Consider the following 57671-nt stretch of genomic DNA (forward strand, 5'->3'; position numbering starts at 1 on the left):
AGCAGGGTGGAGGTGACGGTGCTCGACCCGACGGCTTGGACGCCGCGCAACGTCATGCACGAGTGCTCCGCTTCGATCACCACGCCGACGCCACGGGGTTCGAGCTGCTCCTGGAGCCAGTCGGCGACCTGCTTCGTCAGCCGCTCCTGAACCTGCGGACGGCAGGCGAAGTGCTCGACGATCCTCGCCAGCTTGGACAGGCCGAGGATCCGCTCGCCGGGCAGGTAACCCACGTGCGCGACGCCGACGAACGGCAGCAGGTGGTGCTCGCAGACGGATCGGACCGGAATCCCCCTGGCGAGGACGAGTTCGTCGTAGCCCTCGTCGTTGGGGAAGGTCGTGAGGTCGAACGGCCTGGGGGTGAACAGCTCGGCGTACGCGCGCGCCATCCGGCCCGGTGTGCCGCGGAGACTCTCGGAGTCCAGTGAGATGCCCAGCGCGGTGAGGAGATCGGCGGCCGCGGCCTCGGCGGCCGCCAGATCCGGTCCCGGCCCGGTTTCGTGCACGACGCGCAAGGCGGGAGTGGACATTGGGCCTCCTAGGCTGGACGCGATCCCCAGTGGTTATTTAACCAAGACTTTTGGGTGTTTTTCCACCCGCGGGCTCATCGTACATGGTAGATCTGTGATCCAGGGTGTTCCGCCGGTTGAGATAGGCGATATCGTGGTGTACGTGACAGTGCCCGACCCGGACGGCCTCGACGCCCCCTCCATCGCCGCGGTGGCGGCGCTCGATGACGACCTCCGTCGCGGCATGTACGCCTACGCCCGCCGCGCGCGGCGCCCCGTCACCCGGGACGAGGCGGCGGCCGCGGTCGGGATCTCCCGCAAGCTCGCCGCCTTCCATCTCGACAAGCTCGTGGCGGCCGGGCTGCTCAGATTCGGTTTCGCGGCGGGCCCGGTGGTGAAGGTGGGGCGCAGGCCGAAGGTCTACGAACCCGTCGACCAGTCCATCCAGGTACAGCTTCCCGTCCGGCGTCACGAGGTCCTGGCCGGCATCCTCACCGAGGCCGTGCTCGCCGAAGGGTCCGGTGAGACGGCACGGGAAGCCGTGCGCCGGGTCGCGGGGGAGCGTGGCTTCGCGGCGGGCGAGGAAGAACGTGCGCGGACGCGGCCCGGCAGGCTCGGCGCGGAACGCGCGCTCACCGTGGCCGAGGGGATGCTTCGCCGCTACGGCTTCGAACCGAGCCGGGACAGCAGGACCTGCGTCCGGCTGCGGAACTGCCCGTTCCACCCGCTGGCCGCGCAGGCCCCGGAGCTGGTCTGCGGGATCAACCAGGCTTTCTTGGCCGGTTTCCTGAACGGCGTACGCGCCGGGAACGTGGAAGCGGCCCTCGTTCCCGGCGCGGCCGAGTGCTGTGTGGAGCTGCGGCAGGCCGAATAGGCCGATCAGGCGGCGCCGGCGATCTGCCGCGTGGCGACGTTGAGCCGGTTCCAGGTGTTGATGGCGGCGATGGAGAGGACCAGGCTCGACAGCTGCTTTTCGTCGTAGTGACGAGCGGCCTCGTTCCAGACCGCGTCGTCGACCGGGTCGGCCCGGTCCGCTATCCGGGTGATGGCCTCGGCCAGCGCGAGCGCCGCGCGTTCCGCGTCGGTGTAGTAGGCCGTGTCACGCCACGCCGCCACGGTGAAGATCCGCTCGTCGGATTCGCCGGCCTTGCGCATTTCCTTGGTGTGCATCTCAAGGCAGCCGCCGCATCCGTTGATCTGGCTCGCGCGGACGTGCATGAGGTAGTGGGTGGTCTTCGGGACACCGGTGTCGCCGGTCGATTCCGCCAACGCGATCAGGGCCTTCAGCGTGGCGGGGTTCGACAGGGCGGGGTTCGGGATTCGGGTTTCCATACCGTGCTGACGGATCCCGGAGCGGAGATGTGACCTACCAGGGCACGGTTTCGCCATACCGCCTGCTCAAGGCTTAGGCGGGCACCGACGCCCGATCGCGGAGCGAGACCTCCAGCTTGAAGCCCTCCGGCTTGAGCGTCAGCAGCTCCTGCACCTTCAGCCGATAGGACGGGTCGCTCCGCAGGTCGTACCGGCTCAGCAGCATGCCGAGCACCAGCGTCGCCTCGTGCAGGGCGAACTGCCGTCCGATGCAGGCACGCTCGCCGGTGCCGAAGGGCTTGTAGACATGCGCCGGCCGGGCGCGATTGCGTTCCGGGGAGAAGCGGTCCGGGTCGAACGACTCGGGATCGTCTCCCCAGACGGGGTCGCGGTGCAGCGCCGGGATGAGGACCAGCGCCCACTGTCCCTTCCGCATCGGGTACTCACCGCCGACGACGGTGTCCACCTGTGCTTGACGTGCGAACGCGGGCGCCGTCGGCCAGAGCCTGAGTGCTTCGTCGAGCACACGCCGGACGTAGCGGAGCTTGGCGACCTCCTCGTAGGACGGATCCGGGTTCTCGCCCCAGACCTTGTCCACTTCGGACTGTGCGCGGGCCAGGACGTCCGGGTGGCGGGCGAGGTAGTACAGGGCGAACGACAGCGCGCCCGACGTGGTTTCGTGGCCGGCCACGAGGAAGGTGATGATCTGGTGCCGGATGTTGTCCTCGTCCAGCGCGGCGCCCGTGCTCGGCTGCGTGGTGTTCAACATGAGCCCGAGCAGGTCTTCGGTGCTCGGATCGTTCCGGCGCGCCTCGATGACGTCGGCGACGACGGAGTGGAGGAACGCGAGGTCGGCTTCGTCGCGCTGGTTGGCTTTGCGGCTGAGGAGCGGGCCGATGACCGGCGGCTGGATCGCCTTCCGCTGCGCGTGCCGCAGCGTGCGGACCATCGCGGCGACGAACGGATGCGGTTCGGCACGTTCGAACGACGAGAAGCTGTAGCCGAAGCCCGTCCGGCCGATGGTCTCCAGCGTCAGCTTGGTCATGTCGTCCGCGACGTCGACCTCGCCGCCGCTGTCCCATGTGTTCAGCAGTTCGCGGGTGATCGCCAGCATCGTGGGGTGGTAGCGCTGCATGGCGTTGCGGCTGAACGCGGGCGCGAGGATCTCGTGCGCGCGCCGCCAGTTCGGCTCTTCGTTGTGCGCGGTGAACAGCCCGTCACCGCCGAGCGGGCGGAGGTTCGAGATCGCGGGGGTGACGTGCTTCGCGAACCGTTTCTCGTCGGAGAGATCGGCGACCATCCCGGCGCCGTGGACGAACACGATGCTCCGGCCGAACACCTTGCGCTCGAAGACGGGACCCAGCTCGGCCGCGTGCCGCATCGAGTCCTGGACCGGCGTCTTCGGCGAAACGCCGAGCACGTCGCCGATCAGGGGGATCCGTCGCGGGGGATGGGGGAGAGCGGTGGACATCGAGCCCCTCCAGGGTGAGCGCTGTTGAACCGGCATCCAATAGCGAGCGTGGCCTGCTACTGAACTCGTGTCAAGTAAGTACGATGCCCAGATGGCGTCGAGTACTTCCGGGAAGTCCCGCAGCAGGCTGACCACCGCCGAGCGGCGGGAACAGCTGCTGCGGATCGGCGCCCGCCTGTTCGCGGAACGGCCGTACGACGACGTGTGGATCGAGCAGGTCGCGGACATCGCCGAGGTGTCCCGGGGGCTGCTCTACCACTACTTCCCGACGAAACGGGACTTCGTCACCGAAGTCATCAGGGCACAGGGCGAACGCCTGCTCGAGATGACCAAATCCGATCCCACGCTGCCGGTCGAGGAGCAGCTGACGGCCGGCCTCGACGCGTATCTCCGCTATGTCGAAGCCAACGAGGACGGGTACCGGGCACTGCATTCGGGCACGTCCATCGCCGTCGACGGCGTCCGTGAGGTCCTGGACAACAACTTCGCCGAACAGGGGCGTCGCATCCTTGAGGTGCTGTGCCCGGACGGCGAGCCGCCGGAGGCCCTGCGGGTGCTCGTCCGCGGTTGGCTGGCGTTCGTCGTGGCGGTCTGCCTCGACTGGCTCAAGTACCGGAGGCTGACCCGGGACGAGATCCGGGATCTGTGCGCGAAGGCGTTGCTCGACCTCGTCGACCTGCCAGCATGACCTCGGCGCGTTCCTCGATCAGCCGCATCCGCGCGAGCCGCTCGCCGTCGTCGTTGTGCGCCGCGGATCTGGTGACCTGGCCGGACCACTTCCGGTAGAACATGCCGCACGTGGCGATGAAGTAGCCGTCCGAGCAGGCGTTGGCGGCGAGGATGAGCCCGGTGTCCTCCGACGCGGGCAGCGCCATCCAACCGCCCAGGTCCAGCAGGAGGTCGCGGCGGATGCACAAGGTCCCGGCCACCACCGACGACACGTAGTCGTTGCGCTGCCAGTACCGCAGGATCGCGCCGCGCTCGATCCGTCCCTCCGCGGGATCGCTGTCGACGCCGGCCGTGGTCCCGTCCGGGAGGAGGTCGAGAACGCGGCAAGTGGTCCAGCCGATCACAGGATCCCCGAGCGCGGCGATGTCCCGAGAGAGCGCGCCGGGCGCCAGGAGGTCGTCCGCGTCGAGGGCTTTGATCAGCTCCCCGGAGGCGCGGGACAGGGCCATCATCCGCGCGACCCCGGGACCGCCCCGGCGGCCCGAGCCTCGCCGCACTCGTTCGTCCGCGGGGAGGACTCCGTCGAGCAGGCCGGTCTCGCCGTCCTCTTGCACCAGCCATTCCCAGGTCCAGTCCGGAGGGAGTTCCTGCGCGGCGAGGGATTCGTACGCCTCGGTCAGGTACGGCAGGCTCGGCGGGTGGACCGGGGTGATCACGCTGACGGTCGGCATGGATCAGGCCGGGCGTCGAGCGGTGATCAGGAGGTGTTCCTCCGGCGGGGTCCCCGGTTCGTCCGCGGTGAAGATCTCCGAGTGGGTGCCGGTGACCTCCAGCCCGGCCGCCTCGACCCGCCGGACGAGGTCGTCCGGCGCGAAACTGGTCTCCAGAAAGGTGCGGCCGAAGAACTCCGCCGGCACGTCCTCGGCGTCCCGCGGAACGGTGACCAGCGCGAAAAGACCACCCGGGACCAGCCAGCGCGCGATGTCGGCGAGCACGGCTTCGGTGTCCTTGCGCGGCATCTGGAGGAACGGGAAGAAGGCGCAGACGGCTTCCCAGCTCTCGGGCGGCGAGGCCCATCCGCGCACGTCGGCGTGGACGAAGGTGGCGGCCGGAACCTGCTCGCGGGCGATGTCGATCATCACCGTCGACACGTCGAGCCCGGTCACCCGATGGCCTGCGGCGGACAGATCCTCGGCGACCGGCTTGCCGGTACCGCTGCCGATGTCGAGCACCCTCGACGACGGCGGCAGGGTGCCCAGCAGGTGCCGCACCGCCTTGTCGACCGCCGGAGCCCGCCCGAAGACGTCTTCGTAGTCGGAACCGATGGCGTCGAACAACTCCGCCGCGGTGACGGGTCGGTCCATTTCGCAGCTCCCCGGATCGAGTGGATCTCCCTCGGGCGAATCTACCGGTCCCTCGGATCGGCGTCCCGCGTCCTCAAAGGATGTGGCCGTTTAGACTGGGGCGGACGGAGTTCCTGGGGTTTGGGGTACGGATGAGCGTGTCGAGTGACGAGTTCCACCGGATGCTGAAGACGCTCGCCGACGTCGAGCGCTCCGACGCGAAGGAGTGGGAGTCGTTCAGCGTGCGCGGGAAGCGGTTCGGCTACTACTGGCCGCGGACCCAGACCGTCGGACTGAAGCAGACCCTCTCGGAGCAGGAAGCCCTCGTGGCCGAACGGCCCGACGTCTTCGAGGTGCAGTTCACGGCCGGGGGATTCGGCTGGGTGGTGGTCTACCTCGACGGCATCGAATCCGACGAGCTCACCGAATTGGTCTACGAGGCGTGGCGGCTTTCCGCTCCCGAGGAACTCGTCGCTCAGGTTCCGCCGCCCTGCTGAGCGTTACCGCATTCGTGTGTTGACGCGCGTCACTCTTTTCGTGGGGAACGTTTTCCGGGTCGTGGCGTTGTAGAAGGTGTCGGTACGGATGGTGCCCCCGGGCCTCACCCTTCGCCTTCACGGAATACCGGTTCGGCCGGAGCCATGTCGTGCCTTTCGCCGAGAGGCGGCCCACCGTATCGGCCTTTGCTCCCGCTTCCGCTCGCAGGTAACCCCCAGGCCTTCGCTGAGCGGGAGCGGGTCTTTTTCGGATTGTGTGTAGACGCGGGTCACATCGATTCGGGCCCGTCGCCGGGGAACATTTCGACCGGTGGTGCGTTGTAGAGAGTGTCGGTACGGATGGTGCCCCCGGGCCTCACCCTTCGCCTTCACGGAATACCGGTTCGGCCGGAGCCGTGTCGAGCCACTCGCCGAGAGGCGGCCCCCGTACCGGCCACAAACTCCCGCTTCCTGCTCGCAGGAACCCCCAGCCTTCGCTGAGCGGAAGCGGGACCATTTCTTCGGCGGGCCGTGTGGACTTCCCTGTCGGTCGGTGGACTGTGTGGATTTTGGGACGTCAGATGTCCCAAAATCCACACGGTCCACCGCCGGGCATAACGAGGAGCCCGTCGCCGACGGGCTCCTCGATGTTCAGACGTGATGCAGGGTGTTACGCCGGGGTTGTCGGAGCGGGTCCCGGTATTGGGGCGGGATGAACTCCGGTAACCCATCGGCCGCCATCCGTACTTTCCAATCACCGTGGTGAATCAGCCGGTGATGGAAGCTACAGAGCAGGACCAGGTTCCGGAGATCCGTCGGACCCCCGTCCGCCCAATGCTCAATATGATGGGCGTGGCAATTCTTGGGTTTCCGATGGCAGCCGGGAAACGCGCAACCCCCGTCGCGAATGTTCAACGCCCGGCGCTGGCCTGGCGTGACAAACCGTCTCAGCCGCCCCAAATCCAACGGTTCACCCGCAGCGCTCATCACGACCGGCAACATCAAACAGTCACAGGCCGCCAGTCGGGCTTCCCGGGCGGTCATCGTCCCCACAAAGTCCAGGCAGGCGGTGCCGAGACCGGACTTCAACTCCTCAAGCCCGATGGTGACGTGCACCAACGTGCGGTAGCCGCTGGTTCCCGGCTGGTCCGGGCACGCGACCGCCAAATCGAGGAGGTCGGCCCAGGCGTCGCCCATGCGCTCACACTTCATCCGCAAGTCCGCCTGGCCGAATTCGTCGACTGGCCGCGGCTGGGCATACGCTTCCAACGCGGCCGCCGTCCGGGCCCCGGTCTCATCGTCCAGGAGGCCGGTCAGCTTCCAGAACCCGTCCTTACGCCGCTCCAGGGTGATCTCGCGGCGCGGTTCCTTCGGCTCGGGGTCTTTGGGTTCGTTGCCGTCGGGGTTCAACCAGCCCTGCAGTTTCGCTTCGGCGTCTGCGAGTTGGCGGGGTCCGGCGTTCGGGGCAAGGTCGGCGAGGATCTTCTCCGCGCTCTCCCGATCCTCAGCAGAGGTGTCGGCGGGGAGGTTTTTCAAGATCTCCAGGATCTGATCGATCCGCTCATCCCCGACCAACCCCTGAGCGGCGACAGCGGCGGTCGCGGGAGCAACAGGCGGAACCTCCGTGCCATCCAAAGCCCGCGTCGGATTCAGGGCGATGGCCCGCTTGACGATCGGGCCCGCCTCGCCGCGTGATAGTCCCGCGATCTCGGCGAGCCAGCTCGCCGTACTGCCATGCCCGTACAAGTCTTTGACGCCCCGATCCTCGATCTCCGCCAGAAACCGCCCCAAACAAGCGGTCGCCACCCGGATCACCTGCAACGACTGCTCCACGCCATGCGCAAGCTCCAGCTTGCCAGCGCGCCACAGCTCCTGCGGCAACTCGGGAAGGAAGGTCTCGGACACCCCTCCATAATACCGCAATTCCGTCGAACACGTGTTCGTAATTCTAAGCAACAATCAAAACGCGCGAACAACACTGAAGGGTGAAAGTGGTCATTACCGAAGCGGTAAGGGAACCGAGAAGACGAGCGTGAAGGGCTCGGCGGCATCGCCGACCGAGCCACTCACGCCCCAAACGACCGACCCGGCAATGAATCAAGACTCCAAGAGCGCCCCGTCTGTCAGCCGCACCCGCCGATCCACCTTGATCTCCTTCAGGAATCGCTCATCATGGCTCACCACCACGAAAGCCCCCTGATACGCCCCCAACGCGCTCTCCAGCTGCCCGACGCTGACCAGGTCCAGATTGTTCGTGGGCTCGTCCAGCAGGAGCAGTTGTGGCGCGGGTTCGGCGAACAGGACGCAGGCGAGCGTGGCTCGCAGACGCTCGCCGCCGGAGAGCACGCGGACGGGAAGCTGGCTTCGCGCGCCTCGGAACAGGAAGCGGGCGAGGAGGGTCATTCGCTGCGACTCGGGGAGGCTCGGGGCGAATGTCGCGAAGTTCTCGGCGATGGTTCGGTCGAGGTCCAGGAGGTCGAGTCGTTGGGACAGGTACGCGATCCGGCCTTCCGCCCGCTTCAGCACGCCGCTGTCCGGCGTGAGGTCGCCGTTGAGCACCCGCAGGAGCGTCGACTTCCCCGTGCCGTTCCCGCCGGTCAGCGCGATCCGTTCGGGGCCGCGGATCGTCAGGTCGACGCCGTCGCCCGCGAAGACGTTCCGGTCGCCGTAGCGGACCTGGATGTGCTCGCCGTGGAACATCGTGCGCCCGGCGGGGACGTTGGTGCCCGGCAGGATCAGCGCGATCTTGTGATCGTCACGAAGGGAGCGTTCGGCTTCGTCGAGGCGGTTCTTCGCGTCGCTGACGCGGGCCGCGTGCGTCTCGTTCGCCTTGCCCGCGGACTCCTGGGCGTTGCGTTTCATGGTGCCGGCGAAGAGCTTCGGCAGACCGGCGTTGCCCAGGTTGCGGGCCGCGTTGCCCGCGCGCCGCGCCGCTCGTTCGCGCGCCTGCTGCATCTCCCGTTTCTCGCGTTTGACCTCTTGCTCGGCGCTGCGGACGTTGCGTTCGGCGACCTCCTGTTCGGCCTTGACGGCCGCTTCGTACTGGGTGAAATTCCCGCCGTGGTACCGAAGATCGCCGCGGTCGAGCTCGGCGATCCGGTCCATCCGGTCGAGTAGTTCCCGATCGTGACTCACCAGCAGCAGGCAGCCGGACCAGTCTTCGAGCACGCCGTAGAGCTTGCGGCGGGCGTCGAGGTCGAGGTTGTTGGTGGGTTCGTCCAGCAGCAGGATGTCGGGCCGTTTCAGCAATTGGGCGGCCAGGCCGAGGGAGATGATCTGCCCGCCGCTCAATGTCCGCAGGCTCCGGTCCAGCGCGATGCCGTCGAGGCCGAGCCGGTCGAGCTGCGCGCGGGTGCGTTCCTCGATGTCCCAGTCGTTCCCGATGGTGGTGAAGTGCTCGTCGCTCGCGTCGCCCGACTCGATGGCGCTCAGCGCCGAGAGTTGCGGTGCGATGCCCAGCACCTCGGCCACGTTCAGGTCGGCGGTGAGCGGCAGCGACTGCGGCAGATAGCCGAGGACTCCTTGGGTGGAGACGGACCCGGACGCCGGCCGCAGCTCGCCGGCGATCAGTTTGAGCAGTGTGCTCTTGCCGGCCCCGTTCGGCGCGACCAGGCCGGTGCGGCCTCCGGGCACGGTGAAGGACAGGTCGTCGAAGACCGGGGTGTCGTCCGGCCAGGCGAACGACAGGGCGGATACGACGACGAAGGCGTCTGACATGGAAATGACCTCGTGAAAGACAGCGGGCGCCACAAGGCTGCACCGCGGTGGACGTGGCTTCGAGGGGACGACAAGGTGGCCACGTCGGCGTCAACGCCGGTGGCCTGCCAACTCCGGCTCACCCGGAGATGTCGTCTTCACCTGCCACGTCTGGTCTCCCTGTTCGTCGATCAGGTCCGCCCCCACGATAACAAGACCTGCCGGGACACGGCCACCGCAATACCGCCGGGGTGACGGTGCTCCGATACGACTTCCGCTTTGTATTCGGCTTTTCGCCACGATTCCCGATAGCCGGTAATCGTGTGATGTGGATCATATCAATTGAGGGAGAAGGGTGGCACTTCTAATGTTCTCGATGTGATGTTTTCACGACTGGGGAATTCCGTGAAAACGTCGTCATCCCATTCCTTGACCTGAGAGGTTCGTTGATGATGCCGAGTGCAGGATCCCGAAGACGAATCGCGACCACGGCCACCGTGCTGGGGACGTTCGCCCTGGTCGCTCCACCGGCGCAAGCCGCCGAAACCGCCGTACCCTGCGATCCCACCGCGCTGGTCCAGGCCATCACCGACGCCAACGCCACCCCCGAGCCGGACACGCTGTCCCTGGCTGCGAACTGCGTCTACACGCTCACGACTGTCGCCGACGCCACCTGGAACGCCGGGCTGCCCTCGATTCGGGGAAAGCTCACCGTCCACGGCAACCACGCCACGATCGAACGCGCCAAGGACGCGCCCCGATTCCGGATCATCTCCAATTGGGGCGACCTGACGCTGAACGAGATCACGATCGCCGGTGGTCACGCTTCCGACGGAGCCGGGACCAACTCCTATGGCGACGCGAACCCGGGTGGATCCGGCGGCGGTATCGAGAACTGGGGCCCGCTGACCATCACCGACAGCGTCATCAGCGGCAACACCGCGGGCGCGGGTGCTCCTGGCACCGACGCGACCGCCACCACCTACGCGGGGCGCGGGGGCGGCGGAGGTTTCGGCGGCGGCATCTCCTCGTACTCTTCCTCGCAGATCACCCTGACGATCACTCGTACCACGATCACCGGTAACGCCAGTGGTTCCGGCGGCCCGGGCGGAAACGGTGTGGCCGCCAAACCGGGCGGACGAGGCGGGACCGCCGGTTTCGGCGCGGGCGTCGACGCCCTCAGCGGGACCGTCTTGCGGATCACCGGCGGCACTATCACCGGTAACAGCGCCGGGAGTGGCGGCAAGGGTGGTACGGGAGGTGCCGAAGGTGGCGGAGCGGGGGACGGCGGCGGCGGAGGCGCCGCAGGCGGCGTGTTCGTGTCGTCCAGCGGAGGAGTGCTGCTGAATCCCGCCATCGTCGGCGCCACCGTCTCGGGCAACCAGGCGGGCCGAGGCGGTGACGCCGGTGTCGCGGGGCCGGGCGGGTACTCCGGGTACTCAGGCTACGGAGGCCGAGGCGGCGGACTCGGCGTATTCGATGACAATCTCACGCTCGACGAGGTGAAGGTCAGCGACAACGCCGCGGGCGAGCCTGGGGCGGGCTCCTACCCGCTTCCGGCGTCCGGTGGCGGAATCCTCACGCTCGACGCACACGTCACGCTGGTGAACGGGGCCGTGGTGAGCGGCAACCTGCCGGACAACTGTGTTTCCCCGGCGGACGTACCCGGCTGCGTCAACGATTTCCGGACCGCCGAGGCCCATGGCCCCGACCAGCGGGCCGTCGCCGAACGGGCCGCGGTCATCCGCGGGTAGCCGTCAGGCAAGGGGCGTTCGGGACGAAGACGTCCTGAACGCCCCTTGCCGTCAGCTCAGCCCGTTCAGGCTGATCGTCCGGGCGTACCAGAGCGCGCTCCGCTTCGGCGTCCGCTGCTGGGTCTCGTAGTCGACGTGCACGAGGCCGAACCGCTTGGCGTACCCCTCGGCCCACTCGAAGTTGTCGAGCAGCGACCAGTAGAAGTAGCCGCGCAGGTCGACGCCGGCCTCGATCGCCTCGTACGCGGCGCGCAGGTGCGCGTCGAGGAAGGCGATCCGATCGGTGTCCGCGATGTCCCCGCCGATCAGCGCGTCGGGATACGACGCGCCGTTTTCGGTGATGTACAACGGGATCGGCCGATAGTCGCGGTGGACGCGCAGCAGGCATTCGGTGAGCCGCGATGGCTGGACTTCCCAGCCGGAGTCGGTGCGCGGTGCCGCCTCGTCGGGGACGAAATGGACGTCGGGCGAGCCGAGCCAGTCGGCGCCCGCCGGTTCACTGCCGGGCAGGGGAGTGCCCGCCACCTGGTAGCCGCGGTAGTAGTTGATACCCAGCCAATCGATCGGAGCGGCGATGGTCGAGAGATCGCCGTCCCGCACGAGCTCTTCGATGCCGAGCGGCGCCAGATCGGTCCGCAGATCCGCGGGGTAGGAGCCGCGAAGCACCGGGTCCAGGAACAGCCGGTTCTGCAGGCCGTCGATCCGGCGCGCGGCCTCCGTGTCCACAGTGGACGACGGGTCGACCGCCGACACCGGGTACAGGTTCAGCGTCACCCCTGACGACGCGGCCGGCGCGTGCCGCCGCAGGACGTCCATCGCGAGCCCGTGCCCCAGCAGCAGATGGTGCGCGGCCGCGACAGCGGCGCGAGGCTCCTGCCTGCCGGGGGCGTGGATCCCGCGCGCGTAGCCCAGCATCGCGGCGCACCACGGCTCGTTCAGGGTAGACCAGCGCGGCACGCGGTCGCCCAAGCGCGCGACGACCGTTTCGGCGTACTCGGCGAACCGGAAGGCGGTCTCGCGTGCCACCCAGCCGCCCTGGTCTTCCAGGGACTGGGGCAGATCCCAGTGATACAGCGTCGCCCATGGCTCCACTCCGGCTTCGAGGAGTTTGTCCACGAGCCGGTCGTAGAACGCGAGCCCCTGGGGATTCGGGGCGCCGCCGCCGGGCCGGATCCGCGGCCACGACAGGGAGAACCGGTACGCGCCGAGTCCGAGCCGCCGCATGAGGTCGACGTCCTCGGCGTAGCGCCGGTAATGATCGGCGCCCGGCTCCCCGGTGTCGCCGCCGGCGACGGCGCCGGGACGGCGGGCGAAGACGTCCCAGATCGAATCGGTCCGGCCGTCGGCGGTCGTCGCCCCTTCGACCTGGAAGGCCGCCGTGGCGGCGCCCCACACGAATCCGGGCGGGAACAGCAGCGCGGTCTTCGCCCGGACACTGTCGGGATGAGCGGACATGGTCACCCTTTCACGGCACCTTGCATGATCCCGGCCACGATCTGGCGGCCGAGGAGGAGGAAGACGATGAGGATCGGGATGGTGGCCAGGGTGGTTCCGGCCAGCACCAGCGAATAGTCGACGTAGTAGCCGCTCTGCAGCTTCTCCAGAGCCAGCTGGACGGTGGGGTTGCCGGCGTCCAGCACCACGAGCGGCCAGAGGAAGTCGTTCCACGACGTCATGAACGTGAACATGGCGAGGATCGCCGCCGCCGGGCGGACCGCGGGCAGGCAGACGTTCCAGAAGATCCGGATCATGCTGCAGCCGTCGACCCTTGCCGCTTCGATCAGTTCGTACGGAACGGCGTCCAGCGTGTATTGCCGCATCCAGAAGACGCCGAACGCGGTCACCAGGTTCGGCACGATCACCGATTGCAAGCCGCCGGCCCAGCCGAACTCCGACATGGCCATGAACAGCGGGATGATGCCGAGCTGGGTCGGCACGGCGAGGGTGATGACGATGAACACGAACAACCCGTTCCGGCCGCGGAACCGCAGTTTGGCGAACGCGAATCCGGCGAGCGCCGAGAACAGCACCGTGGTGAGGGTGACCGTGCCGGACACGATCAGGCTGTTCGCGAGCGCCTTCCAGAAGGGCACCGTGTCGAACACCCTCGCCGCGTTGGCGAAGAAGTTCCCGCCCGGCAGGAAGGATGGCACCCGCTCGGTGAGCATCCCGCTGTCCCGGCTGGCCACCAGGAACGACCAATAGAACGGGAAGAGCGAGCCCAGCACGAAGATCGCGAGCACGACGTAGGTCGCCCGGCGCGGTTTGCCCAGCGCCGAGACGCCGCGCTTGAGTCCATTGTGGATCGTGGTCATTTCTTTTTCACCGCCGCGAGCCTTCCGGTGAGGAAGAAGTTCACCAACGCGATCAGGACGATGATCACGAACAGCACCCACGCGATCGCCGAGGCGTAGCCGAGTTCGTAGTTCTCGAAGGCCGTTTGGTACAGGTACAACGTCACGGTCTGGAACTGGTTGGACGACCCGCCGTTGTTCGAGCCCGGCATGGCGTCGAACAGCTTGGGCTCGGTGAAGATCTGCAGGCCGCCGATGGTCGAGGTGATCGTGACGAAGATCAGTGTCGGCTTCAGCAAGGGCAGCGTGATGCTGAAGAACCGGCGTGCGGTGCCCGCGCCGTCGATGAGGGCGGCTTCGTGCAGTTCCTTCGGGACGGCCTGCATCGCCGCCAGCACGATCAGCGCGTTGTACCCGGTCCAGCGCCAGTTCACCATGATCGCGATCGCGACATGGCTGCCGAACCGGTCGGCCTGCCAGTCGACCGGGTTCAGTCCGATCGTCTGCAGCAGACCGTTGACCAGCCCGTACTTCGGCCCGAACAGGTTCGCGAAGATGATGCCGAGTGCCACCAGGCTGGCGGCGTACGGGAGCAGGACGCCGCCGCGCCAGCCGGTCGCCCCGCGGATCCTGGCGCTGAGCAGCGCCGCCAGGAGCACCGCGATGATCAGCTGCGGAACGCTGGAGAGCAGGAAGATGCTGACGGTGTTTTCGAGCGCGTTCCAGAACTGCGTGTCGGCGAACAGTTCCTTGAAGTTGTCCAGCCCGATGAAGGACGGATCGTCGTCGCCCGCCTCCCAGCTGAACAGGGACACGTACGCCGTGTAGAGCAGCGGGAACAACCCGACGATCCCGAACACGACGAAGAACGGGGCGATGTAGAGGTACGGCGAGACCTTGACGTCCCACCGGCTCAGCCGATGGCGGAGGGTGGGCCGGGGCGATGTGCGCACCCCGGCCTTCTCCTCGTCCGGCGTGATCTTGTCGACGACGGTCATCGGTCAGCGCGTGATCTTCTTCGCGGCTTCGAGCAGCTGTGTCCAGCCCTCGGCCGCGGACTTGCCCTGTTCGACGGCCTGCAGCGCCGGGCTCGACGCGTTCTCCTGGATCTGGCCGTCACCGGGGCCCTTGTACTGCGGCTTCGCGACCTTCTTGGCCTGCTCGGCGAACAGCTGCCCGATCTTGGCACCACCGAAGTAGGCGTCGGTCTCGCTCAGCAGCGCCGGATCCTCCAGCGCCTTGACCTGGCTGGGGAAGGTGCCCTTCGCCTTGAACGCCTTGATCTGCTGCTCGGGCGCGGTCAGCCAGGCGGCGAGTTCGGCCGCTTCCTTCGGGTGCTTCGACTGCGTGGGCACGGTCAGGTATGAACCGCCCCAGTTCCCGCCACCACCGGGGAAGGCCGCGGTGACCGCCCACTTGCCGGCGTTCTCCGGGCCGGAGTGTTCTTCGATCACGCCGAGCATCCACGCGGGGCACACCTTCGTGGCGAAGGCGCCCTGCTTGAATCCGGAGTTCCACTCGTTGCTGAACGCGGTCAGCTTCGCCGACTGTCCTTTCGCGACGGCACCGGTGACCTTGGTCCAGGCGTCCTTGATGCCCTGGTTCGATTCCACCGCGAGCTTGTCGTCGCTGCCGATGTAGCCGTTGGGGAGCTGGTTGACCATGGCGTTGAAGTTCTGCGCGGCCGAGTCGAACCACGCCTTCCCGCCGGACTTGGCGACGTACTGCTCGCCCGCCGCGAAGTAGCTGTCCCAGCTCGCGAACAGCGGTTTGACCGCTTCGGGGTCGGACGGCATCCCCGCCGCTTCGAGCATGTCCTTGCGGTAGCACATGGCCAGCGGGCCGATATCCGTCCCGTAGCCGATGAGCTTGCCGTCCTTGGTCTTCGCCGCGTCGTACTTCCAGCCGAGCCAGCGGTCGGGGGACACCTCCGCCGGGCCGATCTTGGTCAGGTCGTTGAACTTCGAGCCCTTGTCGAGGACGTTCGACAGATGCCCCTCCTCGACGGCGGTGACATCGGCGAGACCGGAACCGGCGGCCAGTTTCGTGATCAGGTCCTGGTGGTACGGCCCGCCCTGTCCGGTCTTGCGGTGGGTGATCTTGATGTTCGGGTGCAGCCGCTCGTACTCGGGGATCAGGTCCTCGTAGCCGAACTCGGTGAACGTCGCCAGTGACAGTTCGACCTTCGCGTTCGGGTCCGACGCGGCGGGTGTCCCGCCGTCGTCACCGCCGCACGCCGCCAGTCCGAACGCCGTCATCGTGATACCCAGTGCCAGCACCAGGCCGTTCCGGATGCTTCTCACGTCTTTGTCCCTTGCTGATGGGTGGGGGAGAAAATGGGAGCGCTCCCAGGATGCGCAGAGTCTGTCGCCAAGGTATGGCCGTGTCAATAGCTTGTAATGAGAGTGTTTCCGGCAGGGGAGCGCTCTCAGTGCGATGGCCCGCCGGACACTAAGCTGTCGGTGTCCGGATGGAGCTGAAGAGTGAAGGTGGCGCTGGTGGGGCCTCGACCAGGGGAAGACGGCAGGCCGACGCTGGAAGACGTCGCCGCGTCCGCCGGGGTCAGCCGGTCGACGGCGTCCCGTGCGCTGAACGACGACGGCTACGTCAGCGCGCGTTCCCGCGAGAAGGTCCAAGCCGCGGCCCGTGAACTCGGGTACTCCCCGAACCAGGCGGCCAGATCCCTGGTGACCAAGCGGACCGGCGCGGTCGCGGTCGTCTTGTCGGAGCCGGAGGCGCGGTTGCTCGACGACCCGTACCGCACCGCGGTCATGCGCGCGGGCTATCGCGAGCTCGCCGACATCGGCTGTCAGATGGTCTTGATCTTCAGCGACACCCGCGAAGACCTCGACCGCACGGTCCGGTTCCTGGACGGCGGGCACGTCGACGGTGTGCTGGTGTTCGCGCCGCATCGCACCGACCCGCTGCCCAAGGCGTTGCGGCAGTTGAGGATCCCGGTGGTGTACGGCGGCCAGGCGGCCGGGCTCAAACGTGGTGTCCACGTCGTCGACTTCGACAACGAGGGCGGCGCGAAACTGGCTGTCGCGCATCTGGTCGAGGCCGGCCACCGCCGGATCGCCACGATCGCGGGCCCGCAGGACCAGAGCGCGGCGATCGACCGGCTCTCCGGCTGGCGCAAGACCCTCCTCGACGCCGGGCTCGACCCGGCGGACCTGATGGAGGAAGGCGACTTCACCCTGACCGGCGGAGCGAAGGCGATGTCGAACCTGCTCGCGCGGCGCCCCGATCTCGACGCCGTCTTCGTGGCCAGCGACATGATGGCCCTCGGCGCGCTCCGCACGCTGCATTCCGCCGGACGGCGGATCCCCGCCGACGTCGCCGTCGTCAGCTTCGACGACAACGCGACCCTCGCGCCGGAAATGGACCCGCCGCTCACGTCGGTCCATCAGGACCCGCGGGAACAGGTCCACGCGATGGTCGAAACCCTGCTCGCGGTGATGGACGACCGGGATCTCAAGCCCCGCCAGCGGATCTTGCCGGTCTCGCTCACGCATCGCGCCTCCAGTTGACGCGCCGAGACTGCTTGTGCGGAGCTGGCCGTTTCGCGTGACTGGACGGACGACACGCGTGACCCGACGGACGACACGCGTGACTGGTTGGACGACACGGTTGACTCACCGAACGGTGCCGTGACCCGACTGTGACTCGGCGAGCGCTTGACCCGGCTCGTGTTATCGCTAACACTTGCGGCACTCGTCACACGGTACCGAAAGTGGGAGACAGTCGATGGCACGCGAAACCACCGAGAGCAAGCAGGCCAGTCTCACCGACGTGGCCGCGCTCGCGGGTGTTTCGCATATGACGGTCTCGCGGGTCATCAACGGCACCGGGCCGGTCCGCGCCGAGACGAGGGTCCGCGTGAACGCGGCGATCGAGCAGCTGGACTACCGGCCGAACTCGGTCGCCCGCGCGCTGGTCACCGGCCGCTCGGGCACGCTCGGCGTGGTCGCGCTGGAGGCCAACCTCTACGGTCCGGCCAGCACCTTGAGCGGCATCGAGCACGCCGCCCGCGAAGCCGGCTACGCGACGACCATAACCAGCATCAGCCGCCCGGGCCGGTCGTCCATCACCGACGCGGTGGAGCGCCTGCGCCGCCAGGCCGTCGAGGGCATCGTCGTGATCGCGCCGCACGTCACCGCCGCCCGCGCGCTGGAGGCGGCGCCCAGCGACGTGCCGCTCGTCGCGGTCGGCGGTGGCGAGAAGGCGCCGGTCCCGGTGATCTCGGTCGACCAGTACGACGGCGCGCGCCGTGCCACCGAACATCTTCTCGGCCTCGGGCACTCGACCGTCTGGCATGTGGCCGGACCCGAAGACTGGCTGGAGGCGCTCGACCGCGAACGCGGCTGGCGCGAAACCCTGGAACGGCACGGCGCGCCGATCCCGCCCGTCGTCCGCGGCGACTGGAGTGCGCGTTCCGGGTACGCGGCGGGGCGATCCCTCGTCGGCGAAAAGGGCCTGGACGCGGTGTTCGTGGCCAACGACCAGATGGCCCTCGGCTTCCTTCGCGCCTGCACCGAAGCCGGCGTGAACGTGCCGGGGGAGATGCGGATCGTCGGCTTCGACGACGTTCCCGAAGCGGCGTACTACACGCCGCCGCTGACGACGGTGCGCCAGGACTTCGTCGAAGTCGGCAGGCGCACGTTCGACCTGCTCCGCCGCCGCATGAACGGCGGTGAGGACCGAGACCGCGACCTGGTGGTCCCCGAACTGATCGTCCGGGAGAGCACCGGTCTTTCGTAGCACCGAGAGCCGTTCCCAGCGGCTCAAGGCGCGAATGTTAACGCTAACTCAAATGATCAGTGCGGATCTAGGAGTCGATGTGGCAAGAAAACCGTGGACGGCGATCGTGGCCGGAGTGGCCGGGCTGCTCCTGCTCTCCGCTTGCGGCGGTGGCGGCGGAACGGGTGGCGGCGGCGCCCTCACCCTCGGCTTCGCCCAAGTGGGCGCGGAAAGCGGCTGGCGTACGGCGAACACGAAGTCGATCCAGGAGTCGGCGAAAGCGGCCGGGATCGAGCTGAAGTTCTCCGACGCGCAGCAGAAGCAGGAGAACCAGATCGCCGCGATCCGGTCCTACATCCAGCAGAAGGTCAAGGTGATCGCCTTCTCGCCGGTCGTGGAATCCGGCTGGGACACCGTGCTCAAGGAGGCGAAGACGGCGAACATCCCGGTGATCCTCACCGACCGGGCCGTCGACTCGCCGGACAAGTCGCTGTACAAGACCTTCCTCGGCTCGGATTTCGTCGCCGAGGGCAAGAAGGCGGGCGAGTGGCTGGCCAAGGAGTTCGGCTCGGCGGCCGGCGACGTCAGCATCGTGGAACTGCAGGGCACCACCGGTTCCGCGCCGGCGAACGACCGCAAGAAGGGCTTCGCCGACGTCATCGCGTCGAACCCCAAGTTCAAGGTCGTCGCGTCGCAGACCGGTGAGTTCACCCGGGCCAAGGGCAAGGAGGTCATGGAGGCCTTCCTGAAGTCCCAGCCCAAGATCGACGTGCTGTACGCGCACAACGACGACATGGCCCTCGGTGCCATCGAAGCGATCGAGGCGGCAGGCAAGGTGCCCGGCAAGGACATCAAGATCGTCTCGGTCGACGGCGTCCGCGACGCCCTGCAGGCGTTGGCCGACGGCAAGATCAACCACGTCGTCGAATGCAACCCGCTGCTCGGCCCGCAGCTGATGGATCTGGTGAAGAAGGTCGCCGCCGGGGAGCAGGTGCCCCCGCGTATCGAGACCACCGAGACCGAATTCGACCAGGCCGCCGCGAAGGCCGCGCTGCCGCAACGCCAGTACTGAGCCGATGACGGAACCTCCTGCGATGCTGCGGATGAGCCACATCCGGAAGGAATTCCCCGGCGTGGTCGCCCTCGACGACGTCTCCTTCCGGATGTTCCCCGGCGAAGTGCACGCCCTGATGGGCGAGAACGGCGCCGGCAAGTCCACTCTGATCAAGGTGCTCACCGGCGTGTACGGGGTGGACGCGGGCACCATCGAGCTCGACGGCTCCCGGGTCGCGTTCAGCGGCCCGGGGGAAGCGCAGCGCTCCGGCGTGAGCACCGTCTACCAGGAAGTGAACCTCTGCCCGAACCTGTCGGTGGCGGAGAACATCTGCCTGGGCAAGGAGCCGCGACGGCGCGGCCGCATCGACTGGCGCGAGACGCGTCGCCGGGCGGCCGCGCTGCTGGCCAGGCTGGACGTCGAAGTGGACGTTTCGGCCGAGCTGAGCAGCTGCTCGATCGCGGTGCAGCAACTGGTCGCGATCGCCAGGGCGCTCGACGTCGAGGCGCGGGTGCTCGTGCTCGACGAACCGACGTCCAGTTTGGACGCGGGCGAGGTCGAGCAGCTGCTGAACGTGGTGCGCTCGCTGCGGGACCAGGGGATGGCGATCCTGTTCGTCTCGCATTTCATCGAGCAGGTCTTCGCCGTCGCGGACCGGATGACGGTGCTGCGCAACGGGAAGCTGATCGGGGAGTACCGCACCGAGGAGATCACCCCGGTCGACCTGGTGACCAGGATGATCGGCAAGGAACTCGCGGCACTCGAAGACATCGAGGACGCGGGGCACAGCCGGTCGGACGTCGCCGGGGCGCCCGTCTTCCTCGAAGCGGGCGACGTCGGCCGCAAGGGCGGCGTCGCGCCGTTCTCGCTCGACATCCGGGCAGGCGAGGTCGTCGGTCTCGCCGGGCTGCTCGGTTCGGGTCGTACCGAACTGGCGCGGCTGCTGTTCGGCGCCGATCACGCGGACAGCGGTTCGGTGCGGATCGGCGGCGAGCCGGTGTCGCTGAAGACACCGCGGACCGGTCTCGACCACCGCATCGCGTTCTGCTCGGAGAACCGCAAGACCGAAGGCCTCGTCGAGGAACTCACCGTGCGCGAGAACATCGTGCTCGCGCTGCAGGCCTCGCGCGGCTGGGCCCGGCCGATCCCGCGGCGGCGGCAGGACGAGATCGCCGAGCGCTACATCAAGGCGCTCGACATCCGGCCTGCCAACGCCGAGGCGAAGGTCGGCGACCTGAGCGGCGGCAACCAGCAGAAGGTGCTGCTCGCGCGGTGGCTCATCACCGAACCGCGGCTGCTGATCCTCGACGAGCCGACGCGCGGTATCGACATCGGCGCCAAAACGGAGATCCAGCGGCTGGTCGCGCGGCTCTCGGGCGAGGGGATGGCCGTGGTGTTCATCTCCGCCGAACTCGAAGAGGTGCTCCGGCTGAGCCATCGCGTCGTCGTGCTGCGCGACCGCGCGGTGGTCGCCGTACTCGACAACGAGTCGCTGACCGCGGACCAGGTGATGGCGACGATGGCCGAAGGAGTCGCACGATGACCAAACATCGGTTGTTCTGGCCGGTCGTCGCGCTGCTGGCGCTGCTGCTCGGCGACCTCATCGCCCATCCGGCGTTCTTCGCGATCGAATTCCGCGACGGGCATCTTTACGGGAACCTCATCGACATCCTCAAGAACGGCGCCCCGCTGATCCTCATCGCGATCGGCATGACACTGGTGGTGGCGACGCGGGGGATCGACCTCTCCGTCGGCGCCGTCGTCGCGATCAGCGGTGCGCTCGCGTGCCTGCACATCAGCGGACTCGGCGATCAGAACAGTGTCGGCGGGACGCTCGCGGCGGTCGGGATGGCGTTGGGCCTGGCTCTCGCGCTGGGCGTGTGGAACGGCTGGCTCGTGGCGGTGCTCGGGATCCAGCCGATCATCGCGACGCTGATCCTGATGGTCGCGGGCCGCGGTATCGCCCAGCTGATCACCGGCGGCCAGATCATCACCGTCAACTCGCATCCGTACGAATGGATCGGCAGCGGGTTCACCTTCGGCCTGCCCAGCGCGATCCTCATCGCGCTGGCCGTGTTCGCGATCGCCGCGGTGCTGGTCCGCCGGTCGGCGCTGGGCCTGCTGGTCGAATCCGTGGGCGGCAACCCGGAGGCGGGCAGGCTCGCCGGGCTGCGGTCGGCGCGGCTGATCTGGCTCACCTACGTCTTCTGCGCGCTCTGCGCCGGCATCGCCGGTCTGATGATCAGCGCGAACGTGCACAGCGCCGACGGCAACAACGCCGGGCAGTTCATCGAACTCGACGCGATCCTCGCCGTCGTCATCGGCGGGACGCAGCTGACCGGTGGCCGCTTCTCGCTCACCGGCTCGGTGATCGGCGCGCTGCTCATCCAGACGTTGACGACGACCGTCTACGCGCTCGGCATCGCCCCGCAGGCGATCATGCTGTTCAAGGCCGTGGTCGTGCTGGCGGTCTGCCTGCTGCAGTCGCCGGTGTTCCGCAGGAAGCTCGCCCGGCGGCGGAAGACGGCCCCGCCGTCGCCCGCCGTCCGGCCGGAGAAGGTGGAGGCCGGGGTATGACGACACTCGACCGCGTCAAGGGCTATCGGCCCCGGCAGCGGCATCTTCCGATCCTGGCGACGATGGCGATGCTCATCGGCGCTTACGTCTACGGCGCTTCGAGCTATACGGCGTTCGGATCCGGACAGGTGGTGCTCGACCTGTTCATCAACAACGCCTTCCTGCTGGTCGTCGCCGTCGGGATGACGTTCGTGATCCTCACCGGCGGGATCGACCTCTCGGTGGGCTCGGTGGTGGCACTGTCCACAGTGGTCTCGGCCGATCTGCTGCAGAACCAGGGCTGGCCGGTGCTCGCGGTGATCCCCGCGGTATTGGCGATCGGCGCGGCGCTCGGCTTCGGCATGGGCGTGCTGGTCCAGGTATTCGAGATCCAGCCGTTCATCGCCACCCTGATCGGGATGTTCTTCGCCAGGGGGCTCTGCTACACGATCAGCACCCAGGCGTACTCGATCGACGACCCGACGGTCGCGAGCCTCGCGCAGACGCAGATCCCGCTCGGCGGGGAGCTGCACATCTCGATCGGCGTGGTCGTCGCGCTCGTGGTGGTCGCCGTCGCGGCGTACGTCCTGTACGGAACCCGGTTCGGCCGGACGGTCTACGCGATCGGCGGGAACCCGAAGTCCGCGCTGTTGATGGGGCTGAACGTCGGCCGCACGCGAATCACGGTCTACACGCTCAGCGGGTTCTGCTCGGCGCTCGGCGGGCTGCTGCTGGTGCTGTACAAGTCCTCCGGCGATCCGCTCAACGGCGTCGGGCTGGAACTGACGGCGATCGCGGCCGTCGTCATCGGTGGCACGCTGCTCACCGGCGGTTCCGGCTACGTCCTCGGGACGGTGCTCGGGATCATGGTACTGGGCATCATCCAGACCCTGATCACCTTCGACGGCACGCTGAACTCCTGGTGGACCTCGATCATCACCGGTGCGCTGCTGTTCGCCTTCATCGTGCTGCAACGTCTCGTCGGCAGGCGGGCGACGTAAGACGGAACACGCGTGCTTGGGGCCGTAACTCGCGTGATTGGAGCCGGACCGGCCAGAAACACGCGAGTTCCGGCTCCAAGCACGCATGATCGTGGTTTTCGACCAGAAATGTGAACGCTAACAGTGCGGGAGAAGAAGTGAGTACAAGGGAGCCGCTGGTCGTCGGCGTCGACTTCGGAACGCTGTCCGGCCGGGCCGTCGTGGTCCGCGTCCGCGACGGCGCGGAACTGGGCAGCGCGGTTTCGGAGTACCGGCACGGCGTGATCGACCGGATCCTGCCGCGGACCGGTCATGGTCTGCCGCCGGATTGGGCGCTCCAGGTGCCGTCGGACTACATCGACGTCCTCCGCACCGCCGTACCGGAGGCCGTCCGTGCCGCCGGGGCGGACCCCGGCGACGTGATCGGTATCGGCACCGACTTCACCGCGTGCACCATGGTGCCGACCACGGCCGAGGGCACGCCGCTATGCGAACTGCCCGAGTTCGCCGGGGATCCGCACGCGTACGTGAAGCTGTGGCGTCACCACTCAGCCCAGCCGCAGGCGGACCGGATCAACGCGCTGGCGCGAAAGCGTGGCGAGTCGTGGCTGCCGCGCTACGGCGGGCTGATCTCCTCGGAGTGGGAGTTCGCCAAGGCGCTGGAGGTCTACGAAGAGGCACCTGAGGTCTATGCCCGGATGCGGCACTGGGTCGAACTCGCCGACTGGATCGTCTGGCAGCTCACGGGGACCTACGTCCGCAACGCCTGCACCGCCGGGTACAAGGGCATCCTGCAGGACGGCCGGTATCCGAGCGCCGAGTTCCTGGAGGAGCTGGCGCCCGGCTTCGGGTCCTTTGTGGACGAGAAGCTCGTGCAACCGCTGGGTGCACTCGGTGCCAAGGCGGGGAGCCTGAGCGCTCAGGCGGCGGAATGGACCGGGTTGCCCGAGGGGATCGCGGTCGCCGTCGGCAACGTCGACGCGCACGTCACCGCGCCCGCGGTCCAGGCGGTGGAACCGGGCCAGATGGTCGCGATCATGGGTACCTCCACCTGTCACGTGATGAACGGCGCCGAACTGCGGGAGGTGCCGGGGATGTGCGGTGTCGTCGACGGCGGGATCGTGTCCGGGAAGTGGGGCTACGAGGCCGGCCAGAGCGGGGTCGGCGACATCTTCGCGTGGTTCGTCGAACACGGCGCTCCCGCGTCCTATGTGGATGATGCCAGGGAAGCGGGGATCTCCGTCCACGAACTGCTCACGCGGCTCGCCTCGGTACAGGAGATCGGCGAGCACGGACTGGTCGCGCTCGACTGGCACAGCGGGAACCGATCGGTACTGGTCGACCACGAACTGTCCGGCGTCGTCGTCGGGCAGACCCTCGCGACCCGCGCCGAGGACACCTACCGCGCGCTCCTGGAAGCGACCGCGTTCGGTACCCGGACGATCATCGAGACCTTCGAACGCGCCGGGGTGCCGGTCACCGAACTGATCGTCGCCGGTGGCCTGGTCAAGAACCCGCTCCTGATGCAGATCTACGCCGACGTCACGAACCTGCCGCTTTCCGTGGCCGGTTCGGCGCAGAGTCCCGCGCTGGGCTCGGCGATCCACGCCGCCGTCGCCGCCGGAGCACATGCCGACGTCCCGGCCGCCGCGCTCGCGATGGGCTCGGTCCGCCGGGCGGTCCACCGGCCGATCGCCGAGAACGTCAAGGCCTACAACGACCTTTACGCCGAGTACACCGCGTTGCACGACTACTTCGGCCGTGGGGCCAACGACGTCATGCACCGGCTCGCCGCCCGGCGCCGTTCCGTCCGGAAAGGACTGCACCGATGAGCCTCGCCGTGGAGATCACGGACACCTTCGAAGAGCTGCGCGACACCGTCGCGCGGTTGCACAGCGAGCTGACCCGCTACGAACTGGTCATCTGGACCGCGGGCAACGTGTCGGCACGCGTCCCCGGGCACGACCTGATGGTGATCAAACCGTCCGGGGTGTCCTACGACGAGCTGAGTGCCGACACGATGGTCGTCACCGACCTGTACGGCGAGGTCGTCCACGGCGACCTCGCGCCGTCCTCGGACACGGCCGCGCACGCCTACGTCTACCGGCACATGCCGGAGGTCGGCGGGGTCGTGCACACGCATTCGACGTACGCGACCGCGTGGGCCGCGGTCGGGGAACCGATCCCGTGCGTGCTCACCATGATCGCGGACGAGTTCGGCGGCGAGATCCCGGTCGGCCCGTTCGCGCTGATCGGCGACGACTCGATCGGCCGGGGCATCGTCGAGACGCTGCGGTCCAGCCGGTCGCCCGCGGTGCTGATGCGCAACCACGGCCCGTTCACCGTCGGCCGCACCGCACGCGACGCGGTCAAGGCCGCCGTCATGGTCGAGGACGTCGCCAAGACCGTCCACATCGCTTCCGCGCTGGGCAGGCCGGAACCACTGTCCGAACAGGACGTGGACCGGCTCTACGCGCGCTACCAGAACGTCTACGGCCAGCAGGGAGAAAAGTGAGCACACAACGCAAGACCGAGGTCTGGTTCCTCACCGGGAGCCAGGCGCTGTACGGCGAGGAGACCCTCGAACAGGTCGCGGGCCAGTCGTTGCAGATCCAGCGGATGCTGGCCGACACCGGCCGGATCTCGGCGGAGATCGTCGCCAAGCCGGTGCTGACCGAGCCGTCGGCGATCCGGCGCGTGATGCTCGAGGCGAACGCGGACGACGCGTGTGTCGGGGTGATCGCCTGGATGCACACGTTCTCGCCGGCGAAGATGTGGATCACCGGACTCGACGCGCTGCGGAAACCCTTGCTGCATCTGCACACGCAGCTCAACGAGGCGCTGCCGTGGCAGTCCATCGACATGGACTTCATGAACCTGAACCAGGCCGCGCACGGCGACCGCGAGTTCGGCTACATCCAGACCCGGCTCGGGGTGCCGCGCAAGACCATCGCCGGGCACGCGGCGGATCCGTCGGTCGCCGACCGGATCGACGCCTGGGTCCGCGCGGCTGTCGGGCGCCAGACGATCGGTTCGCTCAAGCTCGCGCGGTTCGGTGACAACATGCGCGACGTCGCGGTCACCGACGGGGACAAGGTCGAGGCGGAACTGAAGTTCGGCGTCTCGGTGAACACCTACGGCGTCAACGAACTCGTCGCCCTGGTGGACGCGGTGCCCGACGCCGAGGTCGACACTCTCGTCGACGAGTACGCCGAGACGTACGCGCTCGCGCCGGAACTGACCAAGGCGGGGGAGCGGCACGAATCGCTGCGCTACGCGGCCAGGATCGAACAGGGGCTCCGCAGCTTCCTGACGGACGGTGGGTTCGGCGCGTTCACCACGAACTTCGAGGATCTCGGCGGACTGCGGCAGCTCCCCGGTCTCGCGGTGCAGCGGCTGATGGCCGACGGCTACGGCTTCGGCGGCGAGGGCGACTGGAAGACGTCCGCGTTGTTGACCGCGGTGAAGGCGATGGGCCGCGACTCCGCACGCGGGACCTCCTTCATGGAGGACTACACCTACCACTTCGGCCCCGGCGAACCGAAGATCCTCGGCGCGCACATGCTCGAAGTCTGCCCGAGCATCGCCGCCGCCAAGCCCTCGTGCGAGATCCACCCGCTCGGTATCGGCGGCCGTGAGGATCCCGTCCGGCTGGTCTTCGACGCCGCCGCCGGAGACGCGGTCGTGATCGGCCTCGCCGACCTCGGCGACCGGTTCCGCCTGGTGGCCAACGAGGTCGAGGTCGTCGCGCCCGACGAACCGCTGCCGAACCTGCCGGTGGCGCGCGCGGTGTGGAAGCCGGCGCCGTCGCTGGCGACCTCCGCCGAGGCGTGGATCACCGCGGGCGGCCCGCACCACACGGTGCTCACCCAGGCCGTCGGCGCCGAAACGATCCGGGATTTCGCCACCATGCTCGACGTCGAGCTGCTGGTGATCGACCAGGCCACGACGCCGGCCTCGATCGCCGACCGGATGCGCTGGAACCAGGCCTACTACCGGCTCGCACAAGGATTCTGATCGGTCCCCACCGGAGAGAAGGAACAATGAAGTTCACGAAACTGGCCACACTGGCCGTGGCGGTCGGCCTCGGTGCCGCGCTGACGGCCTGCGGTTCGAGTGAGAAGACCGTCGATCAGCAGGCGGCCGCGGGAGGTGCCGCGGGCGGCCTCGTCGGTGTCACCATGCCGACCAAGTCGTCCGAGCGCTGGATCCACGACGGCGACAACATCAAGGCGGCGCTGGAGAAGCTGGGCTACCAGGTCGACCTTCAGTACGCCGAGGACGACATCCCCACCCAGGTGAACCAGATCGAGAACCAGATCACCAAGGGCGCGAAGCTGCTCGTGATCGCCTCGATCGACGGCACCGCGATCACCACCCAGCTGCAGGAGGCCGCGGACAAGAAGATCCCGGTCATCGCCTACGACCGGCTGATCCGCAACACCCCGAACGTCGACTACTACGCGACGTTCGACAACTTCAAGGTCGGCGTCCAGCAGGCGACGTCGCTGCTCACCGGCCTCAAGGTACTCAAAGAGGACGGCTCGCCCGGCGAGGGCAAGGGGCCGTTCAACATCGAACTCTTCGCGGGTTCCCCGGACGACAACAACGCGACGTTCTTCTTCAACGGCGCCATGTCCGTGCTGAAGCCGTATCTCGACAACGGGACGCTGGTCGTCAAGAGCGGCCAGACCGCGTTCAACGTGGCGGCGATCCTGCGCTGGCAGGCGGCGACGGCGCAGCGGCGGATGGAAGACCTGCTGACCAAGACCTACAGCTCCGGCGACAAGGTGCAGGGCGTGCTCTCGCCGTACGACGGGCTCTCCATCGGCATCCTCTCGGCGCTCAAGAGCAACGGCTACGGAACCCCTGGCCAGCCGTACCCGGTGGTCACCGGCCAGGACGCCGAGGTCGCGTCGGTGAAGTCGATCATCGCCGGCGAGCAGTACTCGACGATCTTCAAGGACACCCGCAAGCTCGCCGAGACCACGGTCAAGATGGCCGACGCGGTGCTCAAGGGCGGCAAGGCCGAGACGAACAACACGACGGACTACAACAACGGCCAGAAGGTCGTCCCGGCGTTCCTGCTGCAGTCGGTGATCCTCAACAAGGGGAACTACCAGAAGGAACTCATCGACTCGGGCTACTACAAAGCGGAACAGCTGAGGTAGCGACGTGACCGACGAAATCCTTCGGATGCGGGGGATCACCAAGACCTTCCCCGGCGTCAAGGCGCTGCAGGACGTGAACCTGTCGGTGCGCCGGGGAGAGATCCACGCGATCTGCGGCGAGAACGGCGCGGGCAAGTCCACGCTGATGAAGGTGCTCTCGGGCGTCTACGCGCACGGCTCGTACGACGGCGAGATCGTCTTCGACGGCGAGCCGTGCGCGTTCTCCGCGATCCGCGACAGCGAGCGCCGCGGCATCGTGATCATCCACCAGGAGCTGGCGCTGTGCCAGCAACTGTCCATCGCGGAGAACATCTTCCTCGGCAACGAGAAGGCGCGCGGCGGGCTGATCGACTGGAACCGGACCAACTCCGAGGCGGGCGAGCTGCTGCGGCGCGTCGGCCTGCGGGAGAACCCGGTGACGCCGGTGCTCGACATCGGCGTCGGTAAGCAGCAGCTGGTGGAGATCGCCAAGGCACTGTCCAAAGAGGTCAAACTGCTGATCCTCGACGAGCCGACGGCGGCGCTGAACGACGACGATTCGGCGCATCTGCTCGAACTGCTGCGCGGCCTCCGTGACGACGGCGTCACCTGCGTCCTGATCTCACACAAGCTCAACGAGATCGCCGCGATCGCCGACTCGATCACCATCCTGCGCGACGGCAGGACGATCGAGACGCTGGACGCGAGCACGGTGACCGAGGACCGGATCATCGCCGGGATGGTCGGACGGAAGCTGGAGAACCGGTTCCCGCCGAGGGAACCGCGGATCGGCGAAGAGGTCCTCCGGATCGAGGACTGGACAGTCCACAGCCCGACGCAACACGGCCGGGTCGTCGTCGACGGCGCGAGCCTGACGCTGCGGCGCGGCGAGATCGTCGGACTCGCGGGGCTGATGGGCGCCGGGCGGACCGAACTCGCGATGAGCGTGTTCGGCCGCTCGTACGGCAAGGACATCTCCGGCCGCCTGGTCAAGGACGGCAAGGAGATCGAGGTGCGCACGGTCGGCGACGCCGTCGCGAACGGGATCGCCTACGCCACCGAAGACCGCAAACGCTATGGGCTCAACCTCATCGAGGACATCCAGCGCAATGTCTCCGGTGCCGCGTTGCGCAAACTCGCCCGGCGCGGCTGGGTGGACGAGAACGAAGAACACCGTGTCGCCGAAGAATTCCGCAAGAGCATGAACATCAAGGCACCGGACGTGCGCAGCGTGACCGGCACGCTCTCCGGCGGCAACCAGCAGAAGGTCGTGCTGTCCAAATGGATCCTCACCGATCCGGACGTGCTGATCCTCGACGAGCCGACCCGCGGCATCGACGTCGGGGCGAAGTACGAGATCTACACGATCGTCAACCGGCTCGCCGAGGAGGGGAAGGCCGTGCTGGTCATCTCGTCCGAGCTGCCGGAACTGCTCGGGCTGTGCGACCGGATCTACACGTTGTCGGCGGGCCGGATCACCGGCGAGGTCGGCCGGGCCGAGGCCACTCAAGAGGTCCTCATGCGGGCGATGACCAGGGAACAGGAGTAAGACATGAGCACCGCCTCCGCCGACACCGTCACCGGTGTCGGTGAACAGCAGGGAGCCGCGCCGGCCAGGGCGCCGCGCCGGATCTCGTTCAACCCGCGTGAGAGCGGCATCTACGTCGCCTTCGCGCTGATCGTCGTGTTGTTCTCGATCCTCACCGGCGGCGCGCTGCTGGAACCGCAGAACATCTCGAACCTGATCGTGCAGAACTCGTACGTGCTGATCCTCGCGATCGGCATGATCCTGATCATCATCGCCGGGCACATCGACCTGTCGGTCGGCTCCGTGGTGGCGCTGACCGGCGCGATCTCGGCCGTGCTGATGGTGAACCTCGGCGTGGCATGGCCGCTCGCGCTGCTCATCACGCTGGCGGTCGGCGCGGTGATCGGTGCGTGGCAAGGGTATTGGGTCGCCTACTTCGGCATTCCCGCGTTCATCGTGACGCTCGCCGGGATGCTGATCTTCCGCGCGCTGACGCTCACCGTGCTCGGGAACCAGGGGATCGGCCCGTTCCCGGACGAGGTGCGGACGCTGGCGAACGGGTTCACCGGCGGCTACCTCGGCAACATCGGGCTCGGCCCGCTCGGCGGCGCCGACGTGGTCAGCCTGCTGGTGGGTGCCCTCGCCATCGCGGGCGCGATCGTCTCGCGGTGGCGCAAGCGGACGGCCCGGCTGAACTATCTGCAAGAGGTCGACCCGCTGCCGATGTTCCTGCTGAAGATCGCCGCGGCGGCCGCCGTCGTGCTGTTCGTGGTGGTCCAGCTGGCGCGGTACAAGAACCTGCCGTGGGTGCTGATCCTGCTTTCGGTGCTGGTGATCGGCTACTCGCTGGTGACGACGCGGGCGGTGTTCGGCCGCCACATCTACGCCATCGGCGGGAACCTCCAGGCCGCGACGCTGTCCGGCGTCAAGGTCAAGTCCGTGACGTTCTGGATCTTCGTCAACATGGGCGTGCTCTCCGCGCTCGCCGGGATCATCGTGGCGGGACGGCTCAACCAGGCCGGGCCGACCGCGGGCAACATGTTCGAACTCGACGCGATCGCCGCGGCGTTCATCGGCGGCGCCGCGGTGCAGGGCGGGGTCGGCAAGGTGGTCGGCGCGATCACCGGCGGTCTCATCATGGGCGTGATCAACAACGGCATGTCCCTGATCGGCGCGCCGACCGAGAGCGTGAACCTGGTCAAGGGATTCGTGCTGCTCGCCGCCGTCGCCTACGACATCTGGACCAAACGGCGGGCCCGCACCGCCGCCTGATGCCCCGCCCGGCCCACTCCTCACCCCAGCTCCCGCTCGCAACGTCGCGAAAGGAAGTGCTGTGCGCAGCAGATCAGCCCGGATCAGTGTGCTGTCCCTGACCATCGCCGCCGCCGTTCTCGTGCCCGTTCAGACCGCTTCTGGCCAGACACCGACGACCGACTACAGCCTCGCCGTGGACGCGGCGGGGCGTGGTGCCACGATCGACCGTTCGATGTACGGCGTCTTCTTCGAGGACATCAACCGCGCCGCGGACGGCGGGCTGTACGCGGAACTCGTGCAGAACCGGTCCTTCGAGTACGACCAGGCCGACAACGCGTCGTACACCCCGCTGACGTCGTGGGCACCCACGTCGATCGACGGGGGCGCCGGCACGGCGACGGTGGCCGACGACGACCGGCGGCTCAACGAACGGAACCGCCACTATCTGAAGCTGGACCTCACGGGTGGCGAGTACGGCGTCGCGAACTCCGGCTACAACTCGGGAATCCGGGTCGAGAAGGGCAAGCAGTACGACTTCTCGGTGTTCGCACGGACAGATCGCGCGGCGGGTACCCCGCTGACGGTGGCCGTCACCGATCCGGCGGGGAAGGCGCTCGCCGATCCGCTGCGGGTCGAGGTCCGCGGCGACGGCTGGGTGAAGTACACCGGCACCGTCCGGGCGCGGGAGTCGAGCGCGCTGGGCAGGCTCGCGCTGACCGCTTCCGGCGGTGGCACGCTGCGGCTGGACATGGTGTCGCTGTTCCCGCGCGACACCTACAAGAACCGGCCCAACGGCATGCGGACCGATCTCGCGGAGAAGATCGCCGCGCTCAAGCCGGGCTTCGTACGCTTCCCCGGTGGCTGCCTGGTCAACACCGGCAGCCACCAGGGCTACGAGGCGCCGAATTGGGAGCGGAAGCGTTCGTACCAGTGGAAGGACACGATCGGCCCGGTCGAGCAGCGGGCCACGAACGCGAACTTCTGGGGCTACAACCAGTCGTACGGCATCGGCTACTACGAATACTTCCAGTTCTCCGAGGACATCGGCGCGATGCCGCTGCCGGTGGTGCCGGCGCTGGTCACCGGCTGCGGGCAGAACAAGGCGACCGACGATCCGGCGCTGCTGCGGCGGCATATCCAGGACACCCTCGACCTGATCGAGTTCGCCAACGGCCCGGTCACCTCGACCTGGGGCAAGAAACGGGCCGAGATGGGGCATCCGGCGCCGTTCAACCTGACGCATCTCGGCGTCGGCAACGAGGAGAACCTGCCCGACGAGTTCTTCGCCCGGTTCACCGAGTTCCGTAAGGCGATCGCGGCGAAATACCCGGGGATCACGGTGATCGGCAACTCCGGACCGGACGACACCGGTACGACGTTCGACCGGCTGTGGGACCTGAACCGGAACGCGAAGGTCTCGATGGTCGACGAGCATTACTACAACAGTCCACAGTGGTTCCTCCAGAACAACCAGCGCTACGACACCTACGACCGCAACGGCCCGAAGGTGTTCCTTGGCGAGTACGCGTCGCTGGACAACAAGTTCGGCAACGCGCTGGCAGAAGCCGCGTACATGACCGGGCTGGAGCGGAACGCCGACGTCGTCAAGCTCGCGTCGTACGCGCCGTTGCTGGCGAACACCGACTACGTGCAGTGGAAGCCGGACATGATCTGGTTCGACAACCAGCGATCGTGGGCTTCGGCCAGCTACGAGACGCAGAAGCTGTTCATGACGAACGTCGGTGATCACGTGGTCCCGAGCAAGGCGTCGGCCACACCGGCCACGGTCGCGCCCATCTCGGGCGCGATCGGGCTGTCCACTTGGGCGACGAGCGCGGCGTACGACGACGTCAAGGTCACCTCGGCCGACGGTGCGCAGCTGTTCTCGGACGACTTCTCCGGCGACGATTCACACTGGTCGAAGGCCGCCGGACGGGGATCGTGGGCGGTGTCGAACGGGGCCTACGTCCAGTCGGACCAGGCGGCCGAGAACACCCTCGTGACGGCAGGCGATCCCGCTTGGAGCAACTACGACTTCTCCGTGAAGGCGACCAAGACGGGCGGCAAGGAAGGCTTCCTGGTCGCGTTCGGAGTGAAGGACACCGGCAACAACTACTGGTGGAACCTCGGCGGCTGGAACAACACCGTCTCGGCCGTGGAGAAGACCGAAGGCGGCGGCAAGCAGACCCTGCTCCAGAACGACACCAGGATCGAGACCGGCAGGCAGTACGACTTGCGGGTCGAGGTCCGGGGCCGTCAGGTGACGCTGTTCCTCGACGGACGGAAGTGGGGCTCGTTCACCGACGACAAGGTCGCCGAGCCGTTCCGTCAGGTCGTCACCCGCGACGTCAAGACCGGCGAACTCGTGGTCAAGGTGGTCAACGCGCAGGCCTCCGCGGCCCGGACCCGCGTCGATCTCGGTAACCGCGTCCAGCCGGGTGCGACCGCCCGCGTGACGACGTTGCAAGGCTCGCCGGACGACGTCAACACTGCCTTCGCCACCCCGATCGCACCGCGCGAATCGCGGTTCTCCGGTGTCTCGAACACCTTCACGTACACCTTCCCGCCGAACTCCGTGACCTTCCTGCGGTTCCCGGCCCGAGTGAGGGGATGACCATGACCATCGACCGCCGTGACCTGTTCAAAGCGGGAGGCGGACTGCTGGCCGCCACCGCCGTCGGAAGCTTCGCGCCGGGTACGGCTCAGGCCGCCGAAGCCGCTCCCGTGCCGTTGACCACGCGGAACCCGTTGGTCGAGCAGCGGGCCGATCCGTTCATCACCAGGCCGGTCGACGGGATGTACTACCTGACCGGTTCGGTACCCGAGTACGACCGCATCGTCGTCCGCGGCGCCGCCACCCTCGACGGCCTGGCCACCGCCAGGGAGACGACGATCTGGCGACGTCCGCCGTCCGGGAGGATGGGCGGCCACATCTGGGCGCCGGAACTGCACCGGATCGACGGGCGCTGGTACGTCTACTTCGCCGCGGGCGACTCCGACGACGTGTTCCGTATCCGGACCTACGTCCTGGAGTCCACTTCGGATGATCCGCGGGCCGGCACATGGGTGCTGCGCGGGCAGATGGTGACGAAGTGGGACACGTTCACCCTGGACTCGACGACGTTCGAGCATCGCGGCAAGCGGTACTTCGCCTGGGCGCAGAGCGAGCCCGGGATCGCGACCAACAGCAATCTGTACCTCGCCGAGATGGCGTCCCCGCTGGCGCTCAAGGGCGATCCCGTGCGGCTCGCGGTGCCGACGCTGCCCTGGGAGATCCAGGGGTTCAAGGTCAACGAAGGTCCGGCGGTGCTCGTCCGCAACGGACGGGTGTTCATGACCTACTCGGCGAGTGCCACCGACGCCCGCTACTGCATGGGGCTGCTCACCGCCGACGAGCGTTCGGATCTGCTGGACCCGCGCTCGTGGACGAAGTCGCCACAGCCGGTGTTCACCACGAACGAGGCAACTCGGCAGTACGGTCCTGGGCACAATTCGTTCACCGTCGCCGAGGACGGCTCCGACGTCCTCGTCTACCACGCCCGCGACTACCGCGACATCACCGGCGACCCGCTGTACGACCCGAACCGGCATACCCGGGTCCAGCGGCTGTACTGGAACGACGATGGGACGCCGGGTTTCGGTGTCCCGGTGGGCAAAGGCGGACCTTGCGTGCGACTGTCCCCGTTGGACGATCCCGCGTTGTACGTGCGGCACTACGAGTACCGGCTGACCGCCGACGGGAATGTCCGAGAGCCGGCCGATTCGCAGTTCCGCGTCGTCGCCGGTTTCCGTGGGGCGGGCACCGTCGCACTGCAGTCGGTGAACTTCCCGGACCGGTACGTCCGGGTCGTGGACGCGACGACCGTGCGGATCGATCCGTACGAGGAAAGCGACGCCTACGGCCGGGCGGCGAGTTTCACCCAGGTGCCGGGACTTTCCGACCAGCTGGCGGTGTCGTTCCGCCTCCCGGGTGAACCTGCCACCTATTTGGCCCACGACAAGGGAAGGATCTTGGTCTTCCGTCCCGGTGGCGCGGTGCGGGATCGTCAACGGGTCAGCTTCCGGCTCAGCTGAACTCTCTGGGAGGTTGAACGCAGTGCTGCGAACACGCCCCATCGTCCTGGTCCTGGCGATGCTCGCCGGGACCCTCGTCGCGGCCGCCACTCCGGCGGCCGCCGACGTCCAGTCCTATCTCGATGATCCGCGAAAAGTCGCCGAAGGACAGGAGCCACCGCACGCTTACCTTCGTCCGTACGCGGACGTCTCCGCCGCGGCCCGCGGCGATGAACGCGGTCCGTACACGACGTCGCTCGACGGCAAATGGCGGATCGCCATGGCGGACAACCCGTCCCAGGTCCCGGCGGGGTTCCACGAGGACGGCTACGACGCGTCACGATGGCGCGAGGTGTCGGTGCCGCACACCTGGCAGACGGACGGTCTGGACCACCCGATCTTCCGCAACATCGCCACCGAGATCCAGCCCGACGACCCGCCGCGCGTCCCCCGTGACGTCAACCCGACCGGCGCCTACGTCCGCGACTTCACCCTGCCCGCCCAATGGTCGGAACGCGAGACCTTCCTGCGCTTCGACGGTGTCACCTCGGCGTACTTCGTCTGGGTGAACGGGAAGTACATCGGCTACGACCAGGGCGGTTACACACCGGCGGAGTTCGACATCTCGTCCGCGCTGCGGCCGGGGCCGAACCGGATCGCCGTGCAGGTGCACCGTTGGAGCGCGGGCGCCTACCTGGAAGACGTCGACCAATGGCGCTATTCGGGCATCTTCCGCTCGGTGACCCTGCATTCGACGCCGCGGACCTTCATCCAGGACGTCGGGCTGACGACCGACCTCGACGCGACCTACACCGACGCCACTCTCAAAGCCGCCGTCGAGGTCGCCACCAAACCCGGCGGAACGGCGGGCAGGCACCGCGTCGGGCTCAGCCTGCGTGACGCGGCGGGCAAGGAGGTCGGGACCGCGAGCGGGGAGGTCGACGCGGGCGGCAAGACCGCGTTGAGCCTGCCCGTCCGGAACCCGGCGAAATGGACCGACGAGACACCGAACCTGTACACGACCGTCCTCACGCTGACCGCGCCCGATGGCCGCGTCACCCATATCACCGGTGAGACGGTCGGGTTCCGCGAAATCGAGATCCGCGACAAGCAGCTGTTGGTCAACGGGAAGAGGGTGCTGTTCAAGGGCGTCAATCGCGCCGAGACCGACCCCGACCACGGCAGGCACGTGCCCCGGCGCGCGCAGGAGCGCGACGTCGCGCTGATGAAACAGCTCAACGTCAACGCGGTCCGCACCTCGCACTACCCGTCGGATCCCTATTTCTACGAACTGGCCGACCGGCACGGGCTCTGGATCGACGACGAGATCGACATCGAGACCCACAACCACGAGAACTGTGCTCGCTATTGCCAGGCGAACGACCCGGCCTGGCGGGACGCGTTCTTCGACCGCATGATCGGCATGGTCGAACGGGACAAGAACCATCCGAGCGTCTTCCTGTGGGACACCGGTAACGAGGCCGGCCTCGGCGCGCATCACTTCGCGCTGGCGGAATGGCTGGACGCGAACGAGCCGAGCCGTCCGATCTACCACCAGTCGAACAGCCCGGACGGTGACGCGCCGTTCGCCGACGTCTGGGGGCCGCGGTATCCGTCGCCGGAGAAGTTCGCCGAGCAGGCAAAGAACACCACGAAACCGCTGATCTTCGGTGAGTACGCGCACGCCATGGGCAACAGCCTCGGCAACTTCCGGGAGTTCTGGGACACGATCCGGGCGAATCCGCAGACCCAGGGCGGATTCATCTGGGACTGGGCGGAACAGAACATCCGGCAGCCGATCCGGCTCACGCCCGATTCGTCGGGTAACGACATCTCGGCGCATATCAGTGGAAAGCCGGATCTGGTCGAAGGGCATCGCGGCAAGGCGCTGGGACTGTCCGGTCTCGACGATTTCGTCGAGGTCTACCGCGACCGGAAACTCGACATCACCGGGAAGGCGCTCACCTTGGACGCCTGGGTGAAACCGGGAAAATGGACCGGTGACTTCCGCATCCTCGGCAAGGGCGACCACCAGTACGCGCTCAAGATGAAGACGCAGGACACGCTGGAGTTCTTCATCCACAGTGGAACGTGGCAGGCGGTCCAGGCGAAGGTGCCCGCCGACTTCTACGGAAACTGGCACCGGGTGAGCGGTACCTACGACGGCGCGGCCCTGCGGCTCTACCTCGACGGCAAGGAGATCGGGAGCAAACCGTTCACGGGTGCGATCGACTCGTCGTCGGCGGAGGTCAACGTCGGCCGCGACTTCGAGACGTCGTGGAACGATCCGTCGACCATCGGCTGGATGGGCCGAGGAGCCGTCGACGACGTCCGCATCTACGACAAGCCGTTGTCCGCCACGGAGTTGTCCGGCGCCGCTCCGGCGGAGGGAGCCGTGCTGGCACTGGACTTCGACAGCGTCACGGACCGGGGGAGTCACCTCTCGTACGGCTCCAGTCTGTCCGGTGTGGACGGTCTGATCGGCTCGGACCGTACGGTGCAGCCGGAAACCGCGCAGATGGCGTGGGCGCATCAGCCACTCCGGTTCGCCTACTCGGGCGGCACGGTTTCGGTGACCAACGAGCGGCAGTTCAAGGGCACCGACGAGCTGAACCTGCGGTGGCGGATCCAGGAAGGCTCACGGGTCGTCACGCACGGGGAACAGCCGTTGCGAGTCGGTGCCGGGTCGACCGGAAGGATCGCGGTGCCGGTGCCGCCGAATCCCGCGGATCGCGAGCGGTTCCTCACCGTCGAAGCGGTGACGACCCAGGGCGAGCCGATGCTCGCTCGAGGACATGTCCTGGCGCACGACCAGTTCTCCCTTGGCGGGAAGCGGGTCCCGGGCCTCGACCGGACGCCGCTCGACGGGAAGTCCGTCGGAGTCGTCGAGGATGCCGCTTCGGTGACCGCGACGGCGGCAGGCGTCACGTACCGGGTCGACAAGACCAGTGGCACGCTGACGTCCATCCGCCACCAGGGCAAGGAACTGCTGAGCGGCGGGCCGAAGCTCGACGCGTGGCGGGCACCGATCAGCAACGAGACCTTCGCCTGGGGCAGGGCCGAAGGCGAGGACTGGCGCAAGGCGGGGCTCGACCGGCTGAAGACCACGGTCACGGGAGTCCGGGTCGAGAAGGACGGCATGCGCGGCGTTCGGGTGATCGTCGACAGCCGGGTCGCGGCATCGGACGTCGCCGGGGCGTGGTTCGACCAGACGATGACCTACGCCGTCGACCGGACCGGGACGCTGAGTCTCGGCAACCGGGTGATTCCGCAGGGGAGTGTGCGCACTCTCCCGTATCTGCCGCGGATCGGTGTCTCGCTGGCGGTGCCGGACCGATATGACCGGTTCGCCTGGTATGGACGGAAAGCCGAGAGCTACGTCGACCGCAAGGACGGGACGCCGATCGGCGTGCAGTCCAGCACGGTGGACGAGCAGTACGTCGAGTATCACCGGCCGCAGGATCACGGCAACCACACCGACAGCCGGTGGGCGCTGCTCACCGACAGCCGGACCGGTGGCCTGCTGGTCGGGGGCGCGAGCGACGTCAGCGTGACCCCGTTCGACGATCTCGACCGGGCGGCGTACCCGTTCCAGTTGCAGCGCAACAAAGGCTGGTTCACGCTGCACGCGAGCCACGCGGTGACCGGGGTCGGGGACACACCCAACCCGGTGCGGGAACGCAGCCAGGTCCAGCCGGACAGCACGTACGAGTACACGCTGTCGCTGCGGCCGTTGACCGCACAGGAAGCGCGGGCGGGGCTGCCGATCGGCGGCTGACCCGCCGGCCTCGTGAGCGGTGAGGACGGTTCCCATCGTCCTTACCGCTCACGAGTTGCGGCCCTCGCTAGTCTTGGATTTCGACTGCGAGGGAGACTGAATTCATGGCGGAATGGGCCGATCTGGTCGCGTTCGTACGGCACGAATATCGGGTGGTGAAGGACGAACCGGACGAAATTCGCATCCGGTTGTCCTACGGTGACGACGACTACGAAGAGCGGGCCCAGACCGTGGTCATCGCGCGGGAGATCTTCGACCGCCGCGAGGACTGGGTGCAGATCGCGACGCCGTTCGCGCGGGTCAGCGAGGTCGACCTGGCGAGCGTGCTGACCGAGATCGGCAACACCATCGTCGTCGGGGGACTGGTGGTCATGGGAGAACACCTGGTGCTGCGCCATTCCCTGCCGTTGGTGAATCTCGACATCAACGAGTTCACCGACCCGCTCGAACTCGTCGCGGGTTCGGCGGAGCTGCTGGAACAGCAATTCACCGGACGCGACGACTACTGATCCCCGCGATCTCCTCGAAGGAGGTCACGCGTTCGCATTCCTTTTCGGTGAGCTTGTCGATCGCTGCCCGGTACGCCTGCGCCTGAGCCGTGCCGGGCAGCTCGCCGCCGAGTAGGAGTGGCAGTCCCAGTTCGAAACCGCAGCGGGCCCGTGCCCCGTAGCGGTGCCGGGCGCGGGCGACCGCGGTGGCGACGCGGAGCCCGTGCTCGGTGCCCGGCGGCGTCGCGGGCCTGTCGATCTCGATGGCCGCGAACCGGAATCCGTCGGCCTGGCCGCATTTCTCGCAGCCGGCGGGACCCGAACCGAGCCGGCTACCGCAGTCGGCGCAGGTCAACCTGTCGTAGGCGGCGTCGACCACCCGCCACTCGAACACGGAAGTGTCGGTGACGACCGATTCGGCGAGGTCGGTTTCCTCCTTCGTCCCGGCGGTGACGCCGTATTCCGCGAGGAACAGCAGCCAGCGGTCTTCGATGCTCGCTTCGACGGCCGCCAAGGCCTCGGCGGGGCGCCCGCCGCGCGGAAGAGCGGTCATGGACAGGATTCTATTTCGCCCGGATCAGGGTGTCGGCGTCGATGCGGAGACGGCCGTCGTAGGGGACGACCGTCAGCTCATGGGTTTCCGTGGGGGAGGGGCGGCCGTCGCGGTAGTGCAAGGTGATCCGGACCCGGACGGTCGTCGCGGAGGTGGCCGACGCGCTGTGCACGTCCACCGCGCTGATCCTGCCCCAATGGGCTTCGTAATCGCTTTGGCCGCGGCGTTGGAGGTTCGGGCCGATCAGTGGCCAGCCCGCCCGGGTGTCCGGCATCAGGCGGTAGTAGGCGGTGACGAACTGGGCGATGTCCTCGTTCGTGGCGGGCTGGGGCGCTGTGGACGTCGTGCTGGTCGTCGTACTGATCGTCGTCGTGCTGGTCGACGGGCTCGGCTCGGCCACGGCGGGAATCGGCGTCCCGGCCGTCTGGAAGGACTTCGCGAAATGGACGCCCACGAAAATGGCCGCCAGCACCGAACCCGAGACCCCGAGGATCAGGAACACCAGCCAGGCGTTGACCTGTGAGTGCCGCACGTTGTAGACGTTCGTCGTGCCGGTGGTCTTCGTGCCGTCGCCGCCGCGGATGAGCACCTGCGAGATACCGCTGATCAGCCCGGTCGCGAGGGTGAACGCGACCACCAGACCCCAGGCCAGGAAGTTGGTCTTGAGGTCGGTCGCGAAATTGATCGCGGTGCCGAGGGCGGCGGCGATGAAGGCGCCGAGCAAGGACCAGAACCATATCGAACCCGCCCGGTTCAAGATCTTCTCCTTTGCCGAAGCCGTCGGCTTGAAACTCGCGAGGCGGGGAGGCCTTGTTACGACGGGGGCCATCCGTGGCCCTATTGTGATCGGCTTACACGGCTGGGGGGCGAATGGCGTCTTCTCGATGGGGTGGCCTGGCGGCTCTGCTGACAGGGTTCTTCGTACTCCTGCTCGACACGACGATCGTCGCCGTGGCGAGCCCGAGCATCCAAGCCGACCTCGGCGGCGACCTCTCCGCGCTGTTCTGGGTGACGGCGGGCTACCTGCTCGCGTTCTCGGTCCCGTTGCTGGTCGCCGGCAGGCTCGGCGATCTCTTCGATCCGAAGCGTGTCTACCTTTTCGGCATGGGAGGCTTCGCCGTCGCCTCCGCGTTGTGCGGGATCGCGCCGTCGATCGGGTGGCTCATCGCCTTCCGGATCCTGCAAGGCCTGGCGGCGGCCGCGATGTCGCCTCAACCGCTCACGCTGATCCGTCGGCTCTTCGCGGACGACGAGAGAGGACGCGCTTTCGGTATCTGGGGCTCGGTGGCGGCCGCCGCCACCCTGCTCGGTCCTGTTCTGGGCGGGCTGCTCACGGCGAGCCTGGATTGGCGCTGGATCTTCTGGGTCAACGTGCCGCTCTGTGTCGCGGCCGTCGTCATGGGCGTTCGCCTGATTCCGGGAAGCCGAGGAGGCATCACTCGTTTCGACCTGCTCGGCGCAATGCTGAGCATGGCCGGTCTGAGCCTTCTCGTCTGGGCTCTGCTGTCCTGGAGCCCGCTCTCGGTGCCCGCCGCGGTCCTCGCTGTTGTCCTCCTGGTCGGTTTTTGGTTTCAAGAACGCAGGCAGGGCGCGGACGCGCTCGCGCCATTGCGCCTCTATCGCTCGTCCGGGTATCTGTCCGCGAGCCTCGCGATGGCGTCGCTCGGTGCGACAGTCCTCGCGATGGCGCTTCCGGCCATGCTCTACATCCAAGAAGTGCGAGGCTTCGGGCCGATCGAAGCCGCGATGGTCCTCGCGCCGGACGCCGTCGTCGCGATCCTGTTGTCACCACCGGCCGGCCGTTGGGTCGACCGGGTGGGCGGGCGCCGGCCGGCGATCCTCGGCATGAGCCTGCTCGCGACGAGCTTGCTGCTCATCGGGCTGGTCGTGGTGCTGAGCCTGAATCCCTGGTGGATCTCCGTGGGCGCCGCGCTGCTCGGTGCCGCCAACGCGATGGCGTGGTCGCCGCTGTCCGCCATCGCGATGGCGTCCGTCGACCCGGATGCCGCGGGTGGCGCCTCGGGTCTGTTCAACACGGTCAGGCAAGTGGGTGCGGTGGCCGGGGTGGCGGTGACCGGTGCGATTCTGGCCGGTCTCGAATCCAGGCCGGGGTTGGGATTCGGCGTGGTGTTCGGGTTTGTGGGGCTCGTTGCCGTTGGTGGGGTTGTGGCGGCGGTTCGGCTTCCGGGGGAAGTGCGGGTAAGCGAGTCGGTTGAGGTTGGCTGATTCAAATCACTCTTCAGTGTTGTTCGCGCGTTTTGATTGTTGCTTAAAATTACGAACACGTGTTCGACTGGATTGCGGTATTATGGAGGTGTGTCCGAGACCTTCCTTCCCGAGTTGCCGCAGGAGCTGTGGCGTGCCGGCAAGCTGGAGCTTGCGCATGGCGTGGAGCAGTCGTTGCAGGTGATTCGGGTGGCGACCGCTTGTTTGGGGCGGTTTCTGGCGGAGATCGAGTCTCGTGGTGCCAAAGACTTGTACGGCTATGGCCGTACGGATAAATGGTTCGCCGATATGGCGGGATTATCGGTGAGTGAGGCGCGGGCGGTGGTGAACCGGGCCCTCGCGTTGAACCCGACACGTGCGTTGGATGGCACGGAGGTTCCACCTGTTGCTCCCGCGACCGCGGCGGTCGCGGCGCAGGGGTTGGTCGGGGACGAACGGATCGATCAGATCCTGGAGATTTTGAAGAACCTTCCGGCCGAGATTTCGGCCGAGGAGCGGGCAGGTGCGGAGCAGATCCTCGCGAACCTTGCCCCGAGTGCCGGTCCGCGGCAGCTCGCTGAGGCCGAGGCGAATCTACTGGGCTTGCTGGATCCGGATGGCAAGGAACCGAAGGATCCTGAGCCGAAGGAGCCGCGCCGCGAGATCACGCTGGAGCGCCGGAAAGACGGGTTCTGGAAACTGACCGGCCTCCTCGATGACGAAACCGGGGCCCGCACCGCCGCTGCGCTGGAAGCGTATGCGAAGCCGCGGCCGGTGGATGAATTCGGGCAAGCGGACCTGCGGATGAAGTGCGAGCGCATGGGCGACGCCTGGGCCGAGCTCCTCGATTTGGCCATCGCCTGCCCGGACCAGCCGGGTACCAGCGGCTACCGGACCTTGGTGCATGTGACCATCGGACTTGAGGAGTTGAAGTCCGGTCTCGGCACTGCCTGCCTGGATTTTGTGGGGACGATGACTGCCCGGGAAGCCCGACTCGCGGCCTGCGACTGCCTGATGTTGCCGGTCGTGATGAGCGCTGCGGGTGAGCCCTTGGATCTGGGACGGCTACGACGGTTCGTCACCCCTGGCCAGCGCCGGGCGTTGAACGTCCGCGACGGGGGTTGTGCCTTCCCCGGGTGTCATCGGAAACCGAAGAACTGCCACGCTCATCATATCGAGCATTGGGCGGACGGGGGTCCGACGGATCTCCGGAACCTGGTGTTGCTCTGTAGCTTCCATCACCGGCTGATTCACCATGGTGATTGGGAAGTACGGATGGCGGCCGATGGGTTACCCGAGTTCATCCCACCCCAATACCGGGACCCGCTCCGACAACCCCGGCGTAACACCCTGCATCACGTCTGAACATCGAGGAGCCCGTCGGCGACGGGCCTCTCGTCATGCCCGGCGGTGGACCGTGTGGATTTTGGGACGTCAGATGTCCCAAAATCCACACAGTCCACCGACCGAGCAGGACCGAAGATCCACTCTTGAGCGAGTTCAGCGTCGAGCAGCCACGGCATCATGCCCAAGAACTCAGGCCTGATGCCGCCGCGCGAGCGCTTCCGAACCTTGGGCGAGCAGCGTGACGTCGGCGCCTACCAGGACGAACGAGGCACCGGCGTCGAGGTAGCGCTGCGCCTGCGCAGGGTCGAACGCGTTGACTCCCACTGGTTTTCCCACAGCGAGGACGGCCTCGAAGGTGCGCAAGACGGCCGCGGTGACATCGGGGTGTGTCTGCTTTCCGAGCAGACCCATCGAGGCGGCCAGATCGGACGGTCCGACGAACACCCCGTCGACGCCGTCGACAGCGGCGATCTCGGCGGCGGCCGCGACCCCCGCCGTCGACTCGATCTGGACGAACAGCGACGTGAACTCCTCGGCCTTCGCGAGGTAGTCCTCGACCCGGTTCCAGCGCGCGGACCGGGAGAGGGCGCTGCCGACACCGCGCACGCCTCGCGGCGGATAGCGGACGGCTCGCACGACGGCCTCCGCCTCCTGCGCGCTGTCGACCATGGGCACCAACAGGTTCTGCGCGCCCAGGTCGAGCAGCTGCTTCAGCGCGACCGGGTCGCCGGACGGAGCGCGCACCATCGGCGTGATCGGATAGGCGGCGATCGTCTGCAGCAACGACTGCACGGTTTCCAGACCGGCGGGGGAGTGCTCGGTGTCGACGAGCAGCCAGTCGAGCCCGGAACCCGCGCAGATCTCGGCGACCACCGGGCTGCCCGACGTGACCCACATGCCGATCCGGGGTTGTTCGGCCAGCTGATCCCGGAACGGCGGGTCTAGACGAAGCGACATGTGATCGCCCCCAGATCGCGGTAGTCGGCGGTCACGGTGTCACCGGGGTGTACCCACATCGGCCGGGTGAAGGACCCGGCCAGCACGATGTCGCCCGGATCGAGTTTGTCACCGTGCTGAGCGAGTTTGTTCGCCAGCCAGGCGACGCCGTTCGCCGGATGGTTCAGCACCGCGGCGGCGACACCGGATTCCTCGATGGTCTCGTTGCGGTACAGCAGCGCCGAAACCCAGCGCAGGTCGACGGCGTCCACGGCGACCGGGTTGCCGCCGTAGACCATCCCGCCCATGGCCGCGTTGTCGCTGATCGTGTCCACGATGGTCCGGCCCGCCATCTCGATGCGCGACGACAGGATCTCCAGCGCGGGCACGACGTACTCGGTCGCCCGCAGCACGTCGAACACCGTGGTGTCCGGTCCGGCGAGGGAATCACGGAGCACGAAGGCCAGCTCGACCTCGATGCGCACGTTCGAGAACCGGCTGTGTTCGATCACGGAACCGTTTTCGAACACCATGTCCGCGAAGATGGCGCCGTAGTCGGGTTCGGTGATCCCGGTCGCGGCCTGCATGACCTTCGAGGTGAGCCCGATCTTGCGGCCGACCGGACGGCGACCGGCCGCGATTCCCCGCCGCCGCCATTCGTTCTGCACGGCGTACGAGTCCTCGACGGTCATGCCCGGATAGCGCGCCGTCAGCAGCGGGATCGTCTCCCGTGCCTCCTCCGCGGCCGCCAGTTCGTCGGCGATCGCGGTGATCGTTTCCTGTTCGAGCATCTCCCCGCCTTATAGCTGGTTGCCGAGTTTGTACTCGCCCTGTTTCCAGGCCGGCAGTTCGCCTTCGTCGTCACCCTTGCGGGTGTAGGAGAAGCCGTCGGCGCCGATGGTGACCTCCAGCTCGCTGTCGTCGGTCCGCGCGACGACCGGCTGCGGTTTGCCGTCGAGATCGAGCACCAGCGAGGCGTCGGTGTACCAGGACGGGACCACCGGCGTGCCCCACCAGTCGCGGCGCTGGTTGTCGTGCACGTCCCAGGTGACGACCGGGTTGTCCGGGTCGCCGGTGTAGTAGTCCTGCGTGTAGATCTCGACACGGTGCCCGTCGGGGTCGCGCAGGTAGAGGTAGAACGCGTTCGACACGCCGTGCCTGCCGGGGCCGCGTTCGATGTGGTCCGACATCCGCAGCGAACCGAGTTTGTCGCAAATGGACAGGATGTTGTGCTTCTCGTGCGTGGCGAAGGCGACGTGGTGCATCCGAGGCCCGTCGCCGCCGGTCATCGCGGTGTCGTGCACGGTGGGCTTGCGGCGCATCCAGGCCGCGTAGGTGGTGCCCTGGTCGTCCTGGATGTCTTCGGTGACGCGGAAGTCGAGGTCTTCCATGTGCTTCACCGCGAGCGGGACATCCGGGGTGACCTGGTTGAAATGGTCGAGCCGCACCAGTGCGCCCGGAACGTGCAGGTCGTAGCGCCAGCTGAGTCTGTCGACGTGCTGGACGTCGTGGAAGAACTCGAGCGGGAAGCCGAGGGGGTCCTGCACCCGCACCGAGTCCCCGATGCCTTTGGTGAACCCGTTCTCGTTCCGCTCGACCCGGCAGCCCAGCTCCGTGTAGAACGCGACGGCCTTGTCCAGGTCCTCCGGCGACCGGACCCGGTACGAGAAGGCGGCGACCGCCGCGACCGGTCCCTGGCGCAGCACGAGGTTGTGGTGGATGAACTCGTCGATCGTGCGGAGACTGATCGTCGTCTCGTCCTCTTCGGTCACCGTCAGGCCGAGGACGTCGGCGTAGAACGCGCGCGAACGCGCCAGATCGGTGACGACGAGTTCCATGTACGCGCAGCGCAGGACGTCCGGGGGCGGCGATTTCGGGGTGGGGATCTGGTTCATGACAGCATCCTTTGTGGACGGGGGACCGGGTCAGCCCTTGCCGAAGGCGGGGTTGTGCACCTCGCCGAGATTGATGTGCACCGCCTGCTGGTCGGTGTAGAAGTCGATCGACCGGTAGCCGCCCTCGTGCCCCAGCCCGGACGCCTTCACCCCGCCGAAGGGTGTGCGCAGATCGCGGACGTTGTTCGAGTTGAGCCACACCATGCCCGCCTCGACGGACTGCGCGAAGTTGTGCGCCCGCTTGAGGTCGTTGGTCCAGACGTAGGCCGCGAGCCCGTACTTCGTGTTGTTCGCCAGCGCCAGTGCTTCGTCTTCACCGTCGAACGGCGTGATCGCGACGACCGGGCCGAAGATCTCCTCCTGGAAGATCCGGGCGTCGGGTTTGACGTCGGCGAACACCGTCGGCGCCACGTAGTTCCCGGTCGGGAAGCCGTCCGGGCGGCCGCCACCGGCGACCAGCCTGCCCTCGGTCTTCCCGATCTCGATGTACTTCATGACCTTGTCGTAGTGCTCGGGGTGCACCAGCGCGCCGACCTCGGTCGCCGGGTCGCTCGGGTCGCCCACCTTGACCCGCTTGGCCTGCGCGGCGTAGCGCTCGACGAACTCGTCGTAGATCGCGCGCTCGACCAGGATCCGGCTGCCCGCGGTGCAGCGCTCGCCGTTGAGCGAGAACACGCCGAAGATCGTCGCGTCGATCGCGGTCTCCAGATCGGCGTCGGCGAAGACGATGGCGGGCGACTTGCCGCCCAGTTCCATCGACAGTCCTTTGAGGAACGGCGCCGCGTTCCCGAAGATCAGGCTGCCGGTGCCGCTCTCACCGGTGAACGAGATCAGCGGGACGTCCGGGTGCTTCACGAGCGCGTCGCCGGCGTCCTCACCGAAGCCGTTGACGAGGTTGAAAACGCCCGACGGCAGCCCGGCCTCCTCGAAGATCTCCGCCCACAGCGACGCGGAAAGCGGGGTGAACTCCGCGGGCTTGAGCACGACGGTGTTGCCGGTCGCCAGCGCGGGCGCGAGTTTCCACGACTCCAGCATGAACGGCGTGTTCCACGGCGTGATCAGCCCGGCGACACCGATCGGCTTGCGGTTGACGTAGTTCACCTGGCGGCCGGGGACCTTGTAGGTGTCGTCGGCCTGCGCGACGATCAGGTCGGCGAAGAACCGGAAGTTCTCCGCTGCCCGGCGTGCCTGGCCCAGCGCCTGCGAAATCGGCAGGCCGGAGTCGAAACTCTCCAGCGCGGCCAGCCGCTTGTCCCGCGACTCGACGAGATCGGCGATGCGGTTCAGCACACGCGAGCGCTCGCGCGGCAGCAGCTTCGGCCAGGGCCCCTCGGTGAACGCCTTCCGCGCGGCGGCGACGGCGCGGTCGATATCGGCCTTCTTTCCCGCGGCGGCCTGGACGTAGACGTCGTTGGTCACCGGGTCGAGCACGTCGAAGACGGCGCCGTCGGCCGAATCGACGAGTTCGCCGCCGATGTAGTGCCGGATCCGCTCCGGGACACCGTCCGGGATCGGCCGGGGAGTCGTGCTGGTCAAGATTCCTCCTCAGTCAGCGCTTGGCGCGCTCTCGAGCGTCCAGAAAGGCCTGCATGGTGGCCCAGCGGTGATTGCGCGCGGCGAATTCGATGTCGAGCGGGTCGGCTTTCTCGGAGATAAGCCTGAGGATCTCTTCGTGTTCCTCGACCGACCGGTGCGCGCGGTCGGGGACGAACGCGAACGTGGAGTCGCGCAGCCCGGACAGCCGGGTCCAGCCCTGGTGCACGAGGTCGAGGATCTGCGGGTTGGGGCAGCATTCGAAGAGCAGCGAGTGGAACTGCTGGTTCAGCGCGGTGAACTCGTGCGCGTCGAAGTGGTCCAGCAGGGCGATCATGCGCTCGTTCACCCGCCGCGCCCGCGCGATGTTCTCTTCGGACAGCTGCGGCGCGGACAGTGCGGTGGCGACGCCTTCGACGACGCCGAGGGTCTGCATCGCGTGGACGTACTCGTTCTGGTCCACCATCGCCACGCGCGCGCCGACGTTGCGTTCGAAGGTCACCAGCCGTTCGGCTTCCAGTCGCCGGATCGCCTCGCGCACCGGGACGACGCTCATGTCGAGCGCGCCGGCGATCTCGGCGAGCACCAGCCGGTAGCCGGGTCCGTACTCGTGCCGGGCGATCCGCTCACGCAGCCACTCGTAGGCGAGTTCGGATTTGCTGGTCGTCTTCACTGCTTCTTCTGCCATGCCTCATACCTTTCCCGCCACAACGGGTTCAGCGGGAAGAGCCCCTCGATCGGGCGGCCCTGTCCGATCTGCTCGGCGATCCAGGAGTCTTCGTCCTCCTGGACCAGCGCCGCGTCGGCGATCTCTTCGGCCAGTGACGGCGGGATGACGACCACGCCGTCGTCGTCGCCGACGATGATGTCGCCGGGCAGCACGGTGGCCCCGCCGCAGGCGACCGCGACGTCGGTGTCCCACGGCACGTGCTTGCGGCCGAGGACCGCCGGATGCGGGCCCTGCGAGAACACCGGGAGCCCGGTCGCGGCGACGGCGTCGAAGTCGCGGACCCCGCCGTCGGTGATCACCCCGGCGGCGCCGAGGTAGCGCGCCCGCAACGCCAGGATGTCGCCGAGCGTTCCGGACCCCTTGTCACCACGTGCTTCGATCACGATCACCTCGCCGGCGCCGACCGAGTCGAAGAGGCGCTTCTGTGCGTTGTAGCCGCCGCCGTGGGATTTGAAGAGGTCCTCGCGGTTCGGGACGAAACGGAGCGTCCGTGCCGTGCCGACGACCTTCGAGCCGGGCAGGTTGGGGCGCACGCCGTCGATCGCGACGTTGTTCAGCCCGCGTTTGCGCAGCTGGGCGGACAAACCCGCGACGGGCGCGCGAAGGAGCTTGGCACGCAGTTCCTCGCTGAGCGCGGGAGAGTCCTCTTCGGCCGCTTCGGCGGGAGTTCCCCAAGCTTCGGCGCGCTGCTTGTCGTCGACCTCGGGCAGGCTGCCGATGTCCGAAAAGGACCGGATCCCCTGGGAAACCGTGGTGTGGAGCCGTCCGCTGCTGGCGGAGGTGCCGGGAACGTCCACTTCGACCACGACGACGTCGCCGGGGGAGACCACGGTCGATCCGGCCGGGGTCCCGGTGAGGATGACGTCGCCCGGTTCGAGCGTGAAGTGCTGGGAGAGATCGGAAACGAACTGCCGCAAGGGGAACAGCAGCCCGGCCGTGGTGTCCTCCTGCACCAGGTCGCCGTTCACCCAGGTGCGGACGCGCAGCGACGAAGGGTCGACGTCGCGCGCGTCGATGAGGCCGGGGCCGAGCGGGGTGTAGCCGTCGCCGCCCTTGGACCGGACGTTGGAGCCCTTGTCCGCGGTGCGCAGGTCGTAGAGGCCGAAGTCGTTCGCGGCGGTGATCGCGGCGACGTGGTCCCACGCCTGGTCCGGCTTGACCCATCGGGCCGCGGTGCCGATGACCAGCGCGATCTCGCCTTCGAAGGCCAGCAGTTCGGTCCCCGCCGGACGTTCGACCGTGCCGCCGGACGTGCCGATCGAACTCGACGGCTTGAAGAAGTACGACGGGTTCGCCGGACGCCGTCCGCGCTGCTCCGCGCGGGACGCGTAGCTGAGATGGACGGCGATGATCTTGCCCGGCCGGATGTCCAGCGGGCCGGACGCGCGGCCGGAAGGCGCTGGTGCCTCGTAAGTGCCCATGTTCCCCTGAATTCTCGACCCTTGCTTCGTATCTAATAACGTATATGATTCCGTGCCACAGTGGCAAGGCGGCCATCGAGTGGCCTTCGCCTCGCCCGGGATCCCTGCGGGCCGCCACTCGCGTCAGGCCTATGTCAAAGGAGTCAAGGTGTCGAATCCAACGCAGGATGAGCGCACGCCCGGCCGGACCGCCCCACCGTCCTCCGACCGGCGCCGGGTCGCCTTCGCGACCGTCGTCGGTACCACCGTCGAGTGGTACGACTTCTTCGTTTACGCGTCCGCGGCCGGTCTCGTCTTCGGCAAGCTGTTCTTCTCCGGCCTCGGGGCGAACAGCACACTCGTTTCCTTCGCCACGGTGGGCGTGAGCTTCCTGTTCCGCCCGCTCGGCGCGTTCCTCGCCGGGCACTTCGGCGACAAGTACGGCCGCCGCGTGGTCCTGGTGCTCACCCTGATCCTGATGGGCGCCGCGACCACGCTGATCGGCGTGCTCCCGACGTTCGACCAGATCGGTGTCCTCGCGCCGGTACTGCTGATCCTGCTGCGGATCCTGCAGGGGGTTTCGGCGGGCGGGGAATGGGGCGGCGCCGTCCTGATGGCCGTCGAGCACGCGCCGTCCAAGCGGCGGGGACTCTTCGGCGCCTCACCGCAGATCGGTGTCCCGCTCGGCCTGCTGCTGGCTTCCGGTGTGCTGGCGCTGACCAGCCTGCTCGTCCCCGGACAGGCGTTCCTCGACTGGGGCTGGCGGATCCCGTTCCTGCTCAGTGTCGGGCTGATCCTGGTCGGCCACTACGTGCGGCGCCGGGTCGAGGAGAGCCCGGTCTTCCGTGAGATCGCCGAACGCCGTGAGCAGACCCGGACCCCGATCATCCAGCTGTTCCGCAAGCACGCCGTGCTCGTCGTGGTGGCCGCGCTGGTGTTCGCGGGCAACAACGCCGTCGGCTACATGACCACCGGCGGCTACATCCAGAACTATGCGACCAACCCGAAGGGGCCGATCGGGCTCGACCGCGGCCCGGTGCTGTGGGCGGTGACCGCGTCCGCGGCGACCTGGCTGATCTCGACGTGGGCGGCGGGCGCGGTATCCGACCGGATCGGCAGGCGGCGCACCTACGTCGTCGGCTGGATCGCGCAACTCGCCGGCATCGCGGTGCTCTTCCCCTTGGTGGACACCGGGAACATCGTGTTGCTGGCGCTGGGCCTGATCATTCTCAGTGTCGGGCTCGGATTCACCTACGGCCAGCAGGCGGCGTTCTACGCGGAGCTGTTCCCCGCGTCCATCCGGTTCTCCGGCGTTTCGATCTCGTACGCGCTGGGCGCGATCCTCGGTGGTGCGTTCGCGCCGACGATCGCCACCGCGCTGGTCGACGCGACCGGAACTTCGGTGTCCGTCGCCGTCTACCTGGGCGGGATGACCGTCATCGGCCTCATCGCCACGTTGCTGTTGCGGGACCGGTCGGGTATCCCGCTCGGGCCCGACCACGAAGCCGAGCAAGCGGTGAGCCCGCTGCGCTTCTCGAAGTGATCCCGCCGTCCGTGACGCTCACCCGCCGAGAGCGTCACGGACGGCCTTCGCCGCCGCCTTGAGCCGCTCCGCGAGCTCGGCGGGGGTTCGCGTGCTGGACAGATAGACGACCGCGAGAGCTGCCGGTGCCTGCCCGCGCACGGGGAGCGGCACGGCCACCGAGCTGAGGTTCTCGATCACCTCGCCGTGGCTGTCCGCGTAGCCGCGTTCGGCCACTTCCCGGACGTCCTCCGGCCAGTCCTCTTCCGGAAGCTGGGAAAGAATCGCGCGGCCGGGGGCGCCCGCGGTGAACGGATGCCTGGACCCCGGGCGCTGCGCGACGGACGCGACGGCGTGCCGGGGTTCCACGCTGACCAGGGTCACGCATTCCTCGCGGTCCATCACCGCCACGAAACACGTCATGCCGAGTTCGTTCGCGACCGCGGTCAGTTCGGGCAGTGCCGCGGCCTGCAGATCGTGTTTGATCCCCGCGGCCAGTGCGGCCAACCGTGCGCCGAGTTCGTATTTCCCGGCGGGTTCCCGCGTGAGGAGCCCGTGCTCTTCGAGGGTGCGGATCAGCCGGTACGCGATCGACCGGTGCACGCCGAGCCGTTCGGCGATCCGGTCGACGCTGAGAGGTTCTTGGGCGTCGGCAAGGACTTCGAGGACACGGATGCCGCGGCTGAGCGTCTGGGACGTGCTCGCGGTCTTGCGGGAGTCCGAAACCATCGTATACGATCCATTTCGATAGTTGAACTGGCTGTTCGATTATAGAACAGGAATCGACGATGATGTCACGCGAAACCAGTTTTCCGCCGGGTTCGAGCCTCTATCGGCCACCCGCGCAGTACTTCCGAGGCTGCCTGGGCCGGTTCGCGACGGGTGTCGCGGTGGTGACCTTCGACGCCGCGACGAAACGGCACGGCCTGACGGTGAACTCCTTCACCGCGGTCTCGATGGATCCGCCGCTCGTGCTCGTCTCGATCCAGCGCACGGTCAAGAGTCACGATCTGCTGGCGGGCTGCCCGTTCGCGGTCAACGTCCTCGGCGCCGAACAGGAGGCGCTCGCGATGAACTTCGCCGGCCGTCCGACCCCGGAAGGCGCGCCGACGTGGGTCGAGGGCGGGCATGCGCCAAGGCTCGGCGGTGTCCTGAGCTGGTTCGATTGCACGCCGTGGGCCGCCTACGACGGCGGCGACCACACCCTGTTCCTCGGTGAGGTGCGGGAGTTCGACTACCGCGCCGGTGACGCGCTCGGCTTCGTCGACGGACGGTTCTCGACGATCCACGAATCCGCGCAAGGTCACGAATCCCTGTTCTGACAACGACGTCCACCCGAGAAGGAGCACGACATGGGAGCCCGTACCGGACAGCAGTACCTCGACAAGCTCAACGCGATGACACCGGAGCTGTACGTCGACGGCGAGAAGGTGACCTCGAAGGTCGCCGAGCATCCGGCGTTCCGCAACAACGCGTTGACCTACGCGAAGCTGTTCGACCTCCAGCACGACCCGGCGCACCGTGACGTCCTGACCTACGAATCGCCGACCACGGGGGAGCGGGTCGGTACGTCGTTCCTGGTGCCGCGCAGCGAGGAGGACCTCAAACGCCGCCGCGCCGCCTTCTCCGTATGGGCCGAATACTCCAACGGTTTCCTGGGGCGCACCGGCGACTACATGAACTCGTCGCTCACCGCTCTCTCGACCGCGAAGAAGTTCTTCTCGCAGGCCGATCCCGTCTACGGCGAGCGCATCGAGAAGTACTACGAGATGGCGCGCGAGAACGATCTGCTCGCGACGCACACCCTGATTCCGCCGCAGGTCAACCGTTCGGTGTCCGGCAGTCAGCAGGGCGGTGGCAACCTGTCGGCGAAGGTGGTCGAGGAACGGGAGGACGGCATCGTCATCCGCGGCGCCCGCATGCTCGCCACGATCGCGCCGATCGCCGACGAACTCCTGGTCTTCCCGTCGACCGTCCTGCGCGGCACCCCCGAGGACGCCCCGTATTCCTACGCTTTCGCGGTCCCGAACGACGCGCCCGGCCTGAAGTACTTCTGCCGCGCCGGGCTCGACCACGGCCGTTCGCATTTCGACGAACCGCTCGCCTCCCGGTTCGAGGAGATGGACGCGGTCGTGGTGTTCGACGACGTCTTCGTCCCGAACGAGCGGGTCTTCCTGCTGGGGCATCCGGAACTGTGCAACGCCTGGTACTCCGAGACCGGCGCCGGCGCGCTGATGACCCACCAGGTAGTCACCCGCACACTGGCCAAGACCGAGTTCTACCTCGGGCTCGCGAGCGAGATCGCCGCCGCGATCGGGATCGGCGGTTTCCAGCACATCCAGCAGGACCTGTCCGAGCTGATCTCCTACGTCGAGATCGAGAAGGCCGTGCTGCGCGCGGCGGAGGCCGACGGCAAGCTCAGCGAGGACGGTGTTTTCCTGCCCAAGTGGGAAGTCCTGAACGCCGCCAGGAACTGGTATCCCACGAAGGTCTCGCCGCGGCTGACCGAGATCATCCGCAAGTTCTCCGCCTCCGGCCTCATGGCCTTGCCGGGCGAAGCGGATTTCGACGCGGAGGGCCGTCCCGACATCGACACCTACCTCCAGTCGGCCACCCTGCCGGCCAAAGACCGTGCGCGACTGTTCAAGCTGGCGTTCGACGCGTCGGTCTCGGGCTTCGCCGGACGGGAGTCGCTGTACGAGTACTTCTTCTTCGGCGACCCGGTGCGGATGGCGGGAGCTCAGGTGAACGCGTATCCGAGGGAGGCGCTGCAGGAACGAGTCCGGGAACTCTTGTCGCGCGAAGGCCGGTGAGTGCGGATTTCGCCGAAATCACCGTGAATTCGAACGGATAGCGACAGTCGGAAAGCGTCCGTCATCCATCGGGTGACGGACGTTTTTTCACGTCGTGCGGCAGGCGAGTATGTATCGGCCATGATGTGTCCTGCTTTTGTCCAAATTCTTGTCATCACGAATCCGTGAGCGGGTTACGACGTTCGAGTTAATCTCCGCATTGACCGTTCAAGTCCGCCATGACCGTGCGCAAAAATCCAGGTGCTCTGCTCGGCGAAGGCCAGGACGAAGCGAGGCGGCAGGGGGAGACATGATCGAAACCATGCAGTGCGCGGGTGCGGACTTCTGCGAAGAGCTTTCAGGTTCAGGTGACACTTCCTTCGCCCGTTTCTACGAAGGTGGCCCACCGTCCCGGCTAATACATTCAACAGAAAACTTGACGTTGCTGGCCGACATGTCGCCGCTCGTGCTCGGACATCTCCTGCTCCTGCCGTCGAATCATCACTTGTCGTTCGCCCAGGTGCTTTCCCGCCATCAGGAGGAGGTATGCGGCCTTGTCGACGACTTCACGCCGCTGTACCGGGAGACCTTCGGCGAGCCGCTGATCCTCGAACACGGTTCGAGTGCCGGACAGGAGAGCCACGCGTGCATCACGCACGCGCATCTGCACTTTCTCCCCGTCGACGGTGACGCCGTGGACGATCTCCTGATCGCGGACGGCCTGGTCTATCGGGATCTGGATTCACTCGGGGAACTCGCGCTCGGGCCCTGGTCGTCGTCGGCCTATTTCCTTCGTGTGTACCGGGAGAAAGTCCGGGTATACCTGCCGACCGGAGCGCAGAAAAGGCAGTATCTTCGCTCGATCGTCGGGACCGTGCTGGCGATCGAAGACCCGGAATGGGACTACGCGGTGGTGATGCGGAAAAGGGATCTTCGCGAGACCGTGCGAATGGTGGATTACTGGCCGGCAAAACTGAGTGGCGACGTCACGGCCGCCGAGCTGGAGCTGTCCTGTGGTGAGTGAGAAATTCTCGGACGAACCGACGAGACTGGCCAGGACGATAGTGCCGTTGTTCGCCCGGCAGGCGGGCGAGTTCGTCCCGGTTTCGTCGCCGGACGGCGGCCGGGTGGAATTGATCGCGGGAGCCGACGCGCAAGACGACTGCGCGGTCTTCCGGCTGGCCGGGGAGCACGACCTCGTGGTGGGCACCGATTACGTCCGCGGTCCCAAGTTCAGGCTCTACGAGATGGGACATCTGGACGAATACGACCTGGGGTACTACCTGGTCGCCGCGAATCTGAGCGACATCGCGGCGATGGGCGCGAAGCCGATCGGGCTGCTTTCCGTCGTGCGATATCCGGCCGAAATGGACGACGCGCTGTTCGGTCTCGTCATGCGCGGCATCCGGGACGCGTGCGCCGCCTTCGGCTGCCTCAACGTGGGCGGTGACATCGGCGGCGCGGAACGCCTGATCCTCTCGGCGTCGGCTCTGGGCGTGTGCCCGGCAGGCGGGGCGCTGCTGCGGTCGGGCGCGCGACCCGGCGACGTCGTATGCCTCACGGCGCCGACCGGACCCGCCGGAGCGGCGATGGCGTACCTGCGTTCCGGTGCCCCGGACCTGGTCATCGACAGCCTGCTGCCATCACTGCTCGCCGCCTGGAAACGACCGGTGGCCAGGGTGGACGAGGGACTCGCGCTCGGCGCCAGCGGGGTGGTCACGAGCTGTCAGGACACCTCGGACGGGCTGAAGGCCGCTTTGCTGAGCATCGCCGAGTCGAGTGGTGTCGGTATCGACGTCGACGAGCGGTCCATCCCCGTCCCCAAGGCGGTGTCCGCCGTGGCCGCACATGTGGATGTGGAGCCGTTGAGCCTGGTCATGGGCGACTCTGTCGACTTCGAACTCGTCTTCACCGTGCCATCCGCCCAGGTGGACGAACTCGCCGAAGCGGTGAGCTTCCACCGGATCGGCGTGGTCACCGAGAAGCGCGAGGTGGTCTTGACCGGAAAAGACGGCGAGCGGGCGGACCTGCCAGGCGAGGCGTGGCGGCACCAGCGTGCCGGAAAGGCATGAGCCGGAAAGCGGCCAAGATCGCGGACAAGGCGATTCTGCTTTCGGCGACACTCTTCCTGGCGGGCAAGGCGTACAACGTACCGGCGAAGGCCTTCTGGGACGGCCTCCTGAACGACCGCTCGTACCTGCTGCTCGTCGCTCTTGTCACGGCCGGGGTTTTCGGCGCTTTCGCACCGTTCGAAAGCTGGCAACGACGTGCCTTCGTGGACCGGAACGTGATGATGCGCCGTCGTGTGCTGTCCACGTTCGGCAGATTGCTCGAGATCAGCGCGAAGATCGATCCGCCGCTGAACACCGGCGACCTGGCACTCCACGTGTGGCGGAAGACGCGCACGGTGAGGCATCCGATCCATGGTGTGCTGAAGCGACTCTCCTCCTATCGGATGTCATCCTTTCCGGCGACGCGGAGTTTCGCCCCGGTGCGGGGTATCGGCGCGGTGGGACTGTGCTGGTTGCACGATCGCGAAGTGACGTTCGATGTCGCGCCGTTGGCTGCTCGCCTCACCGACGAGGCGAAATTCGACGATCACGTGGCACGGTGCGGTCGGGAATCGGTGATGAACCTGAAATGGGAGGAGTTCCAGGCCCTCAAACATCGGACGGCGCTGTTCGTCACACCGATCAGAAGCGGGCGCAACAAGTTCGTCGGCTGCGTGAGCGTCGATGCCGGCCGCGGCTACGAGGTGCTCGACCGTCGGGAACTGCTGGAGGAGATGACCAATCTGGGGATGGCCATCGGTCGCGAGGACTTCGAATGCACCTGAACGACGCTGAGTTGCGCGCCTTGGTGTCGAGTACTCGTCGAGCCTACGACGAGAGTGCCGGGGCCTACGTCCGGACTACCGGCACGCTAGACCTGTTTCCCGGTCTTGACCACGAGCTGGACCGTTTCTTCGATGCCTTGCCCGGAAGTTCGGTGCTGGACCTCGGCTGTGGTTCGGGCCGGGACGCCGAATATCTGATCGGACGCGGCGCGACCGTGGTGGCGGGAGACCTCAGTGAGGAGTTGCTCCGGCACACACGATGTCGTTGCGCGGTGGCCGGTGCGGTGCTCTGCGATCTCTTGACCTTACCGCTGGCCGGTGGGGTGTTCGATGGCGTTTGGGCGTGTGCCAGTGTCCTGCACTTGCCGAGCGAGACGCATCCACATGTCTTCTCCGAGATCCATCGAGTGCTCACGCCCGGCGGTGTCACGGCGATCAGCCTCAAGGAAGGGGATGGCGAGGGGTGGGCGCGAAGCGACCGAATGCCGTCGCCGCGATGGTTCTCGTTGCGCAGGCCCGAAGCGGTGGTGGATGAACTGGCCGCCGCAGGCTTCGTCTCGGCCCAGGTGTCGCCGAGCGGGCGCGGCAGCTGGTTCGTGGTGGAGGCGCGGAAGGGTTGCCAGGCCGTGTCCTAGCCGAGCCATTCGTCGGGATTGGTCCCCGGCAGGACATGCCGGATACCGCCTCGCGGGTCCGCCACGTCGCCTTCGTAACGGGGGATCAGGTGGATATGCAGGTGGTCGATCGTCCTGCCCGCCGCTTGCCCTTCGTTCACGCCGATGGTGTAGCCGTCCGGCTGGAACTGGTCTTGGATCCGG

50 protein-coding genes (2 of these 50 only partly in view) are annotated in these 57671 nt (G+C 67.5%); 29 read left to right on the forward strand and 21 right to left on the reverse strand.

Features of this window, described 5'->3' with window-relative positions:
• A protein-coding gene (gene folE / locus ACIBTM_RS24935; RefSeq protein ID WP_395879514.1) for a GTP cyclohydrolase I FolE crosses the window boundary here: on the reverse strand, positions 1-530 show its 5' portion. It extends 67 nt beyond the left edge of the window; 530 of the gene's 597 nt are visible here — the first part of the coding sequence; its start codon is at positions 528-530; its stop codon lies off the left edge, out of view.
• Between the two features lie 136 nt (positions 531-666).
• Here folE and ACIBTM_RS24940 point away from each other — a divergent pair, with 136 nt between their 5' ends.
• Entirely contained in the window at positions 667-1383 is a 717-nt protein-coding gene (locus ACIBTM_RS24940; RefSeq protein ID WP_395879935.1) for a helix-turn-helix transcriptional regulator, read from the forward strand.
• Between the two features lie 5 nt (positions 1384-1388).
• Here ACIBTM_RS24940 and ACIBTM_RS24945 read toward each other — a convergent pair whose 3' ends face one another.
• Both ACIBTM_RS24945 and ACIBTM_RS24950 read right to left on the reverse strand, forming a co-directional pair.
• The gene (locus ACIBTM_RS24945) at positions 1389-1841 is read right to left on the reverse strand and encodes a carboxymuconolactone decarboxylase family protein (protein ID WP_395879516.1); all 453 of its coding nucleotides are present in this window, start codon (positions 1839-1841) and stop codon (positions 1389-1391) included.
• A 73-nt stretch (positions 1842-1914) separates the two neighbouring features.
• A complete protein-coding gene (locus ACIBTM_RS24950; RefSeq protein ID WP_395879517.1) occupies positions 1915-3291 on the reverse strand; it encodes a cytochrome P450 in 1377 nt (458 codons plus the stop codon).
• Between the two features lie 91 nt (positions 3292-3382).
• Between ACIBTM_RS24950 and ACIBTM_RS24955 the strand changes: the two genes are divergently transcribed.
• On the forward strand, positions 3383-3979 hold the full coding sequence (locus ACIBTM_RS24955; protein ID WP_395879518.1) for a TetR/AcrR family transcriptional regulator: 597 nt from the start codon (positions 3383-3385) through the stop codon (positions 3977-3979).
• Here ACIBTM_RS24955 and ACIBTM_RS24960 read toward each other — a convergent pair.
• Positions 3897-4691 (reverse strand): glycosyltransferase, encoded by a 795-nt coding sequence (locus ACIBTM_RS24960; RefSeq protein ID WP_395879520.1) that lies wholly within the window; start codon positions 4689-4691, stop codon positions 3897-3899. The genes ACIBTM_RS24955 and ACIBTM_RS24960 overlap by 83 nt on opposite strands.
• A 3-nt stretch (positions 4692-4694) precedes the next feature.
• Positions 4695-5324, reverse strand: a complete 630-nt coding sequence (locus tag ACIBTM_RS24965; RefSeq protein WP_395879521.1) for a class I SAM-dependent DNA methyltransferase — start codon at positions 5322-5324, stop codon at positions 4695-4697.
• 131 nt (positions 5325-5455) lie between these two features.
• Between ACIBTM_RS24965 and ACIBTM_RS24970 the strand changes: the two genes are divergently transcribed.
• A complete protein-coding gene (locus ACIBTM_RS24970) occupies positions 5456-5800 on the forward strand; it encodes an MmcQ/YjbR family DNA-binding protein (protein WP_038512763.1) in 345 nt (114 codons plus the stop codon).
• 630 nt (positions 5801-6430) lie between these two features.
• Here ACIBTM_RS24970 and ACIBTM_RS24975 read toward each other — a convergent pair.
• Both ACIBTM_RS24975 and abc-f read right to left on the reverse strand, forming a co-directional pair.
• Entirely contained in the window at positions 6431-7684 is a 1254-nt protein-coding gene (locus ACIBTM_RS24975; RefSeq protein ID WP_395879522.1) for a DUF222 domain-containing protein, read from the reverse strand.
• 192 nt (positions 7685-7876) lie between these two features.
• Entirely contained in the window at positions 7877-9496 is a 1620-nt protein-coding gene (abc-f, locus tag ACIBTM_RS24980) for a ribosomal protection-like ABC-F family protein (RefSeq protein WP_395879523.1), read from the reverse strand.
• Positions 9497-9924: 428 nt separating this feature from the next.
• Here abc-f and ACIBTM_RS24985 point away from each other — a divergent pair, with 428 nt between their 5' ends.
• Positions 9925-11229, forward strand: coding sequence for a hypothetical protein (locus ACIBTM_RS24985; RefSeq protein WP_395879524.1), 1305 nt, complete (start codon positions 9925-9927; stop codon positions 11227-11229).
• Between the two features lie 51 nt (positions 11230-11280).
• Here ACIBTM_RS24985 and ACIBTM_RS24990 read toward each other — a convergent pair whose 3' ends face one another.
• The 4 genes from ACIBTM_RS24990 to ACIBTM_RS25005 are packed head-to-tail and all read right to left on the reverse strand — an operon-like array spanning position 11281 to position 15826.
• Entirely contained in the window at positions 11281-12690 is a 1410-nt protein-coding gene (locus ACIBTM_RS24990; RefSeq protein WP_395879525.1) for a GH1 family beta-glucosidase, read from the reverse strand.
• Positions 12687-13544, reverse strand: coding sequence for a carbohydrate ABC transporter permease (locus ACIBTM_RS24995; RefSeq protein ID WP_395879526.1), 858 nt, complete (start codon positions 13542-13544; stop codon positions 12687-12689). The genes ACIBTM_RS24990 and ACIBTM_RS24995 overlap by 4 nt, the downstream gene beginning before the upstream one ends.
• A complete protein-coding gene (locus ACIBTM_RS25000) occupies positions 13541-14521 on the reverse strand; it encodes a carbohydrate ABC transporter permease (protein WP_395879527.1) in 981 nt (326 codons plus the stop codon). Before ACIBTM_RS25000 ends, ACIBTM_RS24995 begins: the two co-directional genes overlap by 4 nt.
• A gap of 3 nt (positions 14522-14524) precedes the next feature.
• Positions 14525-15826 (reverse strand): extracellular solute-binding protein, encoded by a 1302-nt coding sequence (locus ACIBTM_RS25005; RefSeq protein WP_395879528.1) that lies wholly within the window; start codon positions 15824-15826, stop codon positions 14525-14527.
• A gap of 180 nt (positions 15827-16006) precedes the next feature.
• On the opposite strand from ACIBTM_RS25005, the gene ACIBTM_RS25010 reads away from it, so the two are divergent.
• From ACIBTM_RS25010 to ACIBTM_RS25085, 16 genes are all read left to right on the forward strand, one after another.
• Complete coding sequence (locus ACIBTM_RS25010) at positions 16007-17053, forward strand: LacI family DNA-binding transcriptional regulator (RefSeq protein ID WP_083715685.1); 1047 nt, start codon at positions 16007-16009, stop codon at positions 17051-17053.
• Positions 17054-17270: 217 nt separating this feature from the next.
• Positions 17271-18284: a LacI family DNA-binding transcriptional regulator gene (locus tag ACIBTM_RS25015; RefSeq protein WP_395879530.1), complete on the forward strand. Its 1014-nt coding sequence runs from the start codon at positions 17271-17273 to the stop codon at positions 18282-18284.
• 52 nt (positions 18285-18336) lie between these two features.
• The gene (locus ACIBTM_RS25020; RefSeq protein WP_395879531.1) at positions 18337-19335 is read left to right on the forward strand and encodes an ABC transporter substrate-binding protein; all 999 of its coding nucleotides are present in this window, start codon (positions 18337-18339) and stop codon (positions 19333-19335) included.
• A 22-nt stretch (positions 19336-19357) separates the two neighbouring features.
• Positions 19358-20860, forward strand: a complete 1503-nt coding sequence (locus tag ACIBTM_RS25025) for a sugar ABC transporter ATP-binding protein (protein WP_395879936.1) — start codon at positions 19358-19360, stop codon at positions 20858-20860.
• Positions 20857-21894, forward strand: coding sequence for an ABC transporter permease (locus ACIBTM_RS25030; RefSeq protein WP_395879532.1), 1038 nt, complete (start codon positions 20857-20859; stop codon positions 21892-21894). The genes ACIBTM_RS25025 and ACIBTM_RS25030 overlap by 4 nt, the downstream gene beginning before the upstream one ends.
• Positions 21891-22874 carry a galactofuranose ABC transporter, permease protein YjfF gene (yjfF, locus tag ACIBTM_RS25035; RefSeq protein ID WP_395879534.1) on the forward strand — a complete coding sequence of 328 codons (984 nt, stop codon included), beginning with the start codon at positions 21891-21893 and terminating at the stop codon, positions 22872-22874. The genes ACIBTM_RS25030 and yjfF overlap by 4 nt, the downstream gene beginning before the upstream one ends.
• A 137-nt stretch (positions 22875-23011) precedes the next feature.
• Positions 23012-24685, forward strand: coding sequence for a ribulokinase (gene araB, locus ACIBTM_RS25040; protein ID WP_395879535.1), 1674 nt, complete (start codon positions 23012-23014; stop codon positions 24683-24685).
• The gene (locus ACIBTM_RS25045) at positions 24682-25368 is read left to right on the forward strand and encodes an L-ribulose-5-phosphate 4-epimerase (RefSeq protein ID WP_395879536.1); all 687 of its coding nucleotides are present in this window, start codon (positions 24682-24684) and stop codon (positions 25366-25368) included. The genes araB and ACIBTM_RS25045 overlap by 4 nt, the downstream gene beginning before the upstream one ends.
• On the forward strand, positions 25365-26870 hold the full coding sequence (araA, locus tag ACIBTM_RS25050) for an L-arabinose isomerase (RefSeq protein ID WP_395879537.1): 1506 nt from the start codon (positions 25365-25367) through the stop codon (positions 26868-26870). Before ACIBTM_RS25045 ends, araA begins: the two co-directional genes overlap by 4 nt.
• 26 nt (positions 26871-26896) lie before the next feature.
• Positions 26897-28024 (forward strand): multiple monosaccharide ABC transporter substrate-binding protein, encoded by a 1128-nt coding sequence (gene chvE / locus ACIBTM_RS25055; RefSeq protein WP_395879538.1) that lies wholly within the window; start codon positions 26897-26899, stop codon positions 28022-28024.
• Positions 28025-28028: 4 nt separating this feature from the next.
• Positions 28029-29552, forward strand: a complete 1524-nt coding sequence (mmsA, locus tag ACIBTM_RS25060; RefSeq protein ID WP_395879539.1) for a multiple monosaccharide ABC transporter ATP-binding protein — start codon at positions 28029-28031, stop codon at positions 29550-29552.
• Between the two features lie 3 nt (positions 29553-29555).
• Positions 29556-30803 (forward strand): multiple monosaccharide ABC transporter permease, encoded by a 1248-nt coding sequence (gene mmsB / locus ACIBTM_RS25065; RefSeq protein WP_395879541.1) that lies wholly within the window; start codon positions 29556-29558, stop codon positions 30801-30803.
• Positions 30804-30864: 61 nt separating this feature from the next.
• Positions 30865-33399, forward strand: a complete 2535-nt coding sequence (locus ACIBTM_RS25070) for an alpha-L-arabinofuranosidase C-terminal domain-containing protein (protein ID WP_395879542.1) — start codon at positions 30865-30867, stop codon at positions 33397-33399.
• A gap of 2 nt (positions 33400-33401) precedes the next feature.
• Entirely contained in the window at positions 33402-34859 is a 1458-nt protein-coding gene (locus ACIBTM_RS25075; RefSeq protein WP_395879543.1) for a family 43 glycosylhydrolase, read from the forward strand.
• A 22-nt stretch (positions 34860-34881) separates the two neighbouring features.
• On the forward strand, positions 34882-38616 hold the full coding sequence (locus ACIBTM_RS25080) for a glycoside hydrolase family 2 TIM barrel-domain containing protein (protein ID WP_395879544.1): 3735 nt from the start codon (positions 34882-34884) through the stop codon (positions 38614-38616).
• 104 nt (positions 38617-38720) lie between these two features.
• Positions 38721-39125, forward strand: a complete 405-nt coding sequence (locus tag ACIBTM_RS25085; protein WP_395879545.1) for a hypothetical protein — start codon at positions 38721-38723, stop codon at positions 39123-39125.
• On the opposite strand, the gene ACIBTM_RS25090 is transcribed toward ACIBTM_RS25085, so the two are convergent.
• Together ACIBTM_RS25090 and ACIBTM_RS25095 are read right to left on the reverse strand one after the other, a co-directional pair.
• On the reverse strand, positions 39103-39657 hold the full coding sequence (locus ACIBTM_RS25090; RefSeq protein ID WP_395879546.1) for a hypothetical protein: 555 nt from the start codon (positions 39655-39657) through the stop codon (positions 39103-39105). The genes ACIBTM_RS25085 and ACIBTM_RS25090 overlap by 23 nt on opposite strands.
• 10 nt (positions 39658-39667) lie before the next feature.
• Positions 39668-40414, reverse strand: coding sequence for a serine/threonine protein kinase (locus tag ACIBTM_RS25095; protein WP_395879547.1), 747 nt, complete (start codon positions 40412-40414; stop codon positions 39668-39670).
• 113 nt (positions 40415-40527) lie between these two features.
• Between ACIBTM_RS25095 and ACIBTM_RS25100 the strand changes: the two genes are divergently transcribed.
• A complete protein-coding gene (locus ACIBTM_RS25100) occupies positions 40528-41883 on the forward strand; it encodes an MFS transporter (RefSeq protein WP_395879549.1) in 1356 nt (451 codons plus the stop codon).
• A gap of 90 nt (positions 41884-41973) precedes the next feature.
• Complete coding sequence (locus tag ACIBTM_RS25105; RefSeq protein WP_395879551.1) at positions 41974-43227, forward strand: DUF222 domain-containing protein; 1254 nt, start codon at positions 41974-41976, stop codon at positions 43225-43227.
• Positions 43228-43398: 171 nt separating this feature from the next.
• Here ACIBTM_RS25105 and ACIBTM_RS25110 read toward each other — a convergent pair whose 3' ends face one another.
• The 6 genes from ACIBTM_RS25110 to ACIBTM_RS25135 are packed head-to-tail and all read right to left on the reverse strand — an operon-like array spanning position 43399 to position 49724.
• Positions 43399-44166 (reverse strand): HpcH/HpaI aldolase/citrate lyase family protein, encoded by a 768-nt coding sequence (locus ACIBTM_RS25110; RefSeq protein WP_395879552.1) that lies wholly within the window; start codon positions 44164-44166, stop codon positions 43399-43401.
• Complete coding sequence (gene hpaH / locus ACIBTM_RS25115) at positions 44151-44936, reverse strand: 2-oxo-hept-4-ene-1,7-dioate hydratase (RefSeq protein WP_395879553.1); 786 nt, start codon at positions 44934-44936, stop codon at positions 44151-44153. The genes ACIBTM_RS25110 and hpaH overlap by 16 nt, the downstream gene beginning before the upstream one ends.
• A gap of 9 nt (positions 44937-44945) precedes the next feature.
• Complete coding sequence (gene hpaD / locus ACIBTM_RS25120) at positions 44946-46040, reverse strand: 3,4-dihydroxyphenylacetate 2,3-dioxygenase (protein ID WP_395879554.1); 1095 nt, start codon at positions 46038-46040, stop codon at positions 44946-44948.
• A gap of 30 nt (positions 46041-46070) precedes the next feature.
• On the reverse strand, positions 46071-47576 hold the full coding sequence (hpaE, locus tag ACIBTM_RS25125; RefSeq protein WP_395879555.1) for a 5-carboxymethyl-2-hydroxymuconate semialdehyde dehydrogenase: 1506 nt from the start codon (positions 47574-47576) through the stop codon (positions 46071-46073).
• 13 nt (positions 47577-47589) lie between these two features.
• The gene (locus tag ACIBTM_RS25130; RefSeq protein ID WP_016334631.1) at positions 47590-48261 is read right to left on the reverse strand and encodes a GntR family transcriptional regulator; all 672 of its coding nucleotides are present in this window, start codon (positions 48259-48261) and stop codon (positions 47590-47592) included.
• Positions 48243-49724 (reverse strand): fumarylacetoacetate hydrolase family protein, encoded by a 1482-nt coding sequence (locus ACIBTM_RS25135; protein ID WP_395879557.1) that lies wholly within the window; start codon positions 49722-49724, stop codon positions 48243-48245. Before ACIBTM_RS25135 ends, ACIBTM_RS25130 begins: the two co-directional genes overlap by 19 nt.
• Before the next feature lie 148 nt (positions 49725-49872).
• On the opposite strand from ACIBTM_RS25135, the gene ACIBTM_RS25140 reads away from it, so the two are divergent.
• A complete protein-coding gene (locus tag ACIBTM_RS25140) occupies positions 49873-51246 on the forward strand; it encodes an MFS transporter (protein ID WP_395879558.1) in 1374 nt (457 codons plus the stop codon).
• Between the two features lie 18 nt (positions 51247-51264).
• Here ACIBTM_RS25140 and ACIBTM_RS25145 read toward each other — a convergent pair whose 3' ends face one another.
• Entirely contained in the window at positions 51265-51954 is a 690-nt protein-coding gene (locus ACIBTM_RS25145; RefSeq protein WP_395879559.1) for an IclR family transcriptional regulator, read from the reverse strand.
• 59 nt (positions 51955-52013) lie between these two features.
• Between ACIBTM_RS25145 and ACIBTM_RS25150 the strand changes: the two genes are divergently transcribed.
• The 6 genes from ACIBTM_RS25150 (at position 52014) to ACIBTM_RS25175 (ending at position 57488) form a co-directional block, all read left to right on the forward strand.
• Complete coding sequence (locus ACIBTM_RS25150) at positions 52014-52547, forward strand: flavin reductase family protein (RefSeq protein WP_395879560.1); 534 nt, start codon at positions 52014-52016, stop codon at positions 52545-52547.
• A gap of 30 nt (positions 52548-52577) precedes the next feature.
• Positions 52578-54038, forward strand: coding sequence for a 4-hydroxyphenylacetate 3-monooxygenase, oxygenase component (hpaB, locus tag ACIBTM_RS25155; RefSeq protein WP_395879561.1), 1461 nt, complete (start codon positions 52578-52580; stop codon positions 54036-54038).
• A gap of 289 nt (positions 54039-54327) precedes the next feature.
• Positions 54328-55041, forward strand: coding sequence for a hypothetical protein (locus tag ACIBTM_RS25160; RefSeq protein WP_395879562.1), 714 nt, complete (start codon positions 54328-54330; stop codon positions 55039-55041).
• Positions 55034-56089: a thiamine-phosphate kinase gene (thiL, locus tag ACIBTM_RS25165; protein WP_395879563.1), complete on the forward strand. Its 1056-nt coding sequence runs from the start codon at positions 55034-55036 to the stop codon at positions 56087-56089. Before ACIBTM_RS25160 ends, thiL begins: the two co-directional genes overlap by 8 nt.
• Positions 56086-56853 (forward strand): hypothetical protein, encoded by a 768-nt coding sequence (locus ACIBTM_RS25170; RefSeq protein ID WP_395879564.1) that lies wholly within the window; start codon positions 56086-56088, stop codon positions 56851-56853. Before thiL ends, ACIBTM_RS25170 begins: the two co-directional genes overlap by 4 nt.
• Positions 56844-57488, forward strand: a complete 645-nt coding sequence (locus tag ACIBTM_RS25175; RefSeq protein ID WP_395879565.1) for a class I SAM-dependent methyltransferase — start codon at positions 56844-56846, stop codon at positions 57486-57488. The genes ACIBTM_RS25170 and ACIBTM_RS25175 overlap by 10 nt, the downstream gene beginning before the upstream one ends.
• On the opposite strand, the gene ACIBTM_RS25180 is transcribed toward ACIBTM_RS25175, so the two are convergent.
• Positions 57485-57671, reverse strand: partial view of an HIT family protein gene (locus ACIBTM_RS25180; RefSeq protein ID WP_395879566.1) — the 3' end only. The gene runs 248 nt beyond the window's last position; the window shows 187 of its 435 coding nt (coding positions 249-435); its start codon lies off the right edge, out of view — the gene reads right to left on this strand; the stop codon is at positions 57485-57487. The genes ACIBTM_RS25175 and ACIBTM_RS25180 overlap by 4 nt on opposite strands.

The sequence above is a fragment of the Amycolatopsis sp. NPDC049868 genome, assembly GCF_044461365.1.
GTDB lineage: Bacteria > Actinomycetota > Actinomycetes > Mycobacteriales > Pseudonocardiaceae > Amycolatopsis.

Excerpts from the sequence above, each read along its gene's own strand:
- ACIBTM_RS25110 (WP_395879552.1), bottom strand. The coding sequence starts at position 44,166 with ATGTCGCTTCGTCTAGACCCGCCGTTCCGGGATCAGCTGGCCGAACAA.
- ACIBTM_RS25020 (WP_395879531.1), top strand. The coding sequence starts at position 18,337 with ATGATCAGTGCGGATCTAGGAGTCGATGTGGCAAGAAAACCGTGGACG.
- hpaB (WP_395879561.1), top strand. The coding sequence starts at position 52,578 with ATGGGAGCCCGTACCGGACAGCAGTACCTCGACAAGCTCAACGCGATG.
- ACIBTM_RS25130 (WP_016334631.1), bottom strand. The coding sequence starts at position 48,261 with ATGGCAGAAGAAGCAGTGAAGACGACCAGCAAATCCGAACTCGCCTAC.
- ACIBTM_RS24945 (WP_395879516.1), bottom strand. The coding sequence starts at position 1,841 with ATGGAAACCCGAATCCCGAACCCCGCCCTGTCGAACCCCGCCACGCTG.
- ACIBTM_RS24970 (WP_038512763.1), top strand. The coding sequence starts at position 5,456 with ATGAGCGTGTCGAGTGACGAGTTCCACCGGATGCTGAAGACGCTCGCC.
- abc-f (WP_395879523.1), bottom strand. The coding sequence starts at position 9,496 with ATGTCAGACGCCTTCGTCGTCGTATCCGCCCTGTCGTTCGCCTGGCCG.
- ACIBTM_RS25015 (WP_395879530.1), top strand. The coding sequence starts at position 17,271 with ATGGCACGCGAAACCACCGAGAGCAAGCAGGCCAGTCTCACCGACGTG.
- hpaD (WP_395879554.1), bottom strand. The coding sequence starts at position 46,040 with ATGAACCAGATCCCCACCCCGAAATCGCCGCCCCCGGACGTCCTGCGC.
- ACIBTM_RS25030 (WP_395879532.1), top strand. The coding sequence starts at position 20,857 with ATGACCAAACATCGGTTGTTCTGGCCGGTCGTCGCGCTGCTGGCGCTG.
- yjfF (WP_395879534.1), top strand. The coding sequence starts at position 21,891 with ATGACGACACTCGACCGCGTCAAGGGCTATCGGCCCCGGCAGCGGCAT.
- ACIBTM_RS25160 (WP_395879562.1), top strand. The coding sequence starts at position 54,328 with ATGATCGAAACCATGCAGTGCGCGGGTGCGGACTTCTGCGAAGAGCTT.
- ACIBTM_RS25135 (WP_395879557.1), bottom strand. The coding sequence starts at position 49,724 with ATGGGCACTTACGAGGCACCAGCGCCTTCCGGCCGCGCGTCCGGCCCG.
- ACIBTM_RS25150 (WP_395879560.1), top strand. The coding sequence starts at position 52,014 with ATGATGTCACGCGAAACCAGTTTTCCGCCGGGTTCGAGCCTCTATCGG.
- ACIBTM_RS25175 (WP_395879565.1), top strand. The coding sequence starts at position 56,844 with ATGCACCTGAACGACGCTGAGTTGCGCGCCTTGGTGTCGAGTACTCGT.
- ACIBTM_RS25100 (WP_395879549.1), top strand. The coding sequence starts at position 40,528 with ATGGCGTCTTCTCGATGGGGTGGCCTGGCGGCTCTGCTGACAGGGTTC.
- ACIBTM_RS24955 (WP_395879518.1), top strand. The coding sequence starts at position 3,383 with ATGGCGTCGAGTACTTCCGGGAAGTCCCGCAGCAGGCTGACCACCGCC.
- ACIBTM_RS25025 (WP_395879936.1), top strand. The coding sequence starts at position 19,358 with ATGCTGCGGATGAGCCACATCCGGAAGGAATTCCCCGGCGTGGTCGCC.
- ACIBTM_RS25045 (WP_395879536.1), top strand. The coding sequence starts at position 24,682 with ATGAGCCTCGCCGTGGAGATCACGGACACCTTCGAAGAGCTGCGCGAC.
- ACIBTM_RS24995 (WP_395879526.1), bottom strand. The coding sequence starts at position 13,544 with ATGACCACGATCCACAATGGACTCAAGCGCGGCGTCTCGGCGCTGGGC.
- ACIBTM_RS25075 (WP_395879543.1), top strand. The coding sequence starts at position 33,402 with ATGACCATCGACCGCCGTGACCTGTTCAAAGCGGGAGGCGGACTGCTG.
- ACIBTM_RS24965 (WP_395879521.1), bottom strand. The coding sequence starts at position 5,324 with ATGGACCGACCCGTCACCGCGGCGGAGTTGTTCGACGCCATCGGTTCC.
- ACIBTM_RS24960 (WP_395879520.1), bottom strand. The coding sequence starts at position 4,691 with ATGCCGACCGTCAGCGTGATCACCCCGGTCCACCCGCCGAGCCTGCCG.
- ACIBTM_RS25170 (WP_395879564.1), top strand. The coding sequence starts at position 56,086 with ATGAGCCGGAAAGCGGCCAAGATCGCGGACAAGGCGATTCTGCTTTCG.
- ACIBTM_RS25145 (WP_395879559.1), bottom strand. The coding sequence starts at position 51,954 with ATGGTTTCGGACTCCCGCAAGACCGCGAGCACGTCCCAGACGCTCAGC.
- ACIBTM_RS25085 (WP_395879545.1), top strand. The coding sequence starts at position 38,721 with ATGGCGGAATGGGCCGATCTGGTCGCGTTCGTACGGCACGAATATCGG.
- ACIBTM_RS24985 (WP_395879524.1), top strand. The coding sequence starts at position 9,925 with ATGATGCCGAGTGCAGGATCCCGAAGACGAATCGCGACCACGGCCACC.
- ACIBTM_RS25000 (WP_395879527.1), bottom strand. The coding sequence starts at position 14,521 with ATGACCGTCGTCGACAAGATCACGCCGGACGAGGAGAAGGCCGGGGTG.
- chvE (WP_395879538.1), top strand. The coding sequence starts at position 26,897 with ATGAAGTTCACGAAACTGGCCACACTGGCCGTGGCGGTCGGCCTCGGT.
- ACIBTM_RS24950 (WP_395879517.1), bottom strand. The coding sequence starts at position 3,291 with ATGTCCACCGCTCTCCCCCATCCCCCGCGACGGATCCCCCTGATCGGC.
- ACIBTM_RS25090 (WP_395879546.1), bottom strand. The coding sequence starts at position 39,657 with ATGACCGCTCTTCCGCGCGGCGGGCGCCCCGCCGAGGCCTTGGCGGCC.
- hpaH (WP_395879553.1), bottom strand. The coding sequence starts at position 44,936 with ATGCTCGAACAGGAAACGATCACCGCGATCGCCGACGAACTGGCGGCC.
- mmsB (WP_395879541.1), top strand. The coding sequence starts at position 29,556 with ATGAGCACCGCCTCCGCCGACACCGTCACCGGTGTCGGTGAACAGCAG.